Genomic DNA, 57,671 nt, shown 5'->3' on the forward strand with positions numbered 1-57,671 from the left:
CTGCCGGATCATTCGATCACTTCCACCGTTTCCCTCGGCTTCCTTACAAGGCACATGATACCCGGTATGATGAAGAAGATAAGCGGCCAAACATGAAAAATCGTCAGAATGCCCGTAATGATCAATAAGATTCCGGCTCCCTTCGCCTTGCCGCCCTTTAATAGAAAGATAGCGATCAAACCGCCTGCCAAGGCAATGAACAGAGATATGATCCCAGCCCATAATAAGCCCATGAAAAATTTGACTGACATATCTATCTCAGATGAGGAAAACTCCTGAGAATCTGTCATTAATGAGTTGTCCACCATTTCTTTCAAATCGATACTGTTGAGATAGACGGCCGCTATGATCGTCACGATTAAAAAAATCGCGGCGATACTCACGCCTATGATACTTAATGCGTATTCCCATGTCCGTTTCATTTACTTCGCCTCCCTGGAAAAGTCACGTATATATAATACCCAATCTGTGAAGGAATAAAAGACTTTTATTCCTTACTCCTCAAAATTGAGTGTAAATGTGGTGAATTCGTCCAAATCCTTTAACCCCCCCCCTGCCTTGCCTTCATTCATCCTTCTTTTTCAATCGTTCATGTAATTCATCTCTTTTATTATCCAGGTTATTCATTTTTGTCATATGTTTTATAAAGAACGGACCGCCTTCACAACCATAACGAATAACAGAACAAGTAGGGCAAGGTAGAATAATTGTCATAAAACATCGCCAATATTAAACATGAAGTCACCTTCTGTCTTTGAATGAACCGGCCAATAAAAGCAGTAAGTAAGGGCTTTTCGTACTCCGTGATGTTCCGTAATTAAATGATAACACGATTGGCCCTAACACTGAACGCCAACAATATTAATAGAAGGTGAATAACGAAGCCCCGCAAAGGAAATAGACTCTGTTTTTATCAGAGCCTAAAAAACATTCCTATTCACGATCAAATCCACCAATTGTTCGACAGACGGTTCTTTCGGCATCATATCAGATGTAAATCCATAGACTTGAAGTCTATTGCCGGTACTTTCCCCGATCACCCCGATGGAGGCTTGTTTTAGCAGCGCTTCAACATCCACGTTTGCCTTGTCCCCATATTGCATCAGCATATCGACTGAATGCCGGTTTGAAAATAATACCGTTTCTACAGCTTTCCCATCAAGCATTCTCGGAAAGATTTCAAGGAATCTTTCATCGACAAATTTAGCGATTGATTGAATATAGTCTCCGTCCCCATGTGCCGGATCTCTAAGATCCCTTTTTCGATCTCCAACAACTAACAGTGTTCCGGCTTCCGGCATCCCGGATTTGAGCTCGGCCGTCAGACCCCGTTGCTGCAAAGCCTTTTTCGATTTCCTTGATAACACATATAGTTTAGAAGAAATCCGGCGGAAATCAATAGCTTGTTCAGTGAGTGAATCCAAGAATCCATGGACACTTTCAGGCGAAGTGAAGAGAATTCGATCATATGAAAGAAAAGCGAGCAGCTGACTTTCTTCTATTTTCACTTTTTCCGCATTCCATTTAGGAAACTCGATGACTTCGCCGCCAAGTTCATACAGGGCTTCCGCCAAGGCACTCTTTGCCGTCCCAGTCCGGGCCACTAAAAACCGTTGTCCATAAAGCGGCTTCCTTTCGAACCATTGCAGTTTTCCCCTTAGTGAAATGATATCCCCGACCAAGGTGATTGCAGGATTGCCAAGCGACCTTTCACTTACCCGTTCGACGATATCATCCAAGGTCCCCTCGACACTTTCCTGTCTTCCATAAGTGCCCCATTGAATGACGAGTGCCGGTGTATTCCCCGGCTTTCCATGATTGATCAAATTTTTGCGGATAGACGGAAGGTTGGCCACACCCATATAAAAGGCAACCGTATCTATACTCACAAGCCCATTCCAATCTATATCCTTCTTTGTTTGGTCATGGCCCGTCACCATCGCAAAGGAACGTCCGTAATCCCGATGTGTGACGGGAACTCCTGCGTACATGGATGCAGCAATGCTGGACGTAACCCCCGGAATGACTTCGAATGGGATTCCCTTATCTTTCAACGATTCCGCTTCCTCCCCGACTCTTCCAAAAACGGCAGGATCACCGCCTTTCAAACGGACGACCCGATGCCCTTCCAGTGCTTTGGAAACAAGCAGCTCATTGATTTCCCCTTGGCTGATGCCAGTAGTATAAGGTGTCTTGCCACAATATATCAATTCACAATCGAAGGCGGCAGCCTCCAACAGCTTGGGATTCAGCAATCTATCATATAAAATGACATCCGCTTTTTCAATCTCTTTTTGGCCTTTTACGGTAATCAGGCCTTCATCACCCGGACCTGCACCAACAAAATAAACCTTGCCCTTGGTCATGCCGCACTCACCCCTATCTGCTTGCCATTCCTTGATAATATTTCACCAGCTCCACCATTGCACTGCCCATCCGTTGATCTTCAGGATATATGACCCGCTCAATCCCTTCATCGATCACCACCTGCGCCGTTACCTTTCCGACCGCAAGAGCAATTACTTCTGATGCGAACAGGCCGACTATCTTATCCTCCACGCCTTGTTCACGGACAAATCTCATTAAATTTCGCGGCTGGGGTGCACTCGTGAACACAACCGAATCGATTTTGCCTTCAAGGATTTCTTGGATCAGCTGCTGCATCGTTTCTTTTTCAGGCGCTATATGTTCATATGGCAGGATTTCTTTATGTTCCACTTTTTGTTCATCCAGCCAATTCATCAAAAGAGGCGCCGGATCGCCGTGAAGCTGCAAAGCGACCTTTACACCTCCAGGCAGATGGCCTTCCAGATTGCGAACAAGCCCTGCCGTACTGCCATCATCATCACGGATTAATGGCTGCAGGCCAAGCTTTTTCAGCATATTAACCGTTTTATAGCCCCTAGCTGCAATTTTCATAGACTGCAAAGCCTCTATGAAACGCTCTCCCGCTTCCATCTTCACTGCCGTTTTATATAATAATTCCGTCCCCACTCCCGTCGTGAGAATGATCCAATCGAACTCCCCTGCCATCAAACGGGTGACATCCTCTTCCAAATGGGAATCATCAAGGAAAACCGTCCCCTGTGCCGGGCGAACAAGCGGGACTCCCCCAAGATTTTGAACGATTTTACTAAGTTCTTCCGTCTTCCGCGCCCCCAATAAAGCAACGGTCCTGCCATTAAGCTTACTCATCCATGTCCCTCCTATATGTACATTCAATTAAATCCATCTCACCCATTATACAAATTTTCAGTCTATGAAACTATAAAAAACGAATTCCATATCAAAAACAACGCTTTTTCTTTCTTTTAGCTTATATAAATTCAGTGGAAAGAGGAATTAGCAGCATTTTGCTTTTCATAAGTCCCGCCCTCATGATTTTGGAGCAAATACTCGTGAGTTTTGGGCTTTTACTCGTAAGTTTGGAGCAAATACTCGTGAGTTTTGGGCTTTTACTCGTAAGTTTAGAGCAAATACTCGTAAGTTTTGGGCTTTTACTCGTGAGTTTCCAAAAAAGCAAAACATAGCCTGCTTCAAATTCCTCATGCTACCTTTTCTAGCCAAAAATAAAGCTGCCACATCAGGACAGCGATTTTCACGATTTAACCTTTTGTTAATTCTTATTTATCGCCCTTTGGGCAATATGCTCCAGTTCTTTTTTTACAAAAACATCATATTGAGTGGTTTCATGGCGATTCTGAAAGTTTTCAGTGCCTAAGTTCATAGGCGTTTTCGTTTTGAAGGGTATCCCTTCCCTTTCCAATTTCGCAACCGCCTTATAATAATTCTCATTCCCGAATGCTGTATAAATACATGTCCAATATTTATAGGAAATTAGTTTGACAATTACTATACACGCAATCACGAGGACTAGTATTCCAATCATTATATACATCCTTTAACTCCCTTTCATTTCGGACTTTTTTTGGAAAAGCCATCCTGTACACTATATTCTTTGCCATACATGACATTTCCTTTTTAAGTAAAAAAAGGAGACCCCAGTTTGGGGTCTCCTTCTTCATCTTCTATTTTTCCTTTACGTTACAAGAACCGTCCGTACAAGCGTCGCCTGTTGCTGGATCATTCACGATCGTAAGCGGATTTTCCTCAGCCCATACTTTTTTTAGCGTATCGAGGAATGCTTCCGTTGGCTGGGCGCCGGAGATTCCATATTTGCGATTAATGACGAAGAATGGGACGCCTGTAATGCCAAGCAGGCTTCCTTCTTGCTCATTTCCCCTAACCTCTGCCGTGAATGCCGTTCCTGCCAGCATGGACTCCGTCTCGGACTTTTCAATGCCAACCTCTTCTGCCAAACTTGCCAATGTAGCGTGATCGCCAATATGTTTGCCTTCCGTAAAGTAAGCTTTAAATAGGCGTTCATTCATTTCTTTCTCTTTACCTTTTGATTCAGCAAAGTGCATCAAGCGGTGGGCATCGAACGAATTCGTTAAGACCACTTTGTCCAAGTGATAATCGAGACCCAATTCTTTAGCCTGTTGAGTCAGGTTTTGGCTGTTCGCTTCCACCTGCGCTTGAGACATGCCGTATTTCTTGGCCAGCATTTCATTTTGAGTCATATTGATATCCCGCTCAGCCTCTGGGTTCAACTCAAAACTGCGAAATGAGACCTCTACCTGATCTTTATTTTCAAACTGCTTTAACGCCTCTTCGAACCGACGCTTACCTATATAACAGAACGGACATTGATAATCCGACCAAATTTCCACCTTCATGTAAATACCTCCTCGTTTTAAATGCAATCGCATTAAGCACATTATATAATCCTGGGTATCCTCTTGCAAGGATATTAGCCCAGACACTCATTTTCAAAATTGGTGAAGTCGACTTTTTTCATGAATTCTTCCAATGTATAGCCCTTTAGCAGGCGCAATGTTTCCTTTTCGGCTTCGTTCATGATTTCCTCCAAAGCCGTATCCAGCTGCTTCCCGACCTCTCCGCATTCGCTCGTTTCCATACAAACAAGACATTCCGGCCGTACCGCTTGATACACATCCGCCAAAGTAAGCTGAGAGGCAGGCACCTTCAGACTATAACCGCCTTCCCTTCCTTCCTTTGTTTCGACGATCCCCTCAGCTGCAAGCTGTGCCATCACCCTTCTTAAAAAAGTGGCGTGTGACTTCACCTTTAAGGCGATTGCCGAACTTGTCAGGAGCTTTTCGCTTTGCGCGAGCCAAACCAAAGAGTGAATGGCAATGGCAAAGCGCGGCGGACCAATTTGATTGTTTCGATTACTTGAAGACAAAATTATCCCCCCTTACACTCTTATCCATGGTAAGGCCATTATACTATGTTACGTGCTCCCGAACAAATGGCGCCATTTCTCGATTTTCCGCCCGCAGCGCACGATTTTCCAGCCGTTTCCGGGTTCGGCAAAATAATATATCCTTTCGGCACCAAAACCCGGCAAAACATCCATTTGCCGGGTTTTTCAATACTACTGAATGATTTGTACATTTTCATATAAATAAGCTTCTTCCGGTGCCTTTATTTTCTTCGATCCTTTTAAATCGATCACCGGTACGGGTTCCCCTTTATAGCTTCCTTTTTTTAATGTCCCTGTAATCGTATACCAATCATTCGTCTTCATTCCTTCCACGTTCCCGTTGACCATATATCCATATAACGTCGCATCGACCACACAGCAGGACATGGAGAGGCGGGAGATGGCCATTTGTTTTTTCGTGAATGTATCCTCACGGTATATGAACCCCGAAATCTCTATCTCCTTCCCTTTGATCGTATCGAGGTTGTTCAGCAAATCATCCAGCACTTCAAAATAATTATCATCGGTTACGGAGATTTTCTCCCCATTCGCATGTTTCCCGGAATCATATGAACTTACCATCTGTGCCTGCTGCTTTGCCATCCCCCTTTTCGCCAGCGCTTCCCCGCTTAAAGTAAAATCGGTCAGGATGAAGCCCAGAAGAATCGGAAGGAAGAACAAACCATATTTCAGGACCGAAGACTCCCCATTCGATCCGCAATCACAATGTTGTTCACTTTGTTTTTGTTTTTTCATTCGGAGAAGGCTGATCACTAAAAAAGCGAAAAGTGCCGCCAATGCATATGGAACCATTTTGGGTGCGATCAATTTCGTTAAATATCCTGAAACATACAATTTAAAGATCATGAGACCCAATCCCAGCAGCAGCAATCCTTCAAGTCTTTGGATAAAAAAACGTTTCATCAGAAGCCCCCCTTACTGATCAATCCTCCTGCAATCAGGCAGAGGCTGAAGACGACTGCGAAAATAAGCAGGACATACGTGACGACGAAGCTCCGTTTAAAACAAGACATCATGATCAAAACATTTTTCAGATCCAGCATGGGGCCAAATACAAGGAATCCCAGTATGGAGCCTGGCAGAAAACTATGGGAAAAGGAGGCCGCAACGAAGGCATCAGCCGATGAACAGAGTGAAAGCACAAACGCAATTCCCATCATCAACGCCGTGCCTATTATTGGCGCCTGACCAATATCGGCCATTACGGACCGATCCATGAACACCTGAAATACACTGGCAAACAAGGCTCCGATGATAAAGTATCGGCCGACCATAAAAAACTCCTGCGAAGTATGATCAATGAAGCTTGTCCATTTACTGGACTGACTATCATGTACATGCCCTTGCACCAGTTCCAGCTTGTCCTCTTTCACCACATCTTTAGTGCTGAATATATGAATGAATAAGCCTGCGATTATGGCCGTCAGGACACAAAGAATGATTCTTCCATATAGAATGGACGGATTATTTTGGAACGCATAATAAGTTGAGCCGAACACGATGACATTCAATATTGGGGCTGTTACGAGCAAGACCACACCTGCATGGACCGGGACACCCTTTTGAATCAATCTCCGGACGACCGGGATGATTGCACATTCGCAAACCGGAATGATCAGCGCCGCGGCTATCGCGGCAAAAATGGCCGTCAGGGGTCTTTTGGGTATCATCCGCTGAATGATTTCTTCACTGATGAACAACTGGATGAATGATGAAGCAATGGCCCCCAGGAACAGGAAAGGAATCGATTCTAAAAACAATCCCAAAAACACGACGAGCACTGAGTGAAGCATCGGGTAGTCCGAGAAATCAATTGCTTTGGGAACGAACACATCGCCTAGAAAAAAGAATGCCAGCAGCAAAAACAGCAGAATCAATAACAGCAAATTTCCCGCGTAGCGTTTCAAAAGCATATTTAACCACCTCGCAAATCATAATTATTACGATTTAAGTTTGGATTCGGTCTAGTATATGCTTTTGATAGGGTGAAAAGAACAAGAAAAAAGAGAATGGAAGACTTCACCACCCTCATTTATTCCTTCGATATAGATCCCTGCTCTTATAACCTTCTCCTAAAATCGTTTTCATTTCCTGGCGCCGTTTCACTTGTGTCGCCTCTTGTTTTGCACTATACACATAACGGGCCCAATCCTTGCGATACCCTGGCGTAAGTGATTGATAGAACGCAAGCAAATCAGGGGAATCCTGCAAATCTTTCTCAATTTCAGAAATCATGCCGATATAATCATCTACCGATTGGCTTGCTTTGGCAGAGGGACGGTTTCTATTTTTTGAGTCTTCTTTAAGTCCGACTACCGTAAAGACATCATCCAACCCAACCATACGCGCAAACTTCAGGTCACTCGAGCCAACATACCCTTCATCATCCGCACCAAGGCCCTGCATCAGATCATCACGATGAATATATGTAGCATATTCTTTATTCCCCTTCTTGGGGTAAGCCAAAAAAATATAGCCGTTTTTACTTAAATGATTTTTATCGATCACCTTATCCACGATTCTCTTTAAAGAATCCATATCCAATACAAAGGCAAATATAAGATCATAGGCACTTTCATTAAGCTTTGTATCGTAATCCGGCAGCTCTGCTAAATAATCCGCCCCGGCTGGCTGATTCAGGACTGCCACCCGTTCATATTTATGTAAATTCAGTTTTTCAACTATTGTTTTAGCCATTGCATTCACCATCCAGCCCTGGTTGATTTTTTCTACCTTCAGTTTATAAGCTTCCCATTGCGTTAGCAACTTTTCTCTAGATAGTATAAAAATCCAAAATTCGATGTGGAAACCTTCCGTATCTTTTCATATAATCATTTCTAGGAAAATATTAACTGTGCTATAATTCAGATATAATAATTTCCAATGTCCAGCATCTATAGATTCTTTTCCCTTTGAATGCCAGCTTCATTTTTCGGTTCATTAGCGGAGGCCCTAGGCGCAATATTCTAAGTAGGCATAAACTCAACTTTTTTGCATAGGCATGATAGGGTATCAAAGCTCCAGAAAAAATGCAGTCCCTGGAAATATAGACTTGACTCCAGATTTGCATTTCTTCCCAAAATTATGAATACCAATGAAAAATGTCTTTTCGTTGTACTATAAGAGATATCTTTTAACACTCTTCATTAAATAGAAACCATGCTTCAAAACATAGTGTCGCACTCCTTCAATCATCATGAATCCACTTTAAATCAGGTGTTTTTCCCGTAGTTTTTATGCATTCTTTATGCAATCAGATATCCCTTTTTTTCCTATTTCAAAAAATTCAGTGATGCTTTCATATGTGGGTGTCACAAAAGGGGAGTTCTCATGAATTATATCGAGTATGATTTGCTATTTGAATCAAGAAAACAGTTAATTGAGGAAATTACGGAGTTGGATGAAAAAACGCTCCACCATAAGCCTGTGCCTGAAGTATGGAACATCGCCCAAATTTGCCATCATTTATATCTTACGGAACAGGTTTTTACAGAAGTTATAGCAAATGGCATTCGGGAAAGGGATTTTAATAATATCATTCAAAAAAACATTTACTTCGTTACTGATAGAACAAGGAAATTCTCATCCCCTGAGGCCATTTCACCCTCTTCAGCCCCATTTCAATTATCGAGCCTCATGGATTTGCTGGCAGAATCAAGGGATCGATTATTACAGGTTCTTTATGATATGGATTCAGATATCCTGTTAAATAGAAAGAAAGCCAAACATCCCCTGTTCGGGGACCTCTCATTGGATCAATGGATTGAGTTATTATCCTTACATGAACAAAGGCATATCAAACAGATTCAAGAAATAAAGACCGCCCTTATATAAGCCTTTCATGACAAATTAAATAATCAGTAGGAGACTTTTCAAACAAAGAGACCACGTCATTTTGTGGTCTTTTTTCATGCATGCTATGAAACGATCGTGACTGTCGGGAGCTGCACCAATTGGATAGATTGGCAGAGCCCATATTTCCCTAGCCAGCATTCTAGTATCAAGATGATACTTTTAGTTTCCTTTTGATTTGTGTTGCGAAGATTTCAAGACAGATTGCGACGATCAGGATAAAATATGTTTTAGTTTCAAGCTAACATCTTCAATGTATCTTGTTGTTGCCAAGTGAACGTACGTTAAGAAAGAGTAAATCTTTGTATGAAATTTGTTAAAGCCGGGCCTGCACTATTCAAATTTCGTGCTTTACTCGTGAATTCGGAGCATTTACTCGTGAGTTCTGTACCTTTACTCGTGAATTCGGGCATTTACTCGTGAATTTCGTACTTTTACTTGTGAATTCAGAGCATTTACTAGTGAATTCGATCGATATCTGGAATGGAAGTTTTTATATAACATATGTGAAACAATCGCTCCGATAGATTATGACCGTATGCTCAAGGACTTGATTACTCCGCTTATCCTGGCATAATGATTCCACTTGCAAAAGTGGAATCAAACTTGAACACTGCAAAATATCCCGTTCGAAAAGAGTGGGAAAAATCTCATTCAGCGTGCACGTGCTGGATCCGAACTCTACAAAGCCGTGCTGCCGATAATATTGAAACATGGAGGTTATATCCGGACCGTCCTTTTCTATTTCAGGAAAAGTTGATTTTGTTATAAAAGATGTATGAAGAATCGGGAAATCGTCTATTAACCTAAGCCTGCCAATTTTAAAGACCTTATTTTCCGCCAACAAAAATCCCCCTTTACATATAATTTCCTTGTTACTGTCAGTGTAATGAGAAAATATGAAGCTATCATGATTTTCTTGTAAAAATTACCAGAACGCAAGGAAGCACTTATTTTATCGATCTTTTTCCATACAAGACCCTGCATGTTCAGTCTTTCAAATTCCCAATCCAGCATGTAAGCATGCCGCTTTCACAGCAAATTCCTGGTTTCATAGATCGATATTTTTCAATATCACATCATTAATGGCCATGCTTTTTTTCCTTAATTTCAAAGCATTCACACATTCCGTTCCAGGGCTCATACTGCCAAGCCGAATCGGCTTCTCCCCATAATCCCCATGAAAATCGGAACCTCCTGTTTTAATGAGATTATATTGATCTGCATATGAAATCGCTCTTTCCTCTTCAGCATGACCATGATGCGGGTGAAGAACTTCAATCCCTTCAAGCCCTGCTTTTACAAGATCAGGGATAATTTCGAAGCTCCCGTATTGTCCAGGGTGAGCAAGGACCGGGACGCCTCCGGCAGCACGAATCGCCTTCACAGCCAGTATGGCATCCACATACTCCATAGGAATAAAGGCAATGCCCGGCTCTTCCCCATTTTGGCCACGGCTGAAGATTTTCCTATACAAATCTCCATAGATAGAATCCGTATACCCCGATTCCCGAAGCGCCAGCATAATATGCTGTTTATAAACACCGGTTCCTCCCCTGAATTTAGATACCTGATCCCAAGTTATTCGATATCCTGCATGAATCAGCCGTTCCACCATTTTTTCAGAAGCTGCATTCCTCTTTTCAATCAGTGGATTACATAAATCCTCAAGGGCCTTATGACCAGGCTCGACAAAATAGCCCAAAATATGTACACGCCTTCCTCTTGCAAAGTCATAACCGGAAACTTCGATACCAGGGATGATTTCAATACCTATTTCCTTACCCCGTTCCGCCATCTCTTGCAATCTCATTGTTGTATCGTGATTCGTAATCGCTAAATGGCCAATGCTCTCCCTTTTTGCAACCTCCAATAGTTCTTCAAAAGAACTGGAACCATCTGAAACGTTCGTATGACAATGTAATTCAACCTTCATGCCAATCCCCCATTCTTATTCGTTACCCATTTTCATTTTAACTTAGTGCCATGTCGGTCAACGTTAAGATGATGTAAAAAAACGTAAAGGTGTAAAAGTCGTCCTGATTGGTGAAAATACTTAAGTATTTCAAGCAGCAGACAAAAAAATTTCCAGTTGATTTCAGAAACCCGCTCCCTTTCCGCCGACTGGCTGCCAAGCCTCATCAAAGCAAGCGCCTGTGGGGTCTCGGCTAGCCAGTTATTCGGCAGGAGTGGCGCAATTTTCTTCCATCCATTAAGGAGTACAGGGAAAAATATGAAAGATAAACTAGTCTTAAATAGGGTTCGGGATAAGACGAACCTGCAGTTTTTTCTTTAAAAAGTTCCAGTTGATTTCAGAAACCCGCTCCCTTTCCGCCGAATGTCTGTCAAGCCACATCAAAGCAAGCGTCTGTGGGGTCTCGGCTAGCCAGTTTTTCGGCAGGAGTGTCGCATATTTCTTCCATCCATTAAGGAGTACAAGAAAAAACATGAAAGATAAACTAGTCTTAAATAGGGTTCGGAATAAGACGAACCTGCAGTTTTTTCTTTAAAAAATTCCACTTGATTTCAGAAACCCGCTCCCTTTCCGCCGACTGGCTGCCAAGCCACATCAAAGCAAACGCCTGTGGGGTCTCGGCTAGCCAGTTATTCGGCAGGAGTGGCGCATATTTCTTCCATCCATTAAGGAGTACAGGTGAAAAACTTAAAGGATAAACTAGTCTAAAACTTGTTCGGAATAGACCAGCCTGCAGTTTTTTCTAGAAAACATTCCTTTTGATTTCAGAAATCCGCATCCCTTTCCGCCGACCGTCTGCCAAGCCTCATCAAAGCAAGCGCCTTTGGTGTCTTGGCTAGCCAGTTATTCGGCAGGAGTGGCGCATATTTCTTCCATCCATTAAGGAGTACAGGTGAAAAACTTAAAGGATAAACAAGTCTAAAACTTGGTTCGGAATAGACCAGCCTGCAGTTTTTTCAATAACACAAAGTTGATTGGAACGTAAGGCACGAGACTCCTGCGGGAAAAGCGTGGCATGGGAGACCCCGCAGGCGTGCCGAGGAGGCTCCCGCCCGCCCGCGGAAAGCGAGTGCCTGGAGTGGAAATCAACGTTCCCATTTTACAAACGCAATTTGTAGACAAAAGGGTTCTATCTAAATAAAAACAAAGGTGATTGGAACGGAAGGTACGAGACTCCTGCGGGAAAAGCGTGACATGGGAGACCCCGCAGGCGTGCCGAGGAGGCTCCAGCCCGCCCGCGGAAAGCGAGTGCCTGGAGGGGAAATCAACGTTCCCATTTTACAAACGCAATTTGTAGACAAAAGGGTTCTATCTAAATAAAAACAAAGTTGATTGGAACGGAAGGTACGAGACTCCTGCGGGAAAAGCGCGGCATGGGAGACCCCGCAGGCGCGCCGAGGAGGCTCCCGCCCGCGGAAAGCGAGTGCCTGAAGTGGAAATCAACGTTCCAAAGTAACATGTTCATTCGTCCTTTTCAGCTCCTTACCCTGTTACGGATTTCCCATTAAGTTGAAATAAAATCAGTACAAAACCAATAAAATTTTTGACTTACTGTCAAAAATGATGTACATTACCTAATGGGCGAACAATTTTTATTAAAAAAGACAAAAATATTCGTATATAGAGGTGCATAACATGGAAAACGTGTTTGATTATGAAGATATTCAATTAATTCCTGCAAAATGTGTAGTAAATAGCCGTTCTGAGTGTGATACATCCGTTACTTTAGGTAAACATACATTCAAGTTACCTGTAGTACCTGCAAATATGCAAACGATCATTGATGAAAAGATTGCCATTTACTTGGCTGAAAACGGTTACTTTTATGTAATGCATCGTTTTGAGCCAGAAAAACGACTGACTTTCATTAAAGACATGCATTCAAAAGAATTGATTGCTTCCATCAGTGTCGGCGTTAAAGAAGAAGAATACGGATTCATCGAACAATTATCGAATGACAACATTGTGCCTGAATACATTACGATAGATATAGCGCACGGACATTCCAATGCCGTGATAAAAATGATACAGCATATTAAAAAACATTTACCTGAAAGTTTTGTCATTGCAGGAAATGTGGGAACTCCTGAAGCCGTACGTGAATTGGAACATGCCGGTGCGGATGCTACAAAGGTGGGCATTGGACCAGGGAAAGTATGCATCACTAAAATCAAGACCGGATTTGGAACGGGCGGCTGGCAATTAGCTGCACTTCGCTGGTGTGCAAAAGCGGCAAGCAAGCCAATCATCGCTGACGGCGGCATTCGCACGAACGGTGATATTGCCAAATCAGTTAGATTTGGAGCTTCAATGGTCATGATCGGTTCACTATTTGCCGGACATGAAGAATCTCCTGGTCAAACGATCGAGAAAGATGGAAAGGCCTTTAAAGAATACTTTGGTTCAGCTTCGGAATTCCAAAAAGGTGAAAAGAAAAACGTTGAAGGCAAAAAGATGTTTGTCGAGCACAAAGGATCTTTGGAAGATACGTTGAAGGAAATGGAACAAGATCTTCAGTCATCCATTTCATATGCAGGCGGTACCAAGTTGGAAGCCATCCGGAATGTGGATTATGTGGTCGTTAAGAATTCAATCTTTAACGGTGACAAAGTTTATTAAGAAGTAATCTAAAAAAACGGCCTAATCAATGGATTAGGTCGTTTTTTATCATTACACCTTTTTAACAAATTGGGATTTTAATTTCATTGCACCAAAACCATCTATCTTACAATCAATATCATGATCTCCATCAACTAGACGGATGCTTTTGACTTTTGTGCCCATTTTTAAGACGGATGAGCTCCCTTTCACTTTAAGGTCCTTGATTACCGTAACGGTATCACCGTCGTTCAAGGCATTTCCATTAGCATCTTTGATAACCTTCTTTTGATCACCATTTTCCGTTTCCGCTTCCACTGTCCATTCATGGGCGCATTCCGGGCAAACTAAAAGACTGCCGTCTTCGTATGTATATTCTGAATCACATGCAGGGCAATTAGGAAAATCAGGCATAAATTCACTTCCTCCATTCATTATGCCAATTTTAATATAATAATGGTTTACACACAACCAGTAGTTTATTACCTCCCTTGTCCCTCCCTTCCTCTAGAACCTATAAAGGTTTTACTATATACTTTTAAGAAAAAGCTGGAAAGTGCGGTGAACCCCTTGTTTAAACTTCTATTGATAGAAGATGATACAACGTTATTCAATGAAATTAAAGATAGATTGGCGCAATGGTCTTATGATATTTACGGAATCGGCGATTTTAGTAAAGTGGTTCAGGAATTCACGGACATAAAACCTGATTTAGTCATCATTGATATCCAGTTGCCGAAGTTTGACGGATTTCATTGGTGCAGAATGATCCGGGCCCATTCCAATGTTCCCATCATCTTTTTATCATCACGTGATCATCCTACGGACATGGTGATGTCCATGCAGCTTGGAGCTGATGATTTTATCCAGAAGCCTTTTCATTTCGATGTACTCATCGCGAAGATACAGGCCACCCTTCGCCGTGTCTATAATTACAATACGGAAAAGATCGAATTGAAAACGTGGTGCGGCGCCACCGTGGATTACGAAAAGAACACGGTTTCGGCCGAGACGGGCACAATCGAATTGACGAAAAATGAAATTTTCATCTTGAAAAAGCTAATTGAACAGAAAAACAAGATCGTAAGCCGCGAGGAATTGATCAACAGCTTATGGGATGACAAACGTTTCATAAGCGATAACACCCTTACAGTGAATGTGAACCGTTTACGAAAGAGGCTGGATGAACTGGATTTAGGGCATTTTATCGAAACGAAGGTCGGACAGGGCTATATCGCCGTGGAAGTGGCAAATGCATGATCGGAAAATATCTCGTGGAAAGGTTCAGCTGGATCACATTCTACATACTTCTTCATCTATTCATTATCTTTGTCGCCTATCTTGATTCGGCCATTCCGTTAAGGCCCATACTGTATATTGTTTTTTTATCATTGCTCATGTTCAGTATGTTTTTGATTTTCCGCTATAAAAAGGAAACCTACTTTTATAAAAGTTTAGAAGCACGGGAAGACAACCTGGATATAACGAATATTGCCGAACCAGAGAGCCCTTTCGAAAAAATCATAGAAAACAGCATCTTTAACCAAACCGAATTATTGAAGAAATCCGCAGCAATCGGTCAAATGACTTTAGAGCAGGAGAAAGATGAATTATTATCTTGGATTCATGAAGTGAAGACACCATTGACGGCGATGCATTTAATGATTGACCGCTTGGATGATGGATTGCTGAAATCACACTTGACCTATGAGTGGCTGCGCATTCATCTTCTTCTTGATCAGCAGCTCCATCAAAGGCGCATGCCTTTCATCGAAAATGATTTGTATATAGAGAAAACCGATTTGGAAACAATAATCTTTGATGAGATTAAAACGCTGCGGTCATGGTGCATTCAAAAAGGAATCGGCTTCGACATCCAATTGGATGTAACCGAAGTGCTTAGTGATGCCAAGTGGCTGTCCTTCATCATGAGGCAGCTCTTGACCAACTCCATTAAATATAGTGAAAACGCAGATATCATGATATATAGCCATGTGCGAGCCGGACAAACGATTCTGGAAGTGCAGGATTCCGGACGGGGCATTGACCCAAAGGATTTATCCCGCATATTTGATAAAGGATTTACATCCACGACAAATCATCGTGACAGTGCGGCAACCGGCATGGGTCTATATTTAACCAAGAATGCGGCCGAGTCCCTATTCATCTCCATTGATGTGAAATCAGAGCTTGGAACCGGGACGACCGTTACCTTGACCTTCCCAAAAAGAAATGATTTCGTGAATATCACAAGCATGTGACAAAAATGTCACATGCTTTTATTCTTTGTTCGTCCAAACGAAGGAAAAGAAATACATGGCCTTTTATAATGAGGATATAGAAAAAAAGGAGTGTATCCAAATGAATATATTAGAAGCGAAAAAAATCCATAAAAGCTATGGTAATAAATTCAATAAACAAGAAGTATTAAAGGGTCTTGATATAAGCATACAAAAAGGTGAATTCGTAAGTATCATGGGTGCTTCCGGTTCAGGAAAAACGACTTTGCTGAATGTCCTTTCCTCGATCGATAAAATCAGCAACGGCACCATTACGATCGATGGTAAAGAGATTTCAGGGATGAAAGAAAAGAATTTGGCCGAATTCCGTAAGAACCACTTGGGCTTCATTTTCCAGGAATATAACCTATTGGACACATTGACTGTCAAAGAAAATATCCTCTTGCCCTTATCCATTACAAAAACGCCCAATAATGAAGCGGCACAAAAGTTTGATAGCGTGGCGAAGGAACTGGGCATATATGAAGTGAAGGATAAATACCCAAATGAAATTTCCGGTGGTCAAAAACAGCGTACGTCTGCAGCGCGGGCTTTCATCCATGATCCAAGCATCATTTTTGCGGATGAACCGACTGGGGCGCTTGACTCCAAATCAGCTTCCGATTTACTGAACAAACTGAGCGAAATGAATAAAAAGCACAAAGCGACCATCATCATGGTAACCCATGATCCCGTGGCCGCCAGTTATTGCAGCCGAGTCATTTTCATTAAAGACGGACAAATCTATACCCAATTGAATAAAGGTGAACAATCCAGACAAACCTTCTTCAAGGACATCATGAAAACACAAGGTGTATTGGGAGGGGTTCAAAATGAGCATTAATCAACTCATCTTGCGAAATTTGAAGAAGAATCTGAAGAACTATTATCTGTATGTGTTTGCCCTGGTCTTCAGCGCTTCCCTGTACTTTGCTTTCGTCACCTTGCAATATGACCCAGCGCTGGATGAAGCGGAGGGTACGGTGAAAGGGGCCGCCTCCATCAAGGCAGCATCGATCCTGCTTGTTGCAATAGTTTCCATATTCCTTTTATATGCCAATAGCATTTTTATTAAAAGACGCAGTAAAGAAATTGGCTTATTCCAATTGATAGGCATGACGAAGAACAGGATATTCCGTATCCTGAGTGTGGAAAACCTGATCCTGTATTTCTGTTCCGTATTCCTGGGAATCTTTGTAGGGTTTGCCGCTTCAAAATTGATCATCATGATCCTATTTAAAATAATGGGTGTCCAGGCAATCGCGACTCTTAACTTTTCTTTTCAGCCGCTAGTGCAAACCTTGCTCGTTTTTAGCGCCATCTATCTTTTAATCATGTTGATGAATTATGCCTTCATTAAAAAGCAAACCATTCTATCATTATTTAGAGTGACTTCCATGACGGAAGGAAAAGTGAAAAAAGTTTCTATGGTCGAAATGATCATCGGGATATTCGGGATCGCCCTGATCATTGCTGGCTATGTCATTTCATCCAAATTATTCGATGGAGCATTTACACAGATGACCGAGCTTTTCATGGCCATGATCGTCATTCTGGCAACCGTCATCATCGGTACCTACCTATTCTATAAAGGATCCGTAAGCTTCATCTTTAATATCGTCCGTAAAAAGAAAAATGGCTATTTGAACATCAATGAAGTATTGTCCCTTTCATCCATTATGTTCCGGATGAAATCAAATGCGATATTATTGACGATCATCACGACCGTTTCCGCTTTGGCAATCGGTTTATTATCATTAAGCTATATCTCCTACTACTCAGCGGAGAAAATGGCACAAAGCAGTATCCCTACCGATTTTTCGATGACGGATATGGGAGATGCGGATAAATTCAAAGAGGCTTTATCAGACAGTAAAATTGATTATGACGCAAAGGTGATTGACGTCATTCAGGTGGATGTCAATGTAAAGGAAATAATGGAAACGAGCCTCGAAGGAGTGAACTTCGATTCGGACATCATGACCGTTCCCGTCATCAGTGATGAATCGGTTAAAGGAATCAACCTTGCTGAAGATGAGACCCTTTTCAGCGGATACAGTAGTATGATGGAGAAGGTCATATCCTTGAAGGATTCCGGAAAGATTGAACTGAAGGGCAAGAATGAAGTAATTCCGCAAACATATATAGGTTTGAATGATGATACCTTCCTGTCCTATTACTTCACGAGTGGCGGATTGCCCGTTGCGATTGTAGACCAAACGATATTCGACCGTTTGAAAAAGGATATCGACCCGAAAATCCAAAAAGTATCATCCGTTAATATCGGCATTGATGTGAAGGATGAAGCTGAACTTGAAAAAGCGAATGATCTATTCAAAAGGATGAGTTTCAAAGAAGAACATGTGAATGATTCCCAATTGGAAATGTTCAACACCCAGAAGCAGAATATGGGCCTTATCATGTTCATCGTCGGCTTCTTGGGATTAACCTTCCTCATTACCTCCGGCTGCATCCTGTATTTCAAGCAAATGGATGAAAGTGAAGGGGAAAAATCCAATTATACGATTTTAAGAAAACTAGGATTCACGCGTGGTGACTTACTAAGAGGAATCCAAGCAAAACAAGTTTTCAATTTCGGTATTCCTTTAGTCGTCGGACTGCTTCACAGTTATTTCGCAGTCCAATCAGGTTGGTTCTTGTTCGGGACCGAAGTTTGGACACCGATGATCATCGTCATGGCATTATACACGGCATTGTATTCGATCTTCGGAATCCTATCCGTATTTCATTACAAGAAGGTCATTAAAGAATCTCTATAATTTCGAAGATACTAAAAGCTCCAGGGCCAATGATGCCTTGGAGCTTTTAAACTGTAGAAAAATCCGGAGAAAAGGCAGTTCGCCTAAAATTTTTCTAAAAAAACATTCCAGTTGATTGGAACGGTGGGTACGAGACTCCTGCGGGAAAAGCGTGTCCAAGGGAGATCCCGCAGGCGCAAAGAGCGCCGAGGGCGGACCCCCGCGGAAAGCGAGTGCCTGGAGTAGAAATCAACGTTCAAATTGTACAAACCCTCAATGAAGTTCCAGCTGCTTTCAGAAATCCGCTCCCTTTAAAGTACCCCAGCCGGTTTCATCATTTCCTTGATCAATTCCCTGTTGCGCTTTTTAAAGATTTCATTATGGGAAGAAACCATCCCCACACCGTGAGCATCAGGCTGGATAAATTGCTTTGCCTTGTTTACGGCATTTGCAGCATCTTGAAAAGTGCCTGCTATCAGGTTCAATTTACCTTCATGCTTAAGGATATCACCGGCTGCGTATATTCCATCCATCGAGGATTCACTTGCAGGAGTACCTTCAATATAATAGTTGTCGGCAATGGCAATATCGACTTTACTATTTTGAAGCAGCGATGTATCACGCTCATAACCATGATTGATGATGACTTCATCGATCGGCAAGTAAGAAACTTCTCCCGTTGCGTGATTCGTCAGTTCAACATGTTCAATTGATTGATGATCATCGCAGGCGACCAATTTTGTAATCGTCGTATTCAAGAAACAAACAGCAGAGCTTTCCATCAATTGTCTTGCTTGTGATTCATGTCCTGCTAAACTATCTTTCCTGTATGTCAGATATACCTTTTTGGCGATGGGCTCTAATTCATTTGCCCAGTCTATGGCAGAATTCCCGCCGCCTGAAATGATCACCGTCTTATCCTTGAAACGATTGAAAGACTTGACTGTATAGTTTAAATTGGAGACTTCAAACCTTTCTGCCCCGTCTATTTCCAACTTTTGTGGATTCAGGATTCCGCCCCCAACCGCGACAATGATCGTCTTGGAAAAGTGCACTTGACCTGAAGCCGTATGTAAAACGAAGATGCCTTCTTCATTACGTGTGATTGATTCCACTTTCTCATTCAGGACGACTGTTGGATTGAATGTTAAACCTTGCTCCACTAGCTGCTCAATTAATTTTTCCCCAGTAGTCGGTGTCAGACCTCCAACATCCCAAATCATCTTCTCTGGATAGACATGAATTTTCCCGCCCAGCCGTGGCTGGTATTCAATCAGTTTAACTTTCATTTCTCTAAGTCCGCTATAAAAAGTGGAGTAAAGGCCTGCTGGCCCTCCCCCAATAACCGTTACATCAAATAAATCCAGCTGTTCCATCTACGTCCACTCCCCGGCAACCAAGTGTGATTGATTATCATTCTCATTTAATCGTACACTCTTTTCTCACTTTTTACAATATGGATTTATTAAAAAACTCTGTTCATTTTAAAAATCAACAGAGTTTTTTATTTCCAATCACGAAAACTTACCATTCATTAAGTACTCATGGATGGTAAATAGAGTATTACCATTAGAATGAAAAATCAGGTAGAAAATGAAGTTCTGGTGGGACATTGATGAATATTATTCCTAAATTATTTTTATCCTCTGTCTTTACATTATTATGACTGCTACGAAATACTCCTACATGTAAGTATCTTTATGCGTTTAAACATATCACAGCAGCCGTTATCTCAAAATTGCGTATTAGATTTATTTCTGTAGTGTAATATGGTTGGCGGTTGATAACTACTTCGTAGGTACTCCCACTTGCTTTATGAGTTGATATGCTTTCAAAGCCATTTCAACGTTTAATCTGTGCTCAGGATTATCAAAATCAAAATCAAGAATCTTTTTTATCTTTTCCAGCCGATGATAGAGTGTTTGTCTTACAACATGTAATTTTTGAGCAGTAAGCTTCTTTGAGCGATCAAGCTCAAAGTATTTTGCTAAAGTCAGAAGCAATTCCGTTCCATATTCCTTATCATAGGATATTAAAGGAGAGAGATAGTCTTCAATAAAATGTGCTGTATCTTGATCATGCTGAATTAATTGTATCAATCGAAAGATGCCAAGGTCTTCGTAAAAGGCACTTGTCGAAAACGTACGATAATTTAAAGCTAACTGCGCTTCTCGATAACCAGTATGAGCATCCAAAAGTAACTGGTATTGTCGCCCAACGCCTATACGGATTTGGCAAGATTCACCTTCTTTAACATATAGCAACGCATTGATCACTTTCAAGAAGCGTGCCTTAGAAGAATCGGCAGTTCCAAGATCAATAGCTAATACAATAATCTGATTTCTTACTGATGTGATATAGGGTGTAAAAGAATATTTTGCGAACCCAGACCGAATTTTTAAAGAATAATGATAAATAGCGGATTCATTTTCTTCATCCGATAAACCTAATGAAGACGGATGAAAAACATCTTCGATATCAACTATTGCCATTCGATAATGTATAGAAGCGCGCTTCGATTTTAAAGAAATAAATCCTCTTGCCTGTTCCTCATTATTGATGCGTCTATTAAGTAAATCATTTAGCCATGTAGATTCTAAACGTAATCGTTTTTCATCCAAATAATGTTTGCGCAATAAGTCTTGTGAGATTGCTAGAGAAGCACGATCAAGGATCAGGAAATCAAATTCATCCGATTCACGTTCTAAAACCATAACAAGGTACGCCCAGATTTGATCCATTGCTCCGATCGGTTGGAGAAGAATGGTATGGTTTAATGCCTTCCATTCAACGGGCGAATCATTTGTAATTCGGTCATGCCAGTGTTCTTTATCCTCATAAATCGTGTGAAGCAGTTTTTCCATAAATTCATTTTTCAATCCTGGAATCGAAAAAGGTGTTCCTTCTATAGGCAGATAGATTATTGGTGCTTCTGTCTTCTGTTGCAACAATTTTAAAATATTTGATAACCCATGAGTAGTGAGTGACAATGAATGGAACTTTCTTGAAATCGAATCTAATGTAACCAACTTCTCATGATGAGCATTAATGATAAACGAATGTAGATCCTGTGCTATTTCGACGAAATTTATGAATTCTTTGAAAATAATAATTGGAAAGTTATACTCATTTGCCATCTCGATCATTTCTTTAGGGACCTTTTCGAAGTGGTGTCCAAGTTCTATACATAAACATGAAGCGTTGCGTTCAATAAGATTTAACAAAAATGAAGTATTAGAGGAGTCTCTCCATTCAAACCCAAATCCGGTGGAGAGTATCAGTTCCCCTCCCTGAAAGATGGTATCATCAAAAAACGGAATTTCAAGGACATGTGTCCATTTGACTTGACGGTGCAACCCGTTTGCCCCCGCAACTACCTCCGTCTTTGAAAAGAGTGAGCGCTTAAGAACATCTTGTACTGTAAGCATATGTACCTCCTCATTTTATAATGGTTAGCTGTATCATCTTATTATAACTATACTAGAAAGTCTAAGCCCATAAAATATGGTACCCTATCTCTGTTTAACCCCAAGTAATGCGTTCTTTTACGTACTTTGATGAAAGACCTTAATCTACCTGATAATCTTTCATAATTCACACCATATTTCATCAGTTATATGTGTGCAGTACTGAAAACTTAAAATGACCAATAGATAACAATGGAAAAAAAATTTTCCCCAATGCTATATTCATAAAAGTACAAAATGGCCAAAAGTGCTTTGTTAAAAAAAAACTAATATAAATTTAACCTCGTGTCTAATGAAAGGGTTATCATTTCCCTGTAAGATTTTAGAATGTTCAATAAATTAAATGCAATTAAAAAGGAGAATGAACAATGATAGTAGGAGTTCCTAAAGAATTAAAAACTGCAGAGACTAGAGTAGGATTAAATCCAACATGGGTAAAAAAATTAACAGCTTACGGTCATGAAGTACTAATACAAAGCATGGCAGGTGAAGCTAGTGGTTTTTGTGATGAGAAATATGTTTTGGCTGGAGCAAAAATAGTAAACACGATTGACGAAATTTATGAGAAGGCAGAATTTGTTGTTAAAGTGAAGGAACTTCAACCCTATGAATACGGCCTTCTTAAAGAAGATCAAATGATAATGGCATGGTTTCATTTGGCGGAAGATGTAAATCATGAAATGACACAGGCATTACTAGATAAAAAAGCAATTTCATTATCAATGGAATTAATCGTTTTACCTGACGGGACAAGACCTACGATTAAACCAATGAGTGAAATTGCAGGAACATTAGCAATGCTTGAAGCAGTCAAATATGCTCAATATGGTTATGGCGGAAAAGGTATACTTCTCCGGAAACTGGCCGGTTTACCGTCGAGCAATGTACTCATACTTGGTGGTGGCAATGCTGGACTCAATACTGCTCAAGTTGCTGTGGGTCTTGGATTGAATGTAACAATCATGGAAGCATCAATGAAACGCATTGATTATTTGAACAATCAGTTGCCACAGGTGGACATTTTGGGTTGGGATAAAGATATGATGTTTGAAGAACTTATTCAAAGTGATGTTTTAATTAATACAATTTATCCGATGCCAGGGGTAACCGAGCCTCTCATTACACGAGGGATGGTCAGTAAGATGAAACCTAATTCTATTATTATTGATATTGCAGGAACGGGTATAATTGAAACCTCACGTTATACGACTTTAGAGGATCCAGTTTACTACGAACAAGAAGTCCTACATTACTGTGTCCCGAATATGCCGGCTCTATGTCCACAAACCTCGACAAACATGATGCTGATGACAACCGGCCCATATATTATGAACATTGCGAATAATGGTTTGAAAGAGGTTGTAGAAAATGATGTAATAGTAAGAAATTGTATCAGCACTTTGAACGGTGAAATTGTTCATCACGAAGTTGGGATCAATCATAACATGCCTTATACAGATATAAAAACGGAGTTACTATTGTCAAAATAATAAAGCGGCCATAGAGTCATCTCATATTCTACGTTTCATTAAGATTGATTAGAAATCAGTGTTGAACAAGTCGCTACTAAAGAAATTTCAGGAGTCAGTAAAGATGCCGGCGAGAAGATTTTTGCAGGAATTATCTTTGTTATTCTTCAGACGGAATTCCTTACGAGGAATGGGGAAACAAGACAACAAATTCATGGATAATTCAAAGTAGGCTCCCTAGCATCTTTCTGACTTTTTTATGATTTCTAGAAACCACCTATAAAAAAAAGATGTAATAATATTGATCCTATTTCTTGTAAAAAGTTAAATCAGGTATAAGAGGAGAGTATTTTACATGTCAAATTTAAGTAAAACGGATAGAACACTGACACTCATTCCAGTTGTATTGTTTGGTTTTTCATTTATGGGGTTAACCACAGCTTTTACTACGTATGGTATTGCGTCCAATATTTCCCATGGCACGGTTCCGGGAGCAATGATAGTTGCTCTAGTGGTAATGATGTTTACTGCCTACAGTTATGGGAAAATGGCAATTGCGTTTCCATCTTCAGGTTCTGCATATGTTTATACGCAAAAATCGCTCAATCCCTCTGTTGGATTTCTTGTCGGATGGGTGATCTTAATGGATTATTTATTTATGCCCATGGTGAATTATTTAGTATTTGGTATTTTTTTCTCGGCAGCCTTTCCAACAATCCCAAGTTACATCTGGATTTTAGGTATGCTCATCCTCGTCACTTTTATTAATATTAAAGGATTGAAGATTGCCACAAATGTAAACGCATTCATAACGATTTTTGCTTTTCTTTTTATCGTTATCTTTATAGGTTTTTCTATTAAGGAAATTCTTATGGGAGAAAGCACGGCAACTCTTTTATCTCTTGAGCCATTCCATAATTCGAAAGAACCCTTTTCTTATACAATAGCTGGAGCAGCATTATTATGCTTTTGTTTCCTTGGGTTTGAATCAGTTACAGCGTTTGCGGAAGAGACAGTGAACCCTAAGAAAACAATTCCCCGAGCTGTTATTTTAATTACTCTTGGTGGTGGTTTAATTTTTACAAGTGTTTCATATTTCTCGTATCTTGTATGGCCAGAGTATAACACATTTAATAATCCTGATTCAGCTGCCTACGAAATTATTAAACTTGTTGGTGGAAAGACGATGTACTCAGTATATCTTGCGCTTTATGCATTAGCTGTATTGGGTAGTGCCATGTCGTCCCAGGCAAGTGCATCACGAGTCCTCTATACGATGGGGCGAGATGGACAGTTTCCTAAAAAGTTCTTTGGCAGCCTGCATCCGAGATATAAAACACCCGTAAATAATATACTGATCATTAGTTTTGTCTCTTTGCTTGCTTTATTTTTAAGTTTAGATCTTGTAGCATCATTTATTAATTTCGGGGCTTTTCTAGCGTACACTTGTGTTAATATTTCCGTAATTGCTCATTATTATATTAGAAATAGAGAACGTTCGGTAAAAGGAACTGTCTTATATTTATTTGTTCCTATTATTGGAGCTGCTCTTGATATTTTACTTCTTGTGAATCTTGATGCGCACTCAAAAGTACTTGGAGTAAGTTGGTTAATAATAGGCTTCATTTATTTACTTGTATTGACAAAAGGACTTAAAAAACAGCCGCCAGTATTGAAAATCGAAGAAAATTATAGTGTAGATTTAAAATAAAGTCACGCTGTTTATAAAAAAGATGAAGGCTCTTTTCGTAAAGATTGTTGTTTTTAAAACGAAACTATTTAAGGTTGATTGGAGCGGAAGTGCGAGACTCCTGCGGGAGCAGCGGGATAGGTGAGACCCCACAGGCGTTTACGCCGAGGAGGCTCACCGCCCGCCCCGCGGAAAGCGAGCATCTGGAGGGGAAATCAACCACAACTCACTACCTGGTAAATAGCAACAAAGTATGTGAAATCAGCCAAGATGAAAAACGGTTTAGACACAAACTATTGTCGGTATGAGAACTACAGGTCATTACTGTATTAATCTATCGAATGGTTATCTAATGAAAAGATTGATGTCGTAAGTCTATCCTCCCATTGTAAAAGAATAAAGAGAATAGAGGTAATAACCAGTCCAAAAGTGAAAAAGTGCAGCCATCCTTCATCCCTACTCAAGGGATGAAAGTTGCTGCACCTTCTCGCACTGAATGCGAGTTTGACTACAGTCTGAACTGCCCGTTCATTCCGGGGCATTTTCATGATCCAATTGATTAATTTACGAAGAGATATAACTTCCTATGATATTCCTCAAATGCCTGCTGGTCCTTTTCCGTGTAGTCCATCCACTTCACTTTCTTGCATCTTTCCTCTAATCTCTCATTCAGTTCATCTTCTATTTCATTCATGAAACGGATGATTTCCCCATAGGGCATATTGAAATGACGGGCTGCGAGCCTGGGCGGGGAATGCTTTACCAGCAATCTCATGAATTGATCGACCGTGTCCGCCTTCGATGCAAGATAATCTTCTTCGTTCACGATGAATTCATACACTTGTTTTTTGACGCCAGAAAGTCTGGTTACTTCGTCCCGCAATAAAAACTCCATTAATCTATCGTTCATATGGCTCTACCTCGAATTGGTTTATATTTAAATCCTCTTGGATATGTATGAAAATTCTATACTGCCCGATACCTCATTATGACATCGTAACGGCAAGCCATCAAGCAATTCCTCCATCAATGCATAAAGCGTAATAATTACGATTTAAAGATCGTTTTAAGTAAAATAACATGCATATGCTTTAAAAGTCAACGTTTGTATTGTGTGCATAGTAAGCATTCTTTATTGGCAAAATATGAGCATGAACAAATGGAACAGCTCTTTATTAAATTTGTATAGGCAATGAGAATAATTTTGTTAAAATTTGATATAATAAATGTAATATTTAGTCAATTAGTATCTTTTCCTAGAATTTGCTTTTGCAAAGGGGTAGAATGAAGCTAATGACATCTTATTTTTTCTAATGTTTCCGAGGAGTTATAGGGTGGGTATAGCAAGTACATAGTGACAGCTGGAATGCTGTCCGACATATCGGTTGTTTTCATTTGTTCAAAATAACAATGAAAAGAATAAGGAGTGATTTTTTGAAACCTTCAACAAATCGCATGTTAACCCGTATTAAATCCGTTTATATGTTCATTAGCAATAACGGTACGGTTTCTACTCAAGAGCTTGTAGAAGAATTTGGCATCACTCCTCGAACTGTGCAGCGCGATTTAAATGTCTTAGCATACAATGACCTTGTTCAAAGCCCAAGCCGAGGCCTTTGGACGACAACAAGTAAAAAGGTGAAGATGTCATCGTAAAAAGAACGACCACCCGAACAAGATCGATATGTAAAATACTTTGAGGCGGACAATATTATCCGCCTCATTTTTTGTGTCCAGCTATCATTCAGCCGGTTGGCCCACCTTTAACTGTTCAAGCTCCTCCGCCGTCAACTCACGGTATTCACCAAGCTCGAGTTCCTCATCAAGCTGTAAACTCCCCATGGAAAGACGCTTTAGGTAGACGACACGTTTGCCAACGGCCTCAAACATCCGCTTCACCTGATGAAACTTCCCTTCCATGATCGTTAGCTCGATATCCGATGTCAGGCCTGATTTTAAAATGTTCAATTCTCCTGGTTTTGTTTCGTATCCATCATCCAAGGTCACTCCGTTGCGGAATGCCTCGATATCCCGTTCCGTTACTTCGCCATCAATGACCGCAAAATATGTTTTAGGGACATGTTTCTTTGGGGAAAGCAGTTGGTGGGCAAGCTTTCCGTCATTCGTGATCAGCAATAAACCTTCTGTGTCCTTATCAAGACGGCCTACAGGAAATGGCTCGAATACCGAATCTTCCGGCTCCAAGATGTCGATGACCGTTTCTTGGTAGTTATCTTCCGTTGCCGACAATACGCCCGGCGGTTTATTCATCATTAAATAAATGAATTCCCTGTATTCAACCCGTTCACCATGAACCGTCACGTTTTCCGTATCAGGGTCCACTTGTTCCTTCGGATCCTTAATCAGCCTTTCATTAACCTTGACGGCGCCGGATTTCAGGAGCTTTTTCACTTCTTTCCTGCTGCCATAACCAATATTGGATAAAATCTTATCTATTCTCATCGTTTCCTCCTAAAGCCTTTTTCAGTAAAAAGCCTTGCCCACTTTAATGACAGGCAAGGCCAATATATTTTAATCGGGGATTCACCATTCAATACCCTTTTTTTTACACATCAAACTTCCAGCTTACAATCCTAATTTAGCTTTTAACCGATCGATCCGGGCACCGAACAAACGATGGGCAAGTTTGCTTTTCAAGGAAAGAGCCGCATAAACGAGCGCTCCAAAAATTGCACAAACGGCCACGATCAAAATCGCCTGGAAGCGCCCTTCCGTTGTAAGCCATAGCGATAGTAAAATGTTCATGCCCCAGGCAGCCAGTCCCATTATTATTGAAAAAACTGATATTAAAACAGATCTCCTGATGGTAAGGCTGTAACGATATCCAGTAAAGTAGGTAATGACATACAAATTCAGCAGCACGGCAGCCAAGTAGCCGAATGCTGTAGCGTAAACGGATCCTTCCGTTTCAAACAACTTGATCAATGGGATATTCAAGCTCAATTTGATTAAAAAGCCCACAAGCAGGCTGAGCACTGTATATTTTTGCTGATTGATCCCTTGTAATACAGCTGCCGAAACGGAAAAAAGTGCAAACAAGATGGAAACGGGCGCATATGCCTTCAGGACACTGATTCCAAGTGGATCATGGCTGTAAAAGGCACTATAGATCGGATCGGCCAGCACAGACATGCCAACGACTGCTGGAATCGTAATGAACAGCAAAATTTGAAAGGCTTGGTTCAGCTGGCGGTTGAACTCGTTTGAATCCTCGCTTACATATGCCTTCGTCACCGAAGGAAGAAGCGCCATCGAAAACCCGGTTGCAAGCGTCATCGGAATCAAGACAAGCTTCTGGGCATACACATTCAACACCCCTAGTGCATCCTCAGCAACATGCTGCAGCCCGATCGACGACATCGCCTTATTGAAAGACAATAAGTCAGCCAGCTGAAACATTGGCATCGCGATTCCGACGAATATGAAAGGAATCGACGAAAGGAATATTTCTTTATAAATCTCCTTCAGGGAAATTTCCATCGTTCCCCTGTCTTTCTTCATCAAGCTGTCCAAATATGGTTTTTGTTTTTTCCAATACCAAAATAACACCACTAAACCGCCGACAGCCCCGACCGTCGCCGCGAAGGTAGCTATTTGGATGGCTCTCACTAACTCTCCGTCAAGGACATTCAAAACAACATACACACCGGCCAGAAGGAACACGATGCGGACAATTTGTTCGACAACCTGGGAAATGGCCGTTGGTTCCATCGCTTCATGCCCTTGAAAGAAGCCGCGGATGATGCTCATGAACGGTACAAAAATCAAGGCGAAGCTGACTGCCCTAATGATCTCCGTGACATCCGCAGCATCTTCCGGCTTGACCCCAAAGACTCCAGTAAACAGCGGGGCCATCGTATAGAGAATCAAAAAAGCGAGAAAACCGGTGATTACCATTAATTTCAGGCTCGATTTAAATAACTTCTCACCGACTGCGTATTCCTCGAGCGCATTATACTTCGAGATGAATTTAGATACTGCAAGCGGCATGCCTGCCGTTGCAAAGCTAATGAAAATGGTATATGGAACGTACCCATATTGATAGAGGGTAGCCCCTTTATTCCCAACCATATGTTCAAATGGGATGACATAAAATAAACCAAGAATCTTGGAAATGATTGCTCCCAGCGTTAATATAAAAGCCCCTTTTAAAAACTTAGATGACATCTAATCCCTTCCTGCCTCTGTCAGTTACGTTTCACACGCTCTTTATCTTATCATATTAAAGTATTTTTTCTATAGAAAACTACATTCAAGTTTATCGTTTTCGAAGATAATACACAAACAAATAATTCCTTTTTTTCTACATTCGCAATCTGACGGGCTCTTGCTATATAATGAAGGGACTGAAAATGATAAAGTGGTGATCAATTTGAAATATGATGTAGTGGTAATTGGCGGCGGTCCTTCCGGATTGATGGCAGCAATAGCAGCCGGGGAAAAAGGTGCCCATGTATTGTTAGTGGATAAAGGCGAGAAGCTTGGAAGGAAACTTGCAATCTCGGGCGGGGGACGCTGCAACGTGACGAACAGGCTCTCAATCGATGAAATCATTCAGCATATCCCTGGAAACGGGCGATTTCTATACAGTGCTTTCTCAGAGTTCAATAATGAGGACATTATTCAATTCTTTGAAAAATTGGGCGTCGCTCTAAAAGAAGAGGACCATGGCCGGATGTTTCCTGTCAATGATAAAGCGCAAAGCGTCGTGGATGCCCTTCTGACGCGCCTGTCGAATTTAAAAGTAACGATCTACAAGAACTCTCCAGTTGCGGAAGTTCTCTATGAACATGGAAAAACCAGCGGTGTCCGGTTAAAAGATGGCCAGACCATTGACACGGATGCAGTCGTGATTGCAGTCGGCGGGAAATCAGTTCCCCACACCGGTTCAACCGGAGACGGCTACGCATGGGCTAAAAAGGCAGGGCATACGATTACCGAATTGTTCCCGACTGAAGTTCCCGTACTTAGCCATGAAACATTCATTAAAGATCGAACACTTCAAGGGCTCGCACTTCGCGATGTTTCATTGAGTGTCCTTAACCCAAAGGGAAAGGCCCTGATTACGCATAGAATGGATATGCTCTTCACCCATTTTGGCGTCTCCGGTCCAGCTGTTCTAAGATGCAGCCAATTCGTCGTGAAAGCGATGAAGAAATGGAACCTGTCGGAAGTGACCATGAAACTCGATGCCCTTCCGGACCGAAACAAGGAAGAGGTTTTTCAAGACATCATGAAGGAAATAAAAGCCGAACCGAAAAAAGCCATTAAAAACACCTTAAAAGGTTTAGTTCCTGAACGATACCTTCACTTCCTGCTTGAGCGAAGCGGCATCGACCTTCAAGAGCAAGGGGCGACGATATCAAATGAAAAAATCCGCCGCTTTGCAGAATTATGCAAGGACTTCCAATTCGGGGTGCACGGCACCCAGCCGCTAGAAAAAGCCTTCGTAACGGGCGGCGGCGTATCCGTCAAGGAAATACATCCAAAAGAAATGGCATCCAAACTAATGGACGGACTGTATTTCTGCGGTGAAATTCTGGATATACACGGATACACAGGCGGTTACAATATCACATCGGCATTAGTAACCGGCAGGCTTGCCGGCATGAATGCTGCCATGTCTGCCCGTTCATAATCCGTAAAATAGGCTGATCCGCTTGGATCAGCCTATTTTACTGCGATTTCGCAAGCCTATACATCGTGTTCGTTAGGCTTTGATTCTGGTGTAGCTGCTCTTGTTTTGGCCTTCACTGTACTTTTTCGACCAAACCGCGCCCGCCACTACTAGTCCGGCTATACGTTTAAAATATTTCTGGATGATAGCGATATGCTTCGAGGTCAATGGTATTCCGGCCCGTGAACGTGATGCCTTCACTCTCGAGCATCGCCTTCTGGTGTTCTGCAGCGCCCTCCGCTTTTATGCCGATTTCACCTTTGGCATTGATAACACGGTGCCATGGAAGGTCATGTTTTTTACTGCTAGAATGAAGGATCCTAACGACCTGCCTTGCACCGCGCGGACTTCCGGCGAGCTGTCCAATTTGACCATATGTCATCACTTTACCGGAGGGGATTCGTTGTATGATATGAATGACCCGTTCAGTAAAACTTTCCAAATACCTCGCCCCTTTATTCTATCCGTTTGCTAATATCGTGATTTTTTCATCGGTAATCAGGACTCCATGATGTTTGATCAAGTTTGTTTTAAGCTCGGCAGGCACTCTACAGTCATCGTATGCACATACAGAAATCAATCCTCTTTCCTTGATCAATTTGTCGATCCCTTTTTCATATTCGCCTATCGCAAAGCTGACTTGATCGTCATGGCCCCATTCAACATGGCCCCAAGTCCGGATGTGCTGATTGCGTTTAGTGTATACATCGATATTTTCCAAGAAATAATCAACCATCGTCGAAGGATGGAAGTCTCCATGAAAACAATAAAAATCAAAATTATTCATAAGATGCACTTGCTCCAATTGCTCCTCATTTAAATGAATCTGCAATTTCTTGTACACGAAAGGAAAGATGCGGTCGTTTTCGACGACCAGGATATGATCTCCCTGTTGAACACCGGTAATGATGAAAGTTGCCTCATTTTCAATGTATGACTCCAATTCATCAAAACAGTATAAAATATGGCCACCATCCGACTGCTGTATATTTTCTATTAATTGTTTCATTTTATTATCCAAAATGAATCTCTCCTTTAATACACCAGTCCGTACTATGTATTATGTATAACTTTACCCATTATCTCCGTGTTTGTAAAATTCATAGAAGAATATAATCAGTTTTCCCTAATGTCATGTTAAGATCTGGAATTTAGTCGAGTCGAATTATGGCTGCTTTCAGTCCACTCTTAAAAAGACCTAGGCAGCCCAATCCGGATCGGTACTTCATGCATTGTCCCTTTTGATGTTCACTCTTAAATCACGGGATAGTACGGCACATAGCGCGGGTTATAATAATATGGCGGTCTTGGTCCAATAAGCGGCAATTCAAAGGTATTTGGGTTGGAGTCATATAACAACTCCACCTTTTCATCCGATTGTTCGACCAATAACCACTTCACTTCTTCGCTATAATAATATGGCATATAGAGGCCTCCAAAAACTTTTTTCTCCCCTTCAGCATATTCGAGCCGCACGGCAACGAGCCCGTCCCGATACATGTTCTTCATGCACGGCATATGCCTGATCATCATAAAGTAATCCGACTAAATTCTTTATTAGGAGGACCCCTCATGGCAGAAGATAATAAAAAGAAATCATCCGGTAAAAGCTATCCCATGCATCCGAATTATGGGAAGATCACCCGTTATCAAGACGTACCCATCACTGTTCCGGAGCAACGCCAATTTCGCCAACCCGGTGTAGAAAAATTAATGGTGCCCAGGCCCATCATCGAAAACCCCAATTATAGGGGCAGCGGGAAATTAACAGGTAAAGTCGCATTGATAACCGGCGGAGACAGTGGGATTGGCGCTGCGGCTGCCATTGCTTTTGCTAAAGAAGGGGCAGATGTTTCCATCGCTTATTTGGATGAACATGAGGATGCCAATCGGACTAAAACGAGAATTGAAGAGCTTGGGCAACGTTGCTTACTGCTGCCTGGGGACTTAAGGGATAAGCAGCAATGCATCGATATCGTGGAAGACACCATCGAAACATTTGGAAAGCTCGATATTCTTTGTAACCACGTGGGCATTCAATTTCAGCAATTAAGCTTGCTTGATATTACGGATGAGCAATTCGATGATACCTTTAAAGTGAATATCTATTCCCACTTCTACACGACGCGTGCTGCCCTTCCCCATTTAAAAGCAGGGTCCTCCATCATTAATACATCTTCTGTCGTGACGTTTAATGGGAATAAGCAATTAATTGATTATACGGCGACTAAAGGGGCCAACATTGGTTTTACCCGTGCCTTGGCAAACAGTCTTGTCGATCAAGGCATCCGTGTGAACGCCATTGCGCCCGGAAGGTTTTGGACACCCCTCATCCCGGCAAGTTTCTCGGCAGACGAAGTGACACAAGTCGATAATCCGATGGAGCGTCAAGGCCAGCCATTTGAACTGGCTCCCACCTTTGTCTATCTCGCCTCTGATGATTCCCGTTTTGTGACAGGACAAACACTTCATGTCAATGGCGGGGAAGCGACATCGTCCTAATTTCCACAACGAACATGCCCCCTTCCGAGGAAGTCCAGACGGAAAAAGACTACCTTTGATTGCCCGTCAGCAAGCAATAGGTAGTCCATTATTGATTATCGGGCCAGCCGGCCTTTATTTTTTTTTATAAATGATCATCGCACTGAAACAGTAGATCTGTTCCTCTTCCTCTTCACCTGTAGTGGCGACATTGTATTTGATATCGACGATTTGATTATCACGAATGTCTTCCAGGAAAAAGTTCATTTCATCCTCTAGGTCCTTTTCATGCTCATAATCAAATAATTTCACTTGTATCATCGGCTCTCCCCGCCCTTTTACTATAATGATAGTTATTGTGCAGGATGCCCTTTTCACTTGATTTTTATACTTGATTTTTTAGTGAAGCGGATAATATTTTAACCACTTCATCCCCGACTTCCTCTGTAGAAGCTGCCCCGCCCATATCAGGAGTCAGCACCTTTTTATCGACCATCGCCTGTTCAATCACGTCCAACACTTTCGCACCCCAAACCTCATGTCCAAAGAAATCGAGAATCTGACTGGCAGACCATATGGCCGCAAGTGGATTGGCGATGCCTTGATGTGCTATATCCGGGGCTGAACCATGAATCGGTTCGAACATCGAAGGATAAATCCGTTCCGGGTTTAAATTGGCACCGGCCGCCAGTCCCATCCCGCCTGCAATGGCAGCACCTAAATCCGTTATGATGTCACCGAACAAATTGGAGGTGACAACGATTTGAAACCGTTCGGGCTGTTTGACAAAATACATGCTTGCCGCATCGACCAGATAGGAATTCGTTTCTACTTCCGGATACTCCTTTCCAATTTCTTCAAAAACCTGATCCCAAAAAACCATTGAATAATTCAATGCGTTCGCCTTGCTTATGCTCGTTAGCGTCCTTCCTGTCTTGCGCGCCAGTTCATAAGCATAACGGATGATCCTCTCGGTTCCCTTTCGTGAAAAGACCCCCGTCTGCAGGACGACTTCTTCCGGCTTGCCTTTAAAAAGCCAATCACCTGCACCGGAATATTCCCCTTCACTGTTTTCACGGATGACAATCATATCGATTTGGTCACGGGTCACGTCTTTTAATGGACAGGGTGCACCTTGAAGCAATTTAACGGGTCGAACATTCACATATTGGTCAAATCCCTTTCTGATCTTCAGCAGAAGTTCACGTAAGGAAATATGGTCCGGGACACCAGGATAACCGACAGCCCCCAGATACACGGCGTCAAACTTCATCAGTTGTTCCAGTCCATCGTCAGGCAGCATTTTGCCGTGCTCAAGGTAATATTCACAGCCCCATGGAAAATAGGTGAACTGGAAAGAAAAATCACCGGCAATTGCCGCCACTTCTTTAAGGACCTTTACACCCTCATTAATCACCTCAGGGCCAATTCCGTCACCCGCAATGACCGCAATTTTATGAACATTCATTCTCCAACTCTCCTTTTTCTATATTTTCTGACTTCAGCACCCTAATTTTAACATAAAACGTTTGCATCCCCGTAAGTGAGGTTCATATAGAAAAAAGAGTCCTTTCATGATGAAAGGACTCTTTTTTTCACGACTTCAAATATGCACGTCTTTCCGCATATTCACGGCATTGTGAACAAACCATGATCTTTTTTCTTTCTTCATTCAAATAAGCCGTCACATTCCTGGATTTACGCTTACGAAAGTAACAGGCCATTTTGAAGAGCTTCACTTAACGATGACTTCGCCGTCCCATTCAAGCATTCCGCCAACCATGTTTGCCACTTTATATCCTTGTTCCTGAAGATAATGGCATACATTTTCACTGCGGCGTCCTGAACGGCAGATAAAGATATATTCTTTTTCTTTATCAAAATAGTCAAGGTTCGCCGGGATATCATTCATGCGAATATGTTTCGCGCCTTCGATCATTCCCTCTTGCACTTCTTCGTCTTCACGAACATCGACAAGTTCCATCGCTTCTCCTGCCTCAAGCTTAGCTTCCACTTCTTCCGTTGTAATGATTTTGATTTCTTCCATAATTAGCACCTCGAATTATCGTTTGATTTATCTTTTTCATTATAGCAAAATTTCCAGTCAAACATCACGTAATGGATTCGCATATGCAAATTCCCTCATGCACTGAATGAAAAAAACGCCAGCGAATATAATATTCGCGGCGTTTTAAAAATCCGTATCAATGCTTGAATCCAAGTTGATATTGTTTAGGGATCTCCGTTTTTATATTCAAAGCTTTAGATGCTTCAAGTGCCCAATAAGGGTTTCGCAGCATTCCTCTGCCGACAGCGACCAAATCTGCTTCTTCATTGCCAATGATTGAATTTGCTAGAATCGGATCATCTAAACGACCTACTGCAATCACCGGAATATCCAAAGCTTTTTTGATTTCCCTGGCCAACGGAGTTTGATAGCTGGCATGGGTACCAGGTCTTCCGTCTGCTCCAATCGGGCCTTCTCCTCCAGAGCTTACATGGAACATATCGACGCCTGCTTCTTTAAAGACTTGTGAAAATGCAATGCTTTCCTCAATACCATATCCGCCTTCAACGTATTCTTTTGCAGAAATGCGCATGATTAAAGGCATGTCGGCAGGCATTTCGCTTTTCACTGCTTTAATGACTTCCACTCCGAATTTAGTCAGGTCCCTTCCATATTCGTCATCACGTTTATTCGTAAGCGGTGATGTGAATTGGTGGATTAAATACCCGTGTGCACCATGTAATTCGATTACGTCAAATCCTGCTTGAACTGCCCTTCTGGCCGATGCCCGGAATTTATCGACCATTTCCTTCACTTCTTCCGTTTCTAAAGCCCTTGGTGTTTTATACGTTTCATCAAACGCAATGGCTGAAGGTGCCACCGGCGGTTCCGCATCCTCCGCTTTACGGCCTGCATGGGCAATTTGTATCCCGATTTTTGCACCGTATTGATGAACTTCCTTAACGATGTTGGAGAAAGCCCCAATTTGATCGTCGGACCATAATCCAAGATCGCGATTCGAAATGCGCCCATCAGGCTCCACATCAGTCATTTCCACTATGATTAACCCCGTGCCGCCAACTGCCCTGCTTACATAATGTTGCTGGTGCCAGTTCGTTGGTATACCATCTTCCGCTTCGACGGAGTATTGGCACATCGGCGGCATGACGATCCTATTTTTAAGTTCAAGTTCTTTTATGCGATAAGGTGAAAATAAATCATTCATCATTCTTCATCTCCTTTTTATATAATGCATGCACATGCATTTATATCATCCCAGTAATACTGTGTCAACTAATCGGATTCCCCAAGCTTTCAGTGTAAATTCCGGTGCGAAATTCATAAAAAAAGAGAAAGACGGATATCCCGTTCCCTGACTGTGGACAAACTGGAATAATTAAGATTGCCTACATTTTTTTTAAGGGAGTGTAATATGAATGTTGATTTTCACTCCAGGCACTCGCTTTCCGCGGGCGGTCCGGGAGCCTCCTCGGCGCAAGCGCCTGCGGGGTCTCCCTTTGACTCGCTTTTCCCGCAGGAGTCTCGCACCTTACATTCCAATCAACTTTGTGTTAAAAGATATGTCCTCTTTAGTCTATAAACTCAGAAGGATATCTCGTCCCTCTCCTTCCTACTAATTAAAAGTCGAAATTATCAGGATCTGGACCAACACGGTGATTCTGATTCAATCCATCAATTTGGTTCATTTCCTCTTCGGTCAATTCGAAATCGAATACAGTTGAGTTTTCGACAATACGATGTTCTTTAGTTGATTTCGGAATCGTTACAATCCCATTTTGTAAATCCCAGCGTAAAATGACTTGTGCAACAGATTTGCCATGCTTGGTTGCAATAGCTTGCAAAACTTCATTATCAAGAAGTTCACCTTGCATCAAAGGAGACCATGCTTCAAGTTGTATTCCTTGTTCCTTACAGAATGCCTGAACTTCTTTTTGAGTTAAACGCGGATGGCATTCCACTTGATTGACCATCGGCTTCACTTCTGCATCTTCCATCAAATCTTTTAGGTGGTGAATCTGGAAATTGCTCACACCGATCGCTTTCACTTTTCCTTCTTTATATAGAGTTTCCAACGCTCTCCAAGCTTCTTTATATTTTCCTTCCACTGGCCAATGGATAAGATATAAATCCAGGTACTCCAAGCCAAGTTTCTGTAAGCTTTTTTCGTAAGCTGCAATTGTCGATTCATAGCCTAAATCGGCATTCCAGACTTTGGATGTTACGAATAAGTCTTCCCTTGAGATTCCAGCTTCTTTTAAGCCCTCACGAATCCCTTGTCCGACCCCTTCTTCATTTTCATAAATGGCAGCCGTATCGATGCTGCGATAACCATGTTTAATGGCCACTTTAACTGCATTTACCAGCTCCGGTCCTTCTTCCACCTTAAATACGCCCAATCCGAACCAAGGCATTTTGACGCCGTTATGCAATGTAGTTGTATCTTGTAAGTTTTTCACCATAATACTCTACCTCCAAATGATTGTTTTTATAGATTGTAATGCGCTTTAAGTATCAGTATCATTACATCCCTTCAGGGAACCTTCCATCATTCGCTGAAGGGATGCAATGATACTTTTCATTGATACCCTATACGCATAGCATACTTTTTCTAAGATGCATCACTTTTTTAATCCTATGCTATTTTGTCCGTTCCCTTGGTACGGTCTTTACTTTCCAGGGCCCGGCTCCAAGCTGTTAAAATCACTGCTGCAAACACCATGACTCCACCTATCCACGCTGTATGGATCAATCCGATCGAATCCGTTATCACCCCTCCTAAGTAGGCACCAATGGCGATACCCGCATTGAAGGCGGCAATATTGATGGCTGACGCCACGTCCACTGCACTCGGCACGAAACGCTCCGCTAACATGACGACATACACTTGAAGCCCCGGAACATTCATGAATGCAAACAATCCCATTAAAATGATCGTAATTAAACCAGCTACCTTGAACGGTGCCGTGAAAGTCAACACCACAAGTACAATGGCCTGAATAAGAAACATATAGAATAGGGCATTAATAGGATTGCGATTGGCGAATTTCCCGCCAAGGGTATTTCCTATTGCTATGGCTACTCCATATATTAACAAAATCAAGGCCACAGTTCCTTCTTTAAACCCTGTCACTTCCTGAAGTAATGGCGACAGGTACGTGAAGACAACGAATGTACCGCCATACCCTAACGCCGTAATGATGAATACTAGCAGCAAACGCCCATTCGTCACCAATTTGATTTGGTCACGGAAAGTGGTCCGTGCCGCTTTTCTTAAATCCGATGGGACTAGAATGCCGTTTCCGATGAAAGCGATCAAGCCGATTGCCACAATGATGATGAAAGCGAATCTCCAGCCGAATTGCTGACCGATGAAGGTTCCAAAAGGAACTCCGGTCACCGTTGCCACCGTCAGACCTGTAAACATGATGGCGATGGCACTCGCCCTGCGGTTTTCAGGGACCAAATCAGCGGCAATCGTAGCGCCGATTGACATGAAGATACCATGTGCAAGCGCTGAAATGACACGCGCGATCAATAATACACCGACCGTGGTCGCAGAAGCCGCTAATGCATTTCCGATAATGAACACGACCATTATCCAAAGCAATAAAGTTTTACGCGACATATTCGATGTTAGTGATGTCAGGATAGGTGCCCCGAACATGACCCCCAAAGCGTATAAGGACACCGTCAGTCCCGCCGTCGTCACTGTAATGTGTAAATCCTTAGAAATGAGTGGTAATAATCCCACGCTGATGAACTCAGTTGTTCCAATCGCAAAGGCACTGATCGCTAAAGCCAGCAATGCCCATGTACTTCTATTTTTATTTGAAATCATATCCTCTTCTCCTTCTTGTCATTTTGTACTATCATTGAAATTGCCTGAGCAACTTTTTTTATAAATGGTACAGTGGAATTCGGTGTGCAAATGTTATTATGAGATATAATACAAATAAAAAACAGTACGTACTTTAAAGTGATATAGGCACCTTTTAGTACCTATAATGTAAGGAGAGTATGCAAATCATGCAAAAAAAGAAATACAATATATCCGTAGAAGCGACACTTGAAGTAATGGGCGGAAAATGGAAATGCGTGATCCTCTGCCATCTGACCCACGGGAAAAAGCGGACTAGTGAATTGAAGCGCCTTATGCCGAACATCACCCAAAAAATGTTGACCCAACAGTTGAGGGAGTTGGAAAAGGACGAAGTCATCAACCGGATCGTTTACAATCAAGTCCCTCCAAAAGTGGAATATGAACTTAGTGAGTATGGAAAAAGCCTGGAAAGTATCCTATCCGCACTATGTACATGGGGGGAAAACCACATAACAAAGGTGTATGGTGATAAGTTTTCCGTTCTCGAGGAAAGTGTCTTGAATGATCAATTAAAGTAATCCCAAATGAAAAAGATTAGCGCAATGGCTAATCTTTTTTTGTTTATAAAGACTTAACTAATGGCTCTTTTCGTAAAGATTATTGTTTTTAAAACGAAACTATTTAAGGTTGATTGGAGCGGAAGTGCGAGACTCCTGCGGGAGCAGCGGGACAGGTGAGACCCCACAGGCGTTTACGCCGAGGAGGCTCACCGCCCGCACCAAGGAAAGCGAGCATCTGGAGGGGAAATCAACCACAACTCACTACCTGGTAAATCGCAACAAAGTATGTGAAAACAGCCTAACTAATAATGAAAACTTTACCTTCGAAAGAGCTACCTGTTTTATCCCCTCTTTTTTGGTATAATATGTAAAGCCAAACATTTAAATTTTTTATTTTGTAATCGACGAAGTATAATAGGGAAACCAAGGAGTGACATATGAAAGTCTTATTAGAATTGTTACGCATCATATTAATATTCGGGATAGCCGGAACAATCATTTCGAGCATTGTAAACGGCATATATATAAACATGAGAGTGACTCAGTATGGCTGGCTAGGCTCGATTGCGATACTGCTTTTATTATTCGTCTGGTATAGAAATAAACTTCAGTTCAGTGGCTGGTATTCGGGAAAAGGGAAGGAAAAGCTTCCAAAAATGGTCTCGCAAACACTCATTATGTGTTCACTATTTTTGTTAGGTGTCCCACCTGTTTTAAGTATGCTGCAGACGGTCTTTCATTAATCGGGATTCTATATCCTGGATAGAGCAGGAGTGAACGATTTGCGTAAATTGTTTAATATTGTGGTCCTCATACTCCTACTCTCTGGATTATGGTATGGATATGGTAAAGATATTCAGGAATCTGGATTCAAAGCGGGGGTTAGTGCCTTTGCATCAGATGTTCGTTCATTTATAAACGGGCCCGAGGTTACGACAGCCTTGGAAAAACTGAGTACTGGAGTCAGCAGCCTGATTGGCTCGCTGACGGAAACATTGGATAACGCTTCTGAAAAAGAATCTCAGGAAACGGAAAAAGTGAAAAAACCGGCACTGGAAGCACCTGCTGATGCATCCTTTTCAGTCCGTAATATCGAAATTGGCGACACGAAGGATGATGTAGAAAAAATGGCTGGTAAAGCTAAGCGGAATACGCGGAATGAATATGGCGTGGACTGGTTTGCCTATCACGAAAATTATCAAAACTTCTTCATGGTTGCCTACGATAACAACAATAAAGTTGTTGGTTTATATACGAACCAAGATTTGATTTCCTCAAAGGAAGGTATTAAACGCGGTACACCCAAAGAAACCGTGACGGGGAAAATGGCGGAGCCAGTAACAAAACTGCTTAAAGGAAACGTCTATTACCAGATTCGAAGTGACGGCGGCGAATACGATATGTTCGAAATGGATAATAGCTATGTGACCATTTTTTATGACAAACATGAGAAAAATACAGTCACGGCAATCCAAATCATCGACGCAAAACTCGAAAAGCAAAAGAGCGGCTATTTTGCAGAAGCCGGCCCCGAATTAAAGAAGGGCTTTGAATATCAATTATTCGATTTGACCAATGCATCACGGGTCAATCATGATCTCTCCGTGCTAACATGGGATAAACGAGTGAAGGTCACCGCCCAGGATCATAGTGCAGATATGGCCGTGAATCAATACTTCAACCATACAAACCTTGAAGGGGAATCCCCTTTTGACCGGATGAAAGATGACAAAATCAATTTCCGAATGGCGGGGGAAAACCTGGCTGCCGGTCAGAATAGCAGTATCTTTGCCCATGAAGGCCTAATGAATTCCATTGGACACAGGGAAAACAAATTACAGAAAGATTTTGAATCCCTCGGTGTCGGAGTTGCCTTCGATGAGGAAAATAAACCATATTATACAGAGAACTATTTGACGAAATAAGAAAAAGCTGTGCATGGAAAATCCTGCACAGCTTTTTTCAGATGCCCGTTTTAAATCACCAAACGAATAATCCAACGACCATGGCACTTAACAGGGAAACAGCCATCCCGCTAACCAACAGCTTCCAAACATTCCTTCCGATAATGTTCGATTTCTCATCATTGAGGATGGAATTGAATGTTCCGTAGATCATGCCCACTGTACTGAAGTTGGCAAATGACGTCAAATAAGTGACAGCCACGGCTACTGTATGCGGAGGCAGTGTACTGACTTTATCCTTTAAATCGAGCAAGGCAACGAACTCATTCGTGGCAAGCTTGATTCCCATCAATTGAGCGACATACATGGCATCATGTCCAGTTAATCCTAGCAGGAATGCAAATGGACTAAAAATGACAGAGAAAATCTTTTGAATGGTCAATCCATCCACGAAGAAGCCGAAAATGCCGTTTACGCTAGCCGTCAACGCCACATAGCCGATAACCATTGCCATGATGACGAAGACCATTTTGGCCCCAACCAACATACTGTTGGAAATGGTGGAAAAGAAATCTTTACGTTCCTCTTTAGAAGGTACATAAACGACGTCTTCTTCTTTACTGACATCGACGGGATTCAGCATATTAGCTATCAGTAAGGCATTTAAGCAGTTCAAAGGTATCGCTACAAAAACATAGGTTGCCGGTACCATGGACAGGTAGGCTCCAATGATTGAACCGCTGATGCTGCTCATGCTCATGATTCCAAATGTCAAAAGACGCTGATCCTTAATCGCACTAAGTTGAAGGCGGATTACGGCCAGTGCCTCGGTATTTCCGAGGAACATCATTTGAATCGAAAAGAAACTCTCAAGTTTCGGCAAACCGGATACTTTTGAAATGAGCCATCCCACTTTATCAATGATCCACGTAAGTATACCGAAATACGATAAAACATCAAAAAACGTGATAATGAAGATAATCGGCATCAATGCGCTGAAAAAGAAATCCACTTGTTCATTTGCCATAAGCGAAGGAAAGACAAAAGAAATCCCTTCATTCGCACATCCAATCAACCAGGTGAAGAATGAAGCGATCAGATTGATGACCCATGCCCCTATTTTTGTCGATAACATGAACCAAGTGATAAGCAATTCAAGAACCAGCAAGGTAAGAATGGCTTTCCACTTAACGTTCCTTTTATTAGGTGAACAAAGGTAAACGATGCCCATAACAACTAAAACACCTAGTATATTCAATAAGAAATACATGCTTTCATCCCCTTTAGCTATATCATTTCCCATTCGTTTTTTTTATATAAAAAGCCCTCACCTTTTTACACCTTCAGCCGCAGCAAGAAAGTGTGAAAAAGTAAGAGCTTTCATCGAAGCATGTTTTTTAGGAACCAGCTTTTTTCAAGCGAACCAACATTAACCTGTTCATCTCTTCTATTTTCATACTTCCTTGTAGTCCGGCATTACGGCTGCCAGGTAGAAACTATCAGACCATTGTCACTGATATTATACAAGGATATTTTTTAAATAAATTTCTCAGGAAAGATATCATTTTAAATCAGTTTATTTTTAATTACAATACGTTTTAAAGTTGTTATATTAATATAAATTTTTCGAAAACAGTCTATAAAGTCTCCGAAGGGCCAATGTGGGTAATACTTATGAAGGAGCCGACTAAAACTATAAACGGCCCACTCTAAAGAGGCCCATTACTTCTCCTTTATTGGAAATAAGGACGTGAATTTTTGTGGATTTTTTTAGTAGCCAGGAAACTCTTACTGCAATCCAGTGGATTTTAAGAGCCATCATTTCCTTCTTCTTCTTGCTTCTTTCGGTTAAATTGATGGGGCAACGGTCCATTTCGCAGTTAAGATTACTTGATTTCATAATGGCTTTAATTATTGGAAACATTCTTGCCCACCCTTTATCTGATGAACAGTTAGGTTTGAAGGGCTCAATGATAACAACCAGTGTATTTGTCATTTTATATATAATTAGTGTGTTTGCAGGCCTTAAGTGGGGAAAACTCCGAAGGTTTTTTGACTCGGACCCCTTTCCGCTTATCGAAAATGGACAAATCATTTACAAAAGCTTAGCAAGGGCCAGAATCTCCATCGATGTTTTATTATCGGAATTAAGAAAGGAAAAAGTCGAAGATATTCAAAAAGTATCCCTCGCGCTATGGGAACCGGACGGTACCATTTCATTGTTTTTAGATCCCCAATATGAAGCAGTAACCCCAGCAGATATGCACCTGGAAACAAACGCCTTCACTTTTCCTAAAACGATTATTAAAGAGGGAAAGATTGATTCTAAAGAATTGAACCGGGGCGGTAAAGAAGAAGCATGGCTGAAAAACAGGATCAAAATAACATATAATGCCGACGTGAACGATATTTTATTGGCAACTCTTGATAATAACGATACCTTAAAGGTCTTTTTCTACAAATAGATTTGCAGCCAAAATAAAATCCCCTCAAGTATAGTGTAAAGCCTACTTACGACTGTAAGCTTTTTACACGTTCAACTTAAAGGGGATCAAATATATCGCTTATTACTCCGACCAATTCAGTGTATTCAAGAACTTATACACATCTTCATACACCTGTTCACGTTCCTTGCCCAATGTGATAATATGGCCAGACTTTTCATACCAAATCAAGTGTTTATGCTGTGTATCGACTTCATTGAAAATCGCTGTAGCACTCTCCGTATAGTCGGGATCATCCAAACGCCCTTGCAGAACAAGAGTTGGTGATGTGATTAAATCTAAATTTTCACCTGTCTCATTTATAATGTTCAACACATCTTTTAGTTGAGGCATTGGCTCTTCTTCAAGCAGCTTCACTTCCGCAGCAATTTGGTCTGCATCTTTGCCCTCAAACTTCTTATACGCCTGTGCATAATTGAGCAAGCGGTTCTTTTGTCGATCGATACTTTTTCCTTGCGTCGGAGCGCACATTGAAACTACCCCTTTTACAGGCAATTCAATTCCCACTTTTAATGAGAACACTCCCCCTAAAGAAATTCCTACAACTGCAATTTCCTCATAGCCTTCTTCTTTTAGGAAATTATAGCCATTAACTACATCTCCCCACCATTCCTTTGGACCAGTTTTAGCAAGTTCCTCGGCTGATACTCCGTGCCCACTATAAAGAGGTCCGTGGCAAGTATAGTCGAGATCATTTAAGTACTTCCCTAATTTTTTCATATCTCCTGTACTTCCGGTAAACCCGTGAAGCAGAAGAACTGCTCTCTTTCCACCTATATATGTGAATGACTCAGGTGCTTTCACTTTCATCTATCTAGGACCTTCTTTCTTTGCTCTTGTTGATAAATAGAATCTAAATGATTTTCGAAAAAAAATCAATTAATACCCCTTGAGTAGTGATTCTTCTATCCTATTCCGTATTTTCATTAAAACAATTAAATCATATATATAGTATCCTTACCACACTCTTCACAACTCATCCGTTCCGAAGCACATTTTACTATGATTAAATTTATTTAGCAATCGTCATTTAACCATTTTTTTTAAGAAAAGTAAAATGCACCTTGTGATACGATGTACAACGTATTACACTTTAAAAATGAAAAGGAGGAGATTTTATATGGATAAAGAATTAATGAAGGGAAGCATTGACCTCCTTTTGCTTTCACTTCTATCGCAAAAAAAGCTTTACGGCTATGAAATAACGAAAATCCTGAAGCAAATGAGCAAGGGCAACTATGAAATAAGTGAAGGCACCCTCTACCCTGCCCTTAAACGATTAGAAAAAAAAGAATTCATAAAAGGACATTGGAAAGAGTCCGAATCAGGCCGCAGGAAATATTATCATGTCACCGAAAATGGACAAACCGAACTTGAGCGGAAACGCGAATGCTTTTTCTTCCTGGAAAAATTAGTTCGAAAAAGCTCACAGCAATTCTAAACCAAATAAAAAGCTTCCTGCACTTAATGGAACGGCCCAGGGAGCTTTTTTGCTGTTTTACTCGCGAATTCATGCGGAACACTTAGTTTTCGCACGTTTACTCGGGAATTTCGCACTGCACACTTAGTTTGCGCTGTTTACTCGTGAATTCGGACTGTTTACTCGTGAGTTTCGCACTTTTACTCGTGAATTTCGTACTTTTACTCGTGAATTCGCTGTTTACTCGTGAGTTTCGCACTTTTACTCGTGAATTTGGACTGTTTACTCGTGAATTTTGCACTTTTACTCGTGAATTTCGCACGTTTACTCGTGAGTTTCGCACGTTTACTCGTGAATTTCGTACTTTTACTCGTGAATTCGCTGTTTACTCGTGAGTTTCGCACTTTTACTCGTGAGTTTCGCACTTTTACTCGTGAGTTTCGCACTTTTACTCGTGAGTTTGGACTGTTTACTCGTGAGTTTCGTACTTTTACTCGTGAATTCGCACTGTTTACTCGTGAGTCACTTCAATCACGCAAAAAAAGGACCTAATCAGGTCCTTTTTTTGTCTATTCCTTTATGCTTGCGATAATTGGCGCAGGAGAGCTTCATGCATTCCCCTTGTACATGCGGGCCATATTTTTCACGAAAGGCCTCGAGGCAATAGCATTTTTCTTCTTCTTTTTTGGTTCCATCCATCAAGTGCATCCCTCCTAGCATTTAACTGGAGACTACACGTTTCTCCAGTTCTACGTTGATTCGTCCCAACAATATGGCACCAATGGACTGAATGATCGTTTTAACGATGATTTGGCCGATGACCGCAGCGGGTACCGCTTCCCATGGCAATATATTGGCACCCAGAGGACTTAGGCCAATCACGACAAATATCACCGAATCGAAAAATCCTCCAACGATCCCGCTGTAAAACACCCTCCAACTCATCGGGAGCTTTAAACGGGTATAAATTTCCGTATCCGCTGTTTCTGCGACCACGAAGGATAAAGCGGAAGCAAACACAATCAGTAACGTATCTCCTAATAAAAATGATACACATGCAGATAAAATAAGTGCAGTGACGATACATATATAGGTCTTTGTGCGGCCGAATTTATTCTGGACCAGATCTCGGAAGATGAAGGTTCCCCCGATGAGCAATGTCCCCATCGGGATGATGAACATGCCAAAATGTAATGGCGCAAAAGCTGCTGTAACCACATTCGCCGTGATGATGGATACTAAATACAATAAAATTCTTAACATTTCTTGATTCTCCTTATACAGAAAAAACAGCACCCTAAGAAAGAGCCCTGTTCTCCTTAGTTTTTTTGAGAGGGTAGCTAGAACCTCTTCCGCCCGGGCGGATTATCATTTTCCTTATTCATCGTAGCTTGAAAGCGGTTGGAAATCAAGAAGTTTCCATACCGTCGATTTTAGTATGTTTTCGCGGTTACCGATTGATTTAGCCATTTATTTCAATGTCCCTGTTTCCCCCTTTTGCCGATTTCTGTCGCATAAAACTGCTTGACCGGCTGTATACAAAAGCCGAAAATCAAAGATAGAGTCATGTACTTTATTTGGCGAGGAGAAAAAGAATGATGAAAAAAACTACGTTTGTCTATCCTATTTATATCGCAACCACACCAGAGAAGCTTTGGGAAGCCTTGACGAGTGGTGAAGTCACGGAGAAATACCACTTCGGATTACAAGTACAGTCTGACTGGCAAGAAGGGTCGGCCGTTCAATATTTGCTGGATGATGGGCGGATTACTGATCATGGGCATGTACTTAAATGCGAGCCGTTGCACCTGCTCTCGTTTACATGGATCATGGCAGGAGACGAAACACCTCGCGAGCAGCCCACACGGGTCACTTTTGAATTACAGAAAATGGACGATTCGACTGTGAAGTTAACGCTTAGGCATGAGGAGCTATTGGAGACAGATTTCGTCTATGATGACAATACCTTTGAAGGCTTGAATAATGGATGGCCAGCCCTTTTAAGTAACCTGAAGAGCTTGCTTGAAACTGGACGGACCCTGCCGCCCATATCAGTAGACTGGGATAATTAAAAAACGGAAACTATAAAAACACATCGAAAGAGAGTTGGGTTAGTTATGGATACTCAAATAATCACGAAATTCAAGATCGTCAAGCCAACGAATGAAGTGTTTGAAGCCATAGTGAATCCTGAAAAAATCGGGAATTTCTGGTTCTCATCGAGTTCGGAAAGATGGGAAAAAGGCCGGACGCCTACATTGAGATACAACGAATACGATGCTGAAGTGGTCATTCATGTATTGGAAGTAGAGGAAAATAGGAAAATCGTGTTTGCATGGGGCGGAAATGATCAAGAAACGATTGTTGCCATTACACTAAAAGAGTTGGATAAAACGAGTACGATCATTGAAGTGAACGAATCAGGATTGAGTGAAGATGACCCTGAAATAATAAACAAAATGATCGGACAAAAAGAAGGTTGGGTATATACATTAACCTGTTTAAAGGGTTATTTAGAAAATGGCGTCACTACTTTGAGAGCATCATTAGTTTTTTAATAAATTGCATAAACCCTCAATAAACTGGGGGTTTATCCTTTGCAACACTGGTGAAACAAATGGCATAATCCCACTTAAAAACAGTACTATATAGTTCAACCTAATAATTGACATTTAAAAATCCGTGAGCTTTCATCCTAATTAACCAGCGGTCAATTAATAAGGAGGTGATAAGATGTCGCCAAGGAAATCGGCAGGTCAAGAATTATCCAGGGACATGGTGTTGAATGAAGCTAGAAACCTTTTTGCAGCGTTAGGGTATTCGAATGTCTCGATGAGGCAATTGGCTAAATCATTGGATTGCAGCCATGGAGCCATTTATTATCATTTTAAAAACAAGGCGGAAATATTTTATAGTTTGGTGAAAACGGATTTTTCCGTTTTAAATTCTTCAATCGATGATATCATCCTGTCAGAAAATGACCCTTCCGTAAAAATGGAAAAGATTTTATTGTGCTTCTTGGAGTTCGGTTTAACCCAACAGAATCATTATTCCATCATGTTTTTATCGAAGGAAAAAGAAATTCAGCAGTTACTCCAATTCGATTCTAATAAAACATACGAAAAGCTAATCGAGTCCTTGACGGATCTAACGGACAACAAACTGAATCCTGCGTCCATTTGGTCGATTTTTCTTTCTCTTCACGGATTCATAACTTTTTACATTAATTCTGAACTATCTTATCAAGATGTAAAAGGTTTAGCCTATTTTCATGTAAAAAATATCACCAAGAACATCATATAATTTTTTCGAACATTATTGACCAATGGTCAATTAAACTTTGGAGGTTATGAAATGGTGAAGAAATTCCTTCATATTGAAGGACTTATGGTCCTTTTAGCGGTGATTTACTTCTATTCGTTATATGAATTCAGCTGGTGGATTTTCCTTTTGTTGATTTTGTCCCCTGATGTTTCCATGCTGGCCTATTTGATCAATGACCGGATTGGAGCAAAGGTTTATAACGCATTCCATACTTATATCTTGTCCATCCTCATGATTTTGTTAGCCATATTCCTAAAGTCGGATGCATGGGTGATGATTGGTTTAATTTGGACCGCACATATTGGAATGGATCGCTTATTCGGATATGGCCTTAAATACACATCATCCTTCAAAGCTACACACATGCAAAGGTTGTAATAAGCTTAAAAGGCAGTGTGATTAAACATCACACTGCCTTTACTTTACACACCCCGCTTGTTACCCCATATATAGGTATGCAGCTGGGGCAGGACTTTCACATCATTCAATTCATCATCCGCTATCACTTTATCAATTAACTCTTCGTACTTCTTCAATAGGCCGCTGATCAATTGACGATCATCCGCCGTCCTGCTGTCGTCATTGCCGACCTGCAGATAAAAAGGAATATCCGGGTAACGCCCATGTACATGTTTGGCATATTGATAATCTTCCTCGTTAAAGACGACGATCTTCAATGAAACATGGTTTTCTGGGTTTCGATTGGCAAGATTCGAGATGATTTGGTCAAGCACGGTAAAGTCCGTGTCCATTCCAGAGCTCGGCGGCTTAGGTGAGATAGTCAGTTCATCAATATCGAGAAACCAATCCTGCCATCGGCTCCCTTGTGTTTCGACCCCTATTTTCATTTTATTTTCATGTAAGATCGCTATCAAGCCGTTTAGGTTTTTCAGCAGGGCCGGGTTTCCCCCAGATATCGTCACGAAGGAAAAACCGGAACCCCCAATTCGCTTCAGCTCATCCCATATTTCATCGGCAGTCATCTGAACGGTATCTTCCTTACCTGTGCCATCCCAAGTAAAAGCGGAATCACACCAGGAACATGAATAATCGCAGCCGGCCGTCCGAACGAACATGGTTTTTTGACCAATGACCATTCCCTCTCCTTGGATGGTCGGCCCGAAGATTTCCATTACCGGGAGTTTACTCACTTTCCATCCACTCCCGTCTGGCTTCGGCATAGCTTGTCGGCGTTTCGTACAGTCGAACAAATTCGACTCTAGCACCCTCATATTCTTTTAATGAAAGGGCTTCGGCCATTTTTTCATAAATCCAGACAACCATATTTTCAGCTGTTGTATTCATGAGCGGCAGGGTTTCATTCAAATAACGATGATCCAGGTGGATTTCGATTTCATTTTTCCAGATATCCTTGATGTCACCAAAATCTATCATCAACCCGCGTGAATCCGTATACCCGCTCAATCCGAAAATGACTTTATACGTGTGGCCATGAAGGTTCTTGCATTTCCCTTCATAGTCATGCAGGTGGTGCGCCGCGTCAAAGGTGAATTCCTTACTTACGAGAACCCTCTTGTTTGTATACTTCAATTGGCTGCGCTGAATATCTTCATCTATTTTTTGGAGTTTATCCACTATCTTAAAACCGTACATCATGAAAGCACCTTCCGTCTGCTTACATAGTCATCCAGTCCTTTTTTCCGCAGATTGCATGCCGGACAATCTCCACAGCCATTGGAGATGATTCCGTTATAGCAAGTCAGGGTCTTTTCGCGGACAAAGTCGAACGCGCCAAGCTGGTCAGCAAGCTCCCATGTTTCCTCTTTATTAAGCCACATTAGCGGCGTATCAATCACGAATGACTGGTCCATCGATAAGTTCAAGGTCACATTCAACGATTTAATGAATACATCGCGGCAGTCAGGATATCCGCTGAAATCCGTTTCACAGACTCCTGTGACAATATGTTTAGCGCCAATCTGACTCGCCAGCACTCCGGCAAACGAAAGGAACAGCAAATTCCTCCCTGGCACGAACGTCGACGGCAGCTCCCCTTCTTCTCCGTCCGCCACTGCGATATCACTTCTCGTCAATGCATTCGGTGCCAATTGGTTCAGCAGCGACATGTCAAGGATATGATGGTTCACGCCCAATTCCTTGGCAATGTTTTGAGCGCATTCGATTTCCAAGCTATGCCGCTGATTATAATCGAACGTCACCGCTTCCACTTCTTCAAATCTCTCCAATGCCCAAAACAGGCACGTCGTACTGTCCTGCCCTCCGCTAAACACAACCACTGCCTTTTCTTTCTTCTTCATTTCTATAAAACTCCTTTTTACGGAAAAAAACAGCACCCTAAGAATAGAGCACTGTTTCTCCTTAGTTTTTTTGAGAGGGTAGCTAGAACCTCTTCCGCCTTAATGCGGAATATTATATTTTTCCAAGTCAATAGTAACTTGAAAATGATAAGAAATCAAGATGTTTATATAAAGTGAACATTAGACCTGATGGCAAATTTGGTTAACTTTTCATTACTTAAAAATCACATTAAAAATCCGATAAAAAAGAGTGAATAAAATATCGATAAAGGGGTCCAATAATTTGAAAAGCATTAAAGCCCGTATGCGGGAAATTGCTTTTTTCCCTCCCACATAAGGGAAGTTTCATTTTCATAAATTCGGGGAATATATAACTATACACAATAATGAACCATTAAAAAAGCAAATCTATCAAAAGCGGCTGGAAGTGAATATTTTCCTTTGTTTTCAGAATATTTAGTGTATAATGAATATAAGGAATATTTTAACTCAAATAATCATTGCTTCCAATACCCGCTTTCTGCAAATCCCGACATTCCCTTTCAATACCATGCACGGTCACTTACTCAGCAAGGATCCATTACATGCTTTTTCTCGAATCAAACCATTCACAACTTTATTCACACAAAAACATAATTTCCACTCCAAAATTGCAAAAAAAGGTTAAACTTCACCAACGATATGTTACTATTAAACTAAGACCTTTTAACCCCATAAGGAGGAATTCATATGAAACGTTTTTTCAAATTCATCGCAGATTTTAACGAAAGAAAAGCATTGCAACGGGAAACCAAAGAATTCTTTCGCAAAGAATACGAAAATTATATGAAGATGAATCCTGACAATCAACGTAAAAAAAGGAGATTAGCTCCTAGATTTTATGTGATTGATGGCGGTAAAAAGGACTCCACCCTTGAGATTTCTGAAAGAAAGAAATCAAGTTAACCTGGATTCCTTCCATTATCAGCTACCCATGCTGTAACTCAAGACCCACAAAAGGTAAATCCATCCATGATTAACGGAGATCCGTAACCATTCCATTCATTTACAATATATAAGCCGAAAGCCCAGATATGCTTCTGGGCTTTTTTTATTTTTCATTCATATATTAACACTATATCTATAGAAGAAACTAGGTATTTTTTAAAAGAAATGGGTTAACTTTAGTTCATTTCATTTTTTAGGTAAAAGGTCAATTATAGACCCATGGGTATTCCCGAGGAAAATACTAAAAAAAAGAGATGTGTTCTTTTACTCATCTTTGTCCATATTCAAAAGAGTTCAACTAATTGAGTCGTTAGATGCAATATTTCACATTGAATGACAAATCCATAAAAATTGTAACCTTTATGTCAAACAATGGGTATAAACAATTAACAAACTGTAATAAACCTCACTTTTTTAAAAAAATATTATTCAAATATAGCCATTATGAATTAGGTTCAAATGCTCATAAAACCATGTTTATTCTGACTGAAATGGGGCTTTATTAAACTTTCCATAATTTAGTGTAAATGAAACCTCGATTCCCTCGATTTCCAGCCATATCTTTGTACTCATAAAATAATTCATCCCATTAGATACTATTACACACTAATATACATATATTTGAAAAAGCTATTGATAACTATATTACGATAGAATAATTGGCTCTTGCCTATTAAGTTTAAAATCATGTAGTGTGTATTCAGTAATTCAAATATTTGAAAAAAAGAGAGGTTAAAAAAAAATGGCACCAATATTTATTTGTGCGATCTTTTTGCTTGGCTATGGCATTTTTGAACAAAAACGCCATCAGAAGCGTCTCGACTCCATCCCGGTACGTGTGAATGTGAATGGGATTCGAGGGAAATCGACTGTAACGCGTCTAATTACAGGTGTGATCCAGGAAGCAAAATACAAAACAGTAGGTAAAACAACCGGAACATCAGCAAGAATGATCTATTGGTTTACCGACAAGGAAAAACCGATTGTACGCCGCCCGGAAGGACCCAACATAGGAGAACAACGGCGTGTAGTTAAAGAAGTTGCCGACTTAGGCACGGAAGCACTGGTTTGTGAGTGCATGGCCGTACAGCCTGACTATCAACTAATCTTCCAAAACAAAATGATCCAGGCAAACATCGGGGTCATCGTGAATGTATTGGAAGACCATATGGATGTCATGGGACCGACTATGGATGAGGTTGCTGAAGCCTTCACTGCTACCATTCCCCATAATGGTCACTTAATAACCATTGAAAGTGAATATTTGGACTTTTTCAAACAAATCGCCAAAGAACGCAACACAAAAGTGATCGTTGCAGATAATTCAAGAATTTCCGAAGATTTCTTACGCGAATTCGACTATATGGTATTTCCGGATAACGCATCACTGGCCTTGGCCGTTGCGGAAGCTTTGGGAATTGATGAAAAAACGGCTTTCCGCGGCATGCTGAATGCACATCCAGATCCAGGGGCCATGCGGATCACCAAATTCGGAGATCGCATCCAGCCAACTTTCTTTGTCAATGGCTTTGCTGCAAACGACGCGGCATCGACGCTGAACATATGGGAACGTGTCAATACGTTCGGATACAGCACAGAACCTCCTATCGTCATCATGAACTGCCGTGCAGACCGTGTGGACCGTACCGAGCAGTTTGCTAGAGATGTATTGCCGTACATAAAATCCGAAATCGTCATTGCCATTGGAGAAACTACATCACCAATCACGAAGGTATTCGAGCAAGGTAAATTGGATACTAAAGAATATTGGGATTTAGAAAACTGGTCAACTGAAGAAATCGTGGCCCGTCTCCGCCCATTGATGAAAAATCGCATCGTCTACGGTGTCGGGAATATTCACGGTGCAGCGGAACCATTAATTGAAGCATTCATGAAATCTAAAACAAAGCAAAAAGCAAGTTAAGTAGGAGGAACCTTAATGTTTGGATCGGATTTATATGTAGCCCTAGTACTGGGAGTAACGCTTAGCCTTATATTTTCAGAAAAGACGGGTGTCGTACCCGCAGGACTTATCGTGCCAGGTTATTTGGCATTAGTATTTGATCAATGGGAAATCATGCTGACCATTTTGATCATTAGTGTCGTAACTTATTTAATCGTCACCCATGGCCTTTCAAGATGGGTGATTTTATATGGAAGAAGAAAATTCGCCGCCATGATGGTGACCGGGATTTGCTTGAAACTCCTATTGGACTTAGTCTACCCCGTCATGCCCTTTGAAATATTCGAGTTTCGGGGAATCGGTATAATCGTACCTGGATTGATAGCGAATACCATACAAAGACAAGGAATGCCATTGACACTTGGCAGCACGCTTTTATTATCCGGCATAACATTCGGTTTAATGAACGTGTACTACCTATTCTGAGGTGCAAAAAATGAAACGGACTTTAAATGCAAAAGAAAAAACACTTATCTTTATTAAACGCACGAAGAAAAAGAATCTTAAATACACTGGAATCATACTACCTATATTACTAATCGCTTTAGTCATTACCACTTGGATGGGACGGGCTGAGGAAGTGAAAACAGTCGCAACAAAATCCGATCAACCATTGACGATGACAATGGTCGGTGATGTGATGATGGGACGTTATGTTGAAGAAGTGACGGAAAAGCACGGGTATGAATACCTCTTCCGGTATATGAAACCCTATTTTGCCAATTCGGATTATGTCAGTGGGAATTATGAACATACCGCTTTAAAAGAAGAAGTATCTAACTACAAGGGAGCCGATACGCCCATCCGGTTAAACTCCAATACTAGCGGTGTGGCGGCCGTTAAAGATGCTGGCTTCTCTGTGGTGTCATTGGCAAATAACCATATGATGGACTATGAAGAACAAGGACTCCTTGACACGATTGATGAATTCAAAAGTGCGGATATGCACTATGTCGGTGTTGGATCGAACACTGCGGAAGCAAAAAACAGCATCGACTATGCGGATGTTAATGGCGTTCGTGTCGCAACACTTGGCTTCACAGACGTTTACGGTAAGGATGCCGTATCAAAAAGTAATAAAGCCGGACTATTGAACTCCAATCCCGATTTATTATTTGAAATGATCGGCAAAGCAAGGGATGCCAAGCAAGGCAACGCAGACTTGGTTGTGGTGAATATGCACTGGGGACAAGAGTATTCAACATCAACAACCGATCGACAAAAAGACTTGGCTAAAGCTATCATCGATGCGGGCGCTGACATCATCATCGGCCATCACCCCCACGTGCTTCAATCGTTCGATGTTTATAAAGATGGAATCATTTTCTATAGTCTAGGAAATTTCATATTCGATCAAGGCTGGACACGCACAAAGGATTCAGCCATGGTTCAATACCATTTAGCGAATGACGGAAAAGCTACAATCGATGTCGTACCGCTGCAAATTGAAGAAGCAACACCAAGGCCAGCTACCTCTTCCATTGACAAATCACGTGTTTACCGACAGTTGACGAAGGAAACGAGTGAAAAAGTCCAGTGGTCTAAAAAAGAGGATCGCATCGAGATTACCTTGGATCACAAGAAGGTAATCGATCATAAGGCACAGCGTGAACAAGAGGAAAAGGCAGCAATGGAAAAGAAAGCTGCACTAGAGAAAAAAGCAGCACAAGAGAAAAAGGCCGTACAAGCTAAACAACCGGGAATACAACCCATTCAGTAAGGAACGCTTTATCACTACTATTTGAAGAATGAAGACACACAACTTAGAATCTCAACGAAAAGGGGGAACAACCGATGATTAACCGTATGACGGGAAAAGTGCTCATATCCCTAAGCTTGCTCATATATATTGCTGGATGTTCGAAGACACCCCCTATTTCTGACACGAATGATCCGATAAAGAGTAAAACGGAACAATCATATGGGGTCAGTTCTTCAAATCCAATCGCAATAGATGTCGGGATGGATATATTGGAAAACGGCGGAAATGCGGCTGATGCCGCCATTGCGGTATCGTATGTATTAGGTGTAGTCGAACCTTATGGATCTGGCGTGGGCGGCGGCGGCGGTATGCTGATTGCCCCGGAATCCGGCGAACCCGAATTTATCGATTATCGTGAATCCTCTCCAGAAGACCCAAGTTCAAGACACGATACAGGGATTCCTGGCTTAGTGGCCGGCATGCAGGTCATCAGTGATAAGTATGGGAGCGTACCAATGGCAGACCTTCTTCAGCCGGCTATAGATTTGGCTGAAGAAGGATTTGAAGTCAACGAATCGTTATCATCACGCTTAGAAGCGGCTCAGCCAAGGATATCTTCCGATGCGACTTCACTTTTTTATCCTGATGGTGATGCCATTGAACCAGGCAAAACCCTTGTCCAGGAAAGACTTGCTGAAACACTGAAGGAGATCCAGCATGAAGGTCCTGATGGTTTTTATAAAGGCGAAATTGCGCGGGATATTAAAAGGGAATCAGATATCGACTTGATGGATTTAAAGCGCTATGAGGTGAAAGAACGGAAACCGGTCCAAGGAACATTTGCCGGTTATGATGTTTTTACCGCACCTCCGCCCTTTTCAGGAATTACCGTTCTTGAAATGTTAAAGCTAGCCGAGGAAATGAACCTAGGTGATTCTTCAAGCAAATCAGCTTATATGAAAGTCTTGGCGGGCATTACGGATACTGCTTATCAAGATCGGGCCGTCAATGTTGGAGATGGAATAAGTCACTCCAAGGCGGAAAAATTGCTCTCCCCCATTCACTTGGATAGTCTTAAAAATAAGATCAAAAGTGAAAAATGGGAAAATAAAGAATCGAATGGTTCCGAAGAACATGAAAGTACGACACACTTTGTGGTAATGGACAAAAACGGCACTGTCGTTTCCACAACGAATACGCTCAGTAACTTTTTCGGATCTGGGGATTATACAAATGGATTTTTCCTTAACGATCAACTGAAAAATTTCAGGTCCGGCTTGAACTCACAAAAGGCATATAAACGGTCAAGAACTTTCACCGCTCCGACCATTCTCAAGAAACCTGGGCGGGAATCGATCGGGATCGGCTCACCAGGCGGTGATAGGATTCCGCAAGTATTGATGCAGGTTCTTTATTCTTATACAGAAAATGAAGGCTCATTGCAGGATATCGTCGATCGTAATCGGTTCGTCTTTGATGGAAAGAAGATTTATACAGAATCCAGGCTTTCGGATGAAACTGTATCCGACTTGGAAGATTCCGGATACGAAGTCATTCAGAAGATTTCCCCCATGTATTATGGCGGGGTTCAAGGACTCGT

Annotated in this window: 59 protein-coding genes and 3 riboswitches (1 of these 62 only partly in view); of the genes, 26 read left to right on the forward strand and 33 right to left on the reverse strand. The window is 41.5% G+C overall.

Annotated elements, in window-relative coordinates; genetic code table 11:
* Positions 1-8 precede the first annotated feature (8 nt).
* The 9 genes from ACJ9PY_RS19745 to ACJ9PY_RS19785 form a co-directional block, all read right to left on the reverse strand.
* A complete protein-coding gene (locus ACJ9PY_RS19745; RefSeq protein WP_057276751.1) occupies positions 9-422 on the reverse strand; it encodes a DUF4064 domain-containing protein in 414 nt (137 codons plus the stop codon).
* 498 nt (positions 423-920) lie between these two features.
* Positions 921-2,366: a uroporphyrinogen-III C-methyltransferase gene (cobA, locus tag ACJ9PY_RS19750; protein WP_411738793.1), complete on the reverse strand. Its 1,446-nt coding sequence runs from the start codon at positions 2,364-2,366 to the stop codon at positions 921-923.
* 13 nt (positions 2,367-2,379) lie between these two features.
* Positions 2,380-3,195 carry a uroporphyrinogen-III synthase gene (locus ACJ9PY_RS19755; protein WP_411738794.1) on the reverse strand — a complete coding sequence of 272 codons (816 nt, stop codon included), beginning with the start codon at positions 3,193-3,195 and terminating at the stop codon, positions 2,380-2,382.
* Between the two features lie 421 nt (positions 3,196-3,616).
* The gene (locus ACJ9PY_RS19760; RefSeq protein ID WP_057276754.1) at positions 3,617-3,889 is read right to left on the reverse strand and encodes a hypothetical protein; all 273 of its coding nucleotides are present in this window, start codon (positions 3,887-3,889) and stop codon (positions 3,617-3,619) included.
* Between the two features lie 139 nt (positions 3,890-4,028).
* Positions 4,029-4,739: a DsbA family oxidoreductase gene (locus ACJ9PY_RS19765; protein ID WP_063575454.1), complete on the reverse strand. Its 711-nt coding sequence runs from the start codon at positions 4,737-4,739 to the stop codon at positions 4,029-4,031.
* 74 nt (positions 4,740-4,813) lie between these two features.
* Entirely contained in the window at positions 4,814-5,269 is a 456-nt protein-coding gene (locus tag ACJ9PY_RS19770; RefSeq protein ID WP_052137319.1) for an RrF2 family transcriptional regulator, read from the reverse strand.
* Positions 5,270-5,461: 192 nt separating this feature from the next.
* Entirely contained in the window at positions 5,462-6,214 is a 753-nt protein-coding gene (locus ACJ9PY_RS19775; protein ID WP_411738795.1) for a TIGR03943 family putative permease subunit, read from the reverse strand.
* Complete coding sequence (locus ACJ9PY_RS19780) at positions 6,214-7,224, reverse strand: permease (protein ID WP_278089135.1); 1,011 nt, start codon at positions 7,222-7,224, stop codon at positions 6,214-6,216. The genes ACJ9PY_RS19775 and ACJ9PY_RS19780 overlap by 1 nt, the downstream gene beginning before the upstream one ends.
* A gap of 115 nt (positions 7,225-7,339) precedes the next feature.
* Complete coding sequence (locus tag ACJ9PY_RS19785) at positions 7,340-8,008, reverse strand: YdeI/OmpD-associated family protein (protein ID WP_063577650.1); 669 nt, start codon at positions 8,006-8,008, stop codon at positions 7,340-7,342.
* Between the two features lie 633 nt (positions 8,009-8,641).
* Between ACJ9PY_RS19785 and ACJ9PY_RS19790 the strand changes: the two genes are divergently transcribed.
* A complete protein-coding gene (locus ACJ9PY_RS19790; protein WP_057276759.1) occupies positions 8,642-9,145 on the forward strand; it encodes a DinB family protein in 504 nt (167 codons plus the stop codon).
* A gap of 511 nt (positions 9,146-9,656) precedes the next feature.
* On the opposite strand, the gene ACJ9PY_RS19795 is transcribed toward ACJ9PY_RS19790, so the two are convergent.
* Both ACJ9PY_RS19795 and ACJ9PY_RS19800 read right to left on the reverse strand, forming a co-directional pair.
* Complete coding sequence (locus tag ACJ9PY_RS19795) at positions 9,657-10,007, reverse strand: UTRA domain-containing protein (RefSeq protein WP_411738796.1); 351 nt, start codon at positions 10,005-10,007, stop codon at positions 9,657-9,659.
* A gap of 207 nt (positions 10,008-10,214) precedes the next feature.
* A complete protein-coding gene (locus ACJ9PY_RS19800; RefSeq protein WP_411738797.1) occupies positions 10,215-11,099 on the reverse strand; it encodes a PHP domain-containing protein in 885 nt (294 codons plus the stop codon).
* Positions 11,100-12,773: 1,674 nt separating this feature from the next.
* Here ACJ9PY_RS19800 and guaC point away from each other — a divergent pair.
* Positions 12,774-13,757 carry a GMP reductase gene (guaC, locus tag ACJ9PY_RS19805; RefSeq protein WP_095679189.1) on the forward strand — a complete coding sequence of 328 codons (984 nt, stop codon included), beginning with the start codon at positions 12,774-12,776 and terminating at the stop codon, positions 13,755-13,757.
* Positions 13,758-13,808: 51 nt separating this feature from the next.
* Here the strand turns inward: guaC and ACJ9PY_RS19810 are convergent, their stop codons facing one another.
* Complete coding sequence (locus tag ACJ9PY_RS19810; RefSeq protein ID WP_057276762.1) at positions 13,809-14,150, reverse strand: zinc ribbon domain-containing protein YjdM; 342 nt, start codon at positions 14,148-14,150, stop codon at positions 13,809-13,811.
* A gap of 156 nt (positions 14,151-14,306) precedes the next feature.
* Between ACJ9PY_RS19810 and ACJ9PY_RS19815 the strand changes: the two genes are divergently transcribed.
* The 4 genes from ACJ9PY_RS19815 (at position 14,307) to ACJ9PY_RS19830 (ending at position 18,795) form a co-directional block, all read left to right on the forward strand.
* Positions 14,307-14,996, forward strand: a complete 690-nt coding sequence (locus ACJ9PY_RS19815) for a response regulator transcription factor (RefSeq protein WP_098866443.1) — start codon at positions 14,307-14,309, stop codon at positions 14,994-14,996.
* Positions 14,993-15,997, forward strand: coding sequence for a sensor histidine kinase (locus ACJ9PY_RS19820; RefSeq protein WP_268564473.1), 1,005 nt, complete (start codon positions 14,993-14,995; stop codon positions 15,995-15,997). Before ACJ9PY_RS19815 ends, ACJ9PY_RS19820 begins: the two co-directional genes overlap by 4 nt.
* A gap of 100 nt (positions 15,998-16,097) precedes the next feature.
* Positions 16,098-16,859 carry an ABC transporter ATP-binding protein gene (locus tag ACJ9PY_RS19825; RefSeq protein ID WP_063577649.1) on the forward strand — a complete coding sequence of 254 codons (762 nt, stop codon included), beginning with the start codon at positions 16,098-16,100 and terminating at the stop codon, positions 16,857-16,859.
* Positions 16,849-18,795, forward strand: coding sequence for an FtsX-like permease family protein (locus ACJ9PY_RS19830; protein WP_411738798.1), 1,947 nt, complete (start codon positions 16,849-16,851; stop codon positions 18,793-18,795). The genes ACJ9PY_RS19825 and ACJ9PY_RS19830 overlap by 11 nt, the downstream gene beginning before the upstream one ends.
* Before the next feature lie 290 nt (positions 18,796-19,085).
* Here ACJ9PY_RS19830 and ACJ9PY_RS19835 read toward each other — a convergent pair whose 3' ends face one another.
* Positions 19,086-20,150, reverse strand: coding sequence for an NAD(P)/FAD-dependent oxidoreductase (locus tag ACJ9PY_RS19835; RefSeq protein WP_411738800.1), 1,065 nt, complete (start codon positions 20,148-20,150; stop codon positions 19,086-19,088).
* A 411-nt stretch (positions 20,151-20,561) separates the two neighbouring features.
* Entirely contained in the window at positions 20,562-22,202 is a 1,641-nt protein-coding gene (locus tag ACJ9PY_RS19840) for a PucR family transcriptional regulator (protein WP_411738802.1), read from the reverse strand.
* Between the two features lie 407 nt (positions 22,203-22,609).
* Between ACJ9PY_RS19840 and ACJ9PY_RS19845 the strand changes: the two genes are divergently transcribed.
* Together ACJ9PY_RS19845 and ACJ9PY_RS19850 are read left to right on the forward strand one after the other, a co-directional pair.
* Positions 22,610-23,731 (forward strand): alanine dehydrogenase, encoded by a 1,122-nt coding sequence (locus tag ACJ9PY_RS19845; protein ID WP_098186000.1) that lies wholly within the window; start codon positions 22,610-22,612, stop codon positions 23,729-23,731.
* Positions 23,732-24,065: 334 nt separating this feature from the next.
* Positions 24,066-25,421, forward strand: coding sequence for an APC family permease (locus ACJ9PY_RS19850; protein ID WP_411738803.1), 1,356 nt, complete (start codon positions 24,066-24,068; stop codon positions 25,419-25,421).
* 538 nt (positions 25,422-25,959) lie between these two features.
* Here the strand turns inward: ACJ9PY_RS19850 and ACJ9PY_RS19855 are convergent.
* The gene (locus ACJ9PY_RS19855) at positions 25,960-26,310 is read right to left on the reverse strand and encodes a hypothetical protein (protein WP_034309343.1); all 351 of its coding nucleotides are present in this window, start codon (positions 26,308-26,310) and stop codon (positions 25,960-25,962) included.
* A gap of 524 nt (positions 26,311-26,834) precedes the next feature.
* Here ACJ9PY_RS19855 and ACJ9PY_RS19860 point away from each other — a divergent pair.
* Positions 26,835-27,056, forward strand: coding sequence for a DeoR family transcriptional regulator (locus ACJ9PY_RS19860; protein ID WP_034309346.1), 222 nt, complete (start codon positions 26,835-26,837; stop codon positions 27,054-27,056).
* An 84-nt stretch (positions 27,057-27,140) separates the two neighbouring features.
* On the opposite strand, the gene ACJ9PY_RS19865 is transcribed toward ACJ9PY_RS19860, so the two are convergent.
* A complete protein-coding gene (locus tag ACJ9PY_RS19865) occupies positions 27,141-27,863 on the reverse strand; it encodes a pseudouridine synthase (RefSeq protein WP_411738804.1) in 723 nt (240 codons plus the stop codon).
* A 123-nt stretch (positions 27,864-27,986) separates the two neighbouring features.
* Positions 27,987-29,588 (reverse strand): polysaccharide biosynthesis protein, encoded by a 1,602-nt coding sequence (locus ACJ9PY_RS19870; RefSeq protein WP_268592737.1) that lies wholly within the window; start codon positions 29,586-29,588, stop codon positions 27,987-27,989.
* Positions 29,589-29,793: 205 nt separating this feature from the next.
* Here ACJ9PY_RS19870 and ACJ9PY_RS19875 point away from each other — a divergent pair, with 205 nt between their 5' ends.
* Complete coding sequence (locus ACJ9PY_RS19875; RefSeq protein WP_034309353.1) at positions 29,794-31,059, forward strand: NAD(P)/FAD-dependent oxidoreductase; 1,266 nt, start codon at positions 29,794-29,796, stop codon at positions 31,057-31,059.
* Positions 31,060-31,225: 166 nt separating this feature from the next.
* On the opposite strand, the gene ACJ9PY_RS19880 is transcribed toward ACJ9PY_RS19875, so the two are convergent.
* From ACJ9PY_RS19880 to ACJ9PY_RS19890, 3 genes are all read right to left on the reverse strand, one after another.
* Complete coding sequence (locus ACJ9PY_RS19880; RefSeq protein ID WP_053537337.1) at positions 31,226-31,480, reverse strand: MGMT family protein; 255 nt, start codon at positions 31,478-31,480, stop codon at positions 31,226-31,228.
* A gap of 78 nt (positions 31,481-31,558) precedes the next feature.
* A complete protein-coding gene (locus tag ACJ9PY_RS19885) occupies positions 31,559-32,119 on the reverse strand; it encodes an MEDS domain-containing protein (protein WP_411738805.1) in 561 nt (186 codons plus the stop codon).
* A 233-nt stretch (positions 32,120-32,352) separates the two neighbouring features.
* Positions 32,353-32,523 carry a hypothetical protein gene (locus tag ACJ9PY_RS19890; protein ID WP_164855101.1) on the reverse strand — a complete coding sequence of 57 codons (171 nt, stop codon included), beginning with the start codon at positions 32,521-32,523 and terminating at the stop codon, positions 32,353-32,355.
* 147 nt (positions 32,524-32,670) lie between these two features.
* Here ACJ9PY_RS19890 and ACJ9PY_RS19895 point away from each other — a divergent pair, with 147 nt between their 5' ends.
* A complete protein-coding gene (locus ACJ9PY_RS19895; protein ID WP_063575433.1) occupies positions 32,671-33,600 on the forward strand; it encodes an SDR family oxidoreductase in 930 nt (309 codons plus the stop codon).
* 114 nt (positions 33,601-33,714) lie between these two features.
* Here ACJ9PY_RS19895 and ACJ9PY_RS19900 read toward each other — a convergent pair whose 3' ends face one another.
* From ACJ9PY_RS19900 to ACJ9PY_RS19925, 6 genes are all read right to left on the reverse strand, one after another.
* A complete protein-coding gene (locus ACJ9PY_RS19900) occupies positions 33,715-33,900 on the reverse strand; it encodes a sporulation protein Cse60 (RefSeq protein ID WP_048682016.1) in 186 nt (61 codons plus the stop codon).
* A 64-nt stretch (positions 33,901-33,964) separates the two neighbouring features.
* Complete coding sequence (locus ACJ9PY_RS19905; RefSeq protein WP_411738806.1) at positions 33,965-35,047, reverse strand: tartrate dehydrogenase; 1,083 nt, start codon at positions 35,045-35,047, stop codon at positions 33,965-33,967.
* A 267-nt stretch (positions 35,048-35,314) separates the two neighbouring features.
* Complete coding sequence (locus ACJ9PY_RS19910; protein WP_034309364.1) at positions 35,315-35,626, reverse strand: rhodanese-like domain-containing protein; 312 nt, start codon at positions 35,624-35,626, stop codon at positions 35,315-35,317.
* 157 nt (positions 35,627-35,783) lie between these two features.
* Entirely contained in the window at positions 35,784-36,812 is a 1,029-nt protein-coding gene (locus tag ACJ9PY_RS19915; RefSeq protein WP_034311501.1) for an NADH:flavin oxidoreductase/NADH oxidase, read from the reverse strand.
* Between the two features lie 412 nt (positions 36,813-37,224).
* A complete protein-coding gene (locus ACJ9PY_RS19920; protein WP_048681988.1) occupies positions 37,225-38,067 on the reverse strand; it encodes an aldo/keto reductase in 843 nt (280 codons plus the stop codon).
* Between the two features lie 173 nt (positions 38,068-38,240).
* On the reverse strand, positions 38,241-39,446 hold the full coding sequence (locus ACJ9PY_RS19925) for an MFS transporter (protein WP_400448558.1): 1,206 nt from the start codon (positions 39,444-39,446) through the stop codon (positions 38,241-38,243).
* 188 nt (positions 39,447-39,634) lie between these two features.
* Here ACJ9PY_RS19925 and ACJ9PY_RS19930 point away from each other — a divergent pair, with 188 nt between their 5' ends.
* The 3 genes from ACJ9PY_RS19930 (at position 39,635) to ACJ9PY_RS19940 (ending at position 41,913) form a co-directional block, all read left to right on the forward strand.
* Complete coding sequence (locus tag ACJ9PY_RS19930) at positions 39,635-40,006, forward strand: winged helix-turn-helix transcriptional regulator (RefSeq protein WP_063575430.1); 372 nt, start codon at positions 39,635-39,637, stop codon at positions 40,004-40,006.
* Between the two features lie 419 nt (positions 40,007-40,425).
* Positions 40,426-40,731 (forward strand): hypothetical protein, encoded by a 306-nt coding sequence (locus tag ACJ9PY_RS19935; protein ID WP_411738807.1) that lies wholly within the window; start codon positions 40,426-40,428, stop codon positions 40,729-40,731.
* Between the two features lie 30 nt (positions 40,732-40,761).
* A complete protein-coding gene (locus ACJ9PY_RS19940) occupies positions 40,762-41,913 on the forward strand; it encodes a CAP domain-containing protein (protein ID WP_411738808.1) in 1,152 nt (383 codons plus the stop codon).
* Positions 41,914-41,968: 55 nt separating this feature from the next.
* Here the strand turns inward: ACJ9PY_RS19940 and ACJ9PY_RS19945 are convergent, their stop codons facing one another.
* Positions 41,969-43,162 carry a nucleoside transporter C-terminal domain-containing protein gene (locus ACJ9PY_RS19945; protein ID WP_063575427.1) on the reverse strand — a complete coding sequence of 398 codons (1,194 nt, stop codon included), beginning with the start codon at positions 43,160-43,162 and terminating at the stop codon, positions 41,969-41,971.
* A gap of 176 nt (positions 43,163-43,338) precedes the next feature.
* Positions 43,339-43,439: riboswitch (purine riboswitch) on the reverse strand.
* Positions 43,440-43,652: 213 nt separating this feature from the next.
* On the opposite strand from ACJ9PY_RS19945, the gene ACJ9PY_RS19950 reads away from it, so the two are divergent.
* Positions 43,653-44,357 (forward strand): DUF421 domain-containing protein, encoded by a 705-nt coding sequence (locus tag ACJ9PY_RS19950; protein WP_063575426.1) that lies wholly within the window; start codon positions 43,653-43,655, stop codon positions 44,355-44,357.
* Positions 44,358-44,459: 102 nt separating this feature from the next.
* On the opposite strand, the gene ACJ9PY_RS19955 is transcribed toward ACJ9PY_RS19950, so the two are convergent.
* Positions 44,460-45,206: an alpha/beta hydrolase gene (locus ACJ9PY_RS19955; protein ID WP_034309382.1), complete on the reverse strand. Its 747-nt coding sequence runs from the start codon at positions 45,204-45,206 to the stop codon at positions 44,460-44,462.
* Positions 45,207-45,516: 310 nt separating this feature from the next.
* Between ACJ9PY_RS19955 and ACJ9PY_RS19960 the strand changes: the two genes are divergently transcribed.
* The gene (locus tag ACJ9PY_RS19960) at positions 45,517-45,837 is read left to right on the forward strand and encodes a PadR family transcriptional regulator (protein ID WP_268564450.1); all 321 of its coding nucleotides are present in this window, start codon (positions 45,517-45,519) and stop codon (positions 45,835-45,837) included.
* Positions 45,838-46,104: 267 nt separating this feature from the next.
* A complete protein-coding gene (locus ACJ9PY_RS19965) occupies positions 46,105-46,368 on the forward strand; it encodes a hypothetical protein (protein ID WP_411738809.1) in 264 nt (87 codons plus the stop codon).
* Here ACJ9PY_RS19965 and ACJ9PY_RS19970 read toward each other — a convergent pair whose 3' ends face one another.
* The gene (locus tag ACJ9PY_RS19970) at positions 46,369-46,515 is read right to left on the reverse strand and encodes a hypothetical protein (RefSeq protein WP_153246159.1); all 147 of its coding nucleotides are present in this window, start codon (positions 46,513-46,515) and stop codon (positions 46,369-46,371) included.
* Between the two features lie 21 nt (positions 46,516-46,536).
* Positions 46,537-47,079 (reverse strand): VUT family protein, encoded by a 543-nt coding sequence (locus tag ACJ9PY_RS19975; protein ID WP_063575425.1) that lies wholly within the window; start codon positions 47,077-47,079, stop codon positions 46,537-46,539.
* A gap of 50 nt (positions 47,080-47,129) precedes the next feature.
* Positions 47,130-47,172: riboswitch (PreQ1 riboswitch) on the reverse strand.
* A 239-nt stretch (positions 47,173-47,411) separates the two neighbouring features.
* On the opposite strand from ACJ9PY_RS19975, the gene ACJ9PY_RS19980 reads away from it, so the two are divergent.
* From ACJ9PY_RS19980 to ACJ9PY_RS19995, 4 genes are all read left to right on the forward strand, one after another.
* Positions 47,412-47,888, forward strand: a complete 477-nt coding sequence (locus tag ACJ9PY_RS19980; RefSeq protein WP_239858630.1) for an SRPBCC family protein — start codon at positions 47,412-47,414, stop codon at positions 47,886-47,888.
* Between the two features lie 45 nt (positions 47,889-47,933).
* Positions 47,934-48,374 (forward strand): SRPBCC family protein, encoded by a 441-nt coding sequence (locus ACJ9PY_RS19985; RefSeq protein ID WP_063575424.1) that lies wholly within the window; start codon positions 47,934-47,936, stop codon positions 48,372-48,374.
* Between the two features lie 175 nt (positions 48,375-48,549).
* On the forward strand, positions 48,550-49,119 hold the full coding sequence (locus tag ACJ9PY_RS19990; protein WP_057276790.1) for a TetR/AcrR family transcriptional regulator: 570 nt from the start codon (positions 48,550-48,552) through the stop codon (positions 49,117-49,119).
* 51 nt (positions 49,120-49,170) lie between these two features.
* Entirely contained in the window at positions 49,171-49,518 is a 348-nt protein-coding gene (locus tag ACJ9PY_RS19995; protein WP_411738810.1) for a DUF4260 domain-containing protein, read from the forward strand.
* A gap of 44 nt (positions 49,519-49,562) precedes the next feature.
* On the opposite strand, the gene queE is transcribed toward ACJ9PY_RS19995, so the two are convergent.
* The 3 genes from queE to queC are packed head-to-tail and all read right to left on the reverse strand — an operon-like array spanning position 49,563 to position 51,419.
* Entirely contained in the window at positions 49,563-50,291 is a 729-nt protein-coding gene (gene queE, locus ACJ9PY_RS20000; RefSeq protein ID WP_063575422.1) for a 7-carboxy-7-deazaguanine synthase QueE, read from the reverse strand.
* Entirely contained in the window at positions 50,284-50,754 is a 471-nt protein-coding gene (queD, locus tag ACJ9PY_RS20005) for a 6-carboxytetrahydropterin synthase QueD (RefSeq protein ID WP_034309398.1), read from the reverse strand. Before queD ends, queE begins: the two co-directional genes overlap by 8 nt.
* Positions 50,754-51,419, reverse strand: coding sequence for a 7-cyano-7-deazaguanine synthase QueC (queC, locus tag ACJ9PY_RS20010; RefSeq protein ID WP_239858648.1), 666 nt, complete (start codon positions 51,417-51,419; stop codon positions 50,754-50,756). The genes queD and queC overlap by 1 nt, the downstream gene beginning before the upstream one ends.
* A 55-nt stretch (positions 51,420-51,474) precedes the next feature.
* Positions 51,475-51,517, reverse strand: a riboswitch (PreQ1 riboswitch).
* A 631-nt stretch (positions 51,518-52,148) separates the two neighbouring features.
* Between queC and ACJ9PY_RS20015 the strand changes: the two genes are divergently transcribed.
* The 5 genes from ACJ9PY_RS20015 to ACJ9PY_RS20035 form a co-directional block, all read left to right on the forward strand.
* Positions 52,149-52,364, forward strand: coding sequence for a hypothetical protein (locus ACJ9PY_RS20015; RefSeq protein ID WP_053536010.1), 216 nt, complete (start codon positions 52,149-52,151; stop codon positions 52,362-52,364).
* Between the two features lie 784 nt (positions 52,365-53,148).
* Positions 53,149-54,330 carry a poly-gamma-glutamate synthase PgsB gene (gene pgsB / locus ACJ9PY_RS20020; RefSeq protein ID WP_034309408.1) on the forward strand — a complete coding sequence of 394 codons (1,182 nt, stop codon included), beginning with the start codon at positions 53,149-53,151 and terminating at the stop codon, positions 54,328-54,330.
* Positions 54,331-54,345: 15 nt separating this feature from the next.
* Positions 54,346-54,795 (forward strand): poly-gamma-glutamate biosynthesis protein PgsC, encoded by a 450-nt coding sequence (gene pgsC / locus ACJ9PY_RS20025; protein WP_034309410.1) that lies wholly within the window; start codon positions 54,346-54,348, stop codon positions 54,793-54,795.
* 10 nt (positions 54,796-54,805) lie between these two features.
* Positions 54,806-56,089: a CapA family protein gene (locus tag ACJ9PY_RS20030; protein WP_098186023.1), complete on the forward strand. Its 1,284-nt coding sequence runs from the start codon at positions 54,806-54,808 to the stop codon at positions 56,087-56,089.
* A gap of 74 nt (positions 56,090-56,163) precedes the next feature.
* Positions 56,164-57,671, forward strand: partial view of a gamma-glutamyltransferase family protein gene (locus ACJ9PY_RS20035; RefSeq protein WP_187049896.1) — the 5' portion only. It continues 76 nt past the right edge of the window; the window shows 1,508 of its 1,584 coding nt (coding positions 1-1,508); its start codon is at positions 56,164-56,166; the stop codon falls past the right edge of the window.

The organism is Peribacillus sp. S4 (assembly GCF_046715815.1).
GTDB classification, from domain to species: Bacteria; Bacillota; Bacilli; order Bacillales; family DSM-1321; genus Peribacillus; species Peribacillus frigoritolerans.

Coding starts and splice junctions, on each gene's coding strand:
- ACJ9PY_RS19745 (WP_057276751.1), bottom strand. CDS start 422: ATGAAACGGACATGGGAATACGCATTAAGTATCATAGGCGTGAGTATC.
- cobA (WP_411738793.1), bottom strand. CDS start 2,366: ATGACCAAGGGCAAGGTTTATTTTGTTGGTGCAGGTCCGGGTGATGAA.
- ACJ9PY_RS19755 (WP_411738794.1), bottom strand. CDS start 3,195: ATGAGTAAGCTTAATGGCAGGACCGTTGCTTTATTGGGGGCGCGGAAG.
- ACJ9PY_RS19760 (WP_057276754.1), bottom strand. CDS start 3,889: ATGATTGGAATACTAGTCCTCGTGATTGCGTGTATAGTAATTGTCAAA.
- ACJ9PY_RS19765 (WP_063575454.1), bottom strand. CDS start 4,739: ATGAAGGTGGAAATTTGGTCGGATTATCAATGTCCGTTCTGTTATATA.
- ACJ9PY_RS19775 (WP_411738795.1), bottom strand. CDS start 6,214: ATGAAACGTTTTTTTATCCAAAGACTTGAAGGATTGCTGCTGCTGGGA.
- ACJ9PY_RS19780 (WP_278089135.1), bottom strand. CDS start 7,224: ATGCTTTTGAAACGCTACGCGGGAAATTTGCTGTTATTGATTCTGCTG.
- ACJ9PY_RS19785 (WP_063577650.1), bottom strand. CDS start 8,008: ATGGCTAAAACAATAGTTGAAAAACTGAATTTACATAAATATGAACGG.
- ACJ9PY_RS19790 (WP_057276759.1), top strand. CDS start 8,642: ATGAATTATATCGAGTATGATTTGCTATTTGAATCAAGAAAACAGTTA.
- ACJ9PY_RS19800 (WP_411738797.1), bottom strand. CDS start 11,099: ATGAAGGTTGAATTACATTGTCATACGAACGTTTCAGATGGTTCCAGT.
- guaC (WP_095679189.1), top strand. CDS start 12,774: ATGGAAAACGTGTTTGATTATGAAGATATTCAATTAATTCCTGCAAAA.
- ACJ9PY_RS19810 (WP_057276762.1), bottom strand. CDS start 14,150: ATGCCTGATTTTCCTAATTGCCCTGCATGTGATTCAGAATATACATAC.
- ACJ9PY_RS19820 (WP_268564473.1), top strand. CDS start 14,993: ATGATCGGAAAATATCTCGTGGAAAGGTTCAGCTGGATCACATTCTAC.
- ACJ9PY_RS19825 (WP_063577649.1), top strand. CDS start 16,098: ATGAATATATTAGAAGCGAAAAAAATCCATAAAAGCTATGGTAATAAA.
- ACJ9PY_RS19830 (WP_411738798.1), top strand. CDS start 16,849: ATGAGCATTAATCAACTCATCTTGCGAAATTTGAAGAAGAATCTGAAG.
- ACJ9PY_RS19835 (WP_411738800.1), bottom strand. CDS start 20,150: ATGGAACAGCTGGATTTATTTGATGTAACGGTTATTGGGGGAGGGCCA.
- ACJ9PY_RS19840 (WP_411738802.1), bottom strand. CDS start 22,202: ATGCTTACAGTACAAGATGTTCTTAAGCGCTCACTCTTTTCAAAGACG.
- ACJ9PY_RS19845 (WP_098186000.1), top strand. CDS start 22,610: ATGATAGTAGGAGTTCCTAAAGAATTAAAAACTGCAGAGACTAGAGTA.
- ACJ9PY_RS19850 (WP_411738803.1), top strand. CDS start 24,066: ATGTCAAATTTAAGTAAAACGGATAGAACACTGACACTCATTCCAGTT.
- ACJ9PY_RS19855 (WP_034309343.1), bottom strand. CDS start 26,310: ATGAACGATAGATTAATGGAGTTTTTATTGCGGGACGAAGTAACCAGA.
- ACJ9PY_RS19865 (WP_411738804.1), bottom strand. CDS start 27,863: ATGAGAATAGATAAGATTTTATCCAATATTGGTTATGGCAGCAGGAAA.
- ACJ9PY_RS19870 (WP_268592737.1), bottom strand. CDS start 29,588: ATGTCATCTAAGTTTTTAAAAGGGGCTTTTATATTAACGCTGGGAGCA.
- ACJ9PY_RS19880 (WP_053537337.1), bottom strand. CDS start 31,480: ATGACATATGGTCAAATTGGACAGCTCGCCGGAAGTCCGCGCGGTGCA.
- ACJ9PY_RS19890 (WP_164855101.1), bottom strand. CDS start 32,523: ATGCCATATTATTATAGCGAAGAAGTGAAGTGGTTATTGGTCGAACAA.
- ACJ9PY_RS19895 (WP_063575433.1), top strand. CDS start 32,671: ATGGCAGAAGATAATAAAAAGAAATCATCCGGTAAAAGCTATCCCATG.
- ACJ9PY_RS19900 (WP_048682016.1), bottom strand. CDS start 33,900: ATGATACAAGTGAAATTATTTGATTATGAGCATGAAAAGGACCTAGAG.
- ACJ9PY_RS19905 (WP_411738806.1), bottom strand. CDS start 35,047: ATGAATGTTCATAAAATTGCGGTCATTGCGGGTGACGGAATTGGCCCT.
- ACJ9PY_RS19910 (WP_034309364.1), bottom strand. CDS start 35,626: ATGGAAGAAATCAAAATCATTACAACGGAAGAAGTGGAAGCTAAGCTT.
- ACJ9PY_RS19915 (WP_034311501.1), bottom strand. CDS start 36,812: ATGAATGATTTATTTTCACCTTATCGCATAAAAGAACTTGAACTTAAA.
- ACJ9PY_RS19920 (WP_048681988.1), bottom strand. CDS start 38,067: ATGGTGAAAAACTTACAAGATACAACTACATTGCATAACGGCGTCAAA.
- ACJ9PY_RS19925 (WP_400448558.1), bottom strand. CDS start 39,446: ATGATTTCAAATAAAAATAGAAGTACATGGGCATTGCTGGCTTTAGCG.
- ACJ9PY_RS19930 (WP_063575430.1), top strand. CDS start 39,635: ATGCAAAAAAAGAAATACAATATATCCGTAGAAGCGACACTTGAAGTA.
- ACJ9PY_RS19935 (WP_411738807.1), top strand. CDS start 40,426: ATGAAAGTCTTATTAGAATTGTTACGCATCATATTAATATTCGGGATA.
- ACJ9PY_RS19945 (WP_063575427.1), bottom strand. CDS start 43,162: ATGTATTTCTTATTGAATATACTAGGTGTTTTAGTTGTTATGGGCATC.
- ACJ9PY_RS19955 (WP_034309382.1), bottom strand. CDS start 45,206: ATGAAAGTGAAAGCACCTGAGTCATTCACATATATAGGTGGAAAGAGA.
- ACJ9PY_RS19960 (WP_268564450.1), top strand. CDS start 45,517: ATGGATAAAGAATTAATGAAGGGAAGCATTGACCTCCTTTTGCTTTCA.
- ACJ9PY_RS19970 (WP_153246159.1), bottom strand. CDS start 46,515: ATGGATGGAACCAAAAAAGAAGAAGAAAAATGCTATTGCCTCGAGGCC.
- ACJ9PY_RS19975 (WP_063575425.1), bottom strand. CDS start 47,079: ATGTTAAGAATTTTATTGTATTTAGTATCCATCATCACGGCGAATGTG.
- ACJ9PY_RS19980 (WP_239858630.1), top strand. CDS start 47,412: ATGATGAAAAAAACTACGTTTGTCTATCCTATTTATATCGCAACCACA.
- ACJ9PY_RS19985 (WP_063575424.1), top strand. CDS start 47,934: ATGGATACTCAAATAATCACGAAATTCAAGATCGTCAAGCCAACGAAT.
- ACJ9PY_RS19990 (WP_057276790.1), top strand. CDS start 48,550: ATGTCGCCAAGGAAATCGGCAGGTCAAGAATTATCCAGGGACATGGTG.
- ACJ9PY_RS19995 (WP_411738810.1), top strand. CDS start 49,171: ATGGTGAAGAAATTCCTTCATATTGAAGGACTTATGGTCCTTTTAGCG.
- queD (WP_034309398.1), bottom strand. CDS start 50,754: ATGTACGGTTTTAAGATAGTGGATAAACTCCAAAAAATAGATGAAGAT.
- queC (WP_239858648.1), bottom strand. CDS start 51,419: ATGAAGAAGAAAGAAAAGGCAGTGGTTGTGTTTAGCGGAGGGCAGGAC.
- ACJ9PY_RS20015 (WP_053536010.1), top strand. CDS start 52,149: ATGAAACGTTTTTTCAAATTCATCGCAGATTTTAACGAAAGAAAAGCA.
- pgsB (WP_034309408.1), top strand. CDS start 53,149: ATGGCACCAATATTTATTTGTGCGATCTTTTTGCTTGGCTATGGCATT.
- pgsC (WP_034309410.1), top strand. CDS start 54,346: ATGTTTGGATCGGATTTATATGTAGCCCTAGTACTGGGAGTAACGCTT.
- ACJ9PY_RS20030 (WP_098186023.1), top strand. CDS start 54,806: ATGAAACGGACTTTAAATGCAAAAGAAAAAACACTTATCTTTATTAAA.